50 protein-coding genes and 1 pseudogene (1 of these 51 only partly in view) are annotated in these 56,190 nt (G+C 71.7%); 37 read left to right on the top strand and 14 right to left on the bottom strand.

What is annotated here, in order from left to right; translation table 11 throughout:
• Positions 1-358 (top strand): annotated as a pseudogene (locus Q7L73_RS22615) (hypothetical protein); the annotation flags it as partial.
• On the opposite strand, the gene Q7L73_RS22620 reads toward Q7L73_RS22615, so the two are convergent.
• Entirely contained in the window at positions 355-957 is a 603-nt protein-coding gene (locus tag Q7L73_RS22620) for a TetR/AcrR family transcriptional regulator (protein ID WP_304692109.1), read from the bottom strand. The pseudogene Q7L73_RS22615 and the gene Q7L73_RS22620 sit on opposite strands and share 4 nt — an antisense overlap.
• A 51-nt stretch (positions 958-1,008) precedes the next feature.
• Between Q7L73_RS22620 and Q7L73_RS22625 the strand changes: the two genes are divergently transcribed.
• From Q7L73_RS22625 to Q7L73_RS22635, 3 genes are all read left to right on the top strand, one after another.
• The gene (locus tag Q7L73_RS22625; RefSeq protein ID WP_304692111.1) at positions 1,009-1,830 is read left to right on the top strand and encodes an SDR family NAD(P)-dependent oxidoreductase; all 822 of its coding nucleotides are present in this window, start codon (positions 1,009-1,011) and stop codon (positions 1,828-1,830) included.
• 152 nt (positions 1,831-1,982) lie between these two features.
• Positions 1,983-4,961 (top strand): amidase, encoded by a 2,979-nt coding sequence (locus tag Q7L73_RS22630; RefSeq protein WP_304692222.1) that lies wholly within the window; start codon positions 1,983-1,985, stop codon positions 4,959-4,961.
• A gap of 25 nt (positions 4,962-4,986) precedes the next feature.
• The gene (locus tag Q7L73_RS22635; RefSeq protein WP_304692113.1) at positions 4,987-5,568 is read left to right on the top strand and encodes a TetR/AcrR family transcriptional regulator; all 582 of its coding nucleotides are present in this window, start codon (positions 4,987-4,989) and stop codon (positions 5,566-5,568) included.
• On the opposite strand, the gene Q7L73_RS22640 is transcribed toward Q7L73_RS22635, so the two are convergent.
• A complete protein-coding gene (locus Q7L73_RS22640) occupies positions 5,558-7,453 on the bottom strand; it encodes an alpha/beta fold hydrolase (RefSeq protein ID WP_304692115.1) in 1,896 nt (631 codons plus the stop codon). The two genes, Q7L73_RS22635 and Q7L73_RS22640, sit on opposite strands and share 11 nt — an antisense overlap.
• A 127-nt stretch (positions 7,454-7,580) precedes the next feature.
• Here Q7L73_RS22640 and Q7L73_RS22645 point away from each other — a divergent pair, with 127 nt between their 5' ends.
• The 4 genes from Q7L73_RS22645 to Q7L73_RS22660 all read left to right on the top strand — a co-directional run bounded on the left by Q7L73_RS22645 (position 7,581) and on the right by Q7L73_RS22660 (position 11,615).
• On the top strand, positions 7,581-9,278 hold the full coding sequence (locus Q7L73_RS22645; protein WP_304692117.1) for a hypothetical protein: 1,698 nt from the start codon (positions 7,581-7,583) through the stop codon (positions 9,276-9,278).
• Between the two features lie 4 nt (positions 9,279-9,282).
• Positions 9,283-9,618, top strand: a complete 336-nt coding sequence (locus Q7L73_RS22650; protein WP_304692119.1) for a plastocyanin/azurin family copper-binding protein — start codon at positions 9,283-9,285, stop codon at positions 9,616-9,618.
• 66 nt (positions 9,619-9,684) lie between these two features.
• Entirely contained in the window at positions 9,685-10,446 is a 762-nt protein-coding gene (gene fabG / locus Q7L73_RS22655; protein ID WP_304692121.1) for a 3-oxoacyl-ACP reductase FabG, read from the top strand.
• The gene (locus Q7L73_RS22660) at positions 10,446-11,615 is read left to right on the top strand and encodes an acyl-CoA dehydrogenase family protein (protein WP_304692123.1); all 1,170 of its coding nucleotides are present in this window, start codon (positions 10,446-10,448) and stop codon (positions 11,613-11,615) included. The genes fabG and Q7L73_RS22660 overlap by 1 nt, the downstream gene beginning before the upstream one ends.
• 55 nt (positions 11,616-11,670) lie before the next feature.
• Here Q7L73_RS22660 and Q7L73_RS22665 read toward each other — a convergent pair whose 3' ends face one another.
• The 3 genes from Q7L73_RS22665 to Q7L73_RS22675 are packed head-to-tail and all read right to left on the bottom strand — an operon-like array spanning position 11,671 to position 14,428.
• On the bottom strand, positions 11,671-12,336 hold the full coding sequence (locus Q7L73_RS22665) for a response regulator transcription factor (RefSeq protein ID WP_304692125.1): 666 nt from the start codon (positions 12,334-12,336) through the stop codon (positions 11,671-11,673).
• Positions 12,333-13,535, bottom strand: coding sequence for a sensor histidine kinase (locus Q7L73_RS22670; RefSeq protein WP_304692127.1), 1,203 nt, complete (start codon positions 13,533-13,535; stop codon positions 12,333-12,335). The genes Q7L73_RS22665 and Q7L73_RS22670 overlap by 4 nt, the downstream gene beginning before the upstream one ends.
• 20 nt (positions 13,536-13,555) lie before the next feature.
• Positions 13,556-14,428 carry an SDR family oxidoreductase gene (locus Q7L73_RS22675; protein WP_304692129.1) on the bottom strand — a complete coding sequence of 291 codons (873 nt, stop codon included), beginning with the start codon at positions 14,426-14,428 and terminating at the stop codon, positions 13,556-13,558.
• Between the two features lie 210 nt (positions 14,429-14,638).
• Between Q7L73_RS22675 and Q7L73_RS22680 the strand changes: the two genes are divergently transcribed.
• Entirely contained in the window at positions 14,639-16,828 is a 2,190-nt protein-coding gene (locus Q7L73_RS22680) for an MMPL family transporter (protein WP_304692131.1), read from the top strand.
• On the opposite strand, the gene Q7L73_RS22685 is transcribed toward Q7L73_RS22680, so the two are convergent.
• Entirely contained in the window at positions 16,825-17,427 is a 603-nt protein-coding gene (locus Q7L73_RS22685) for a hypothetical protein (protein WP_304692133.1), read from the bottom strand. The genes Q7L73_RS22680 and Q7L73_RS22685 overlap by 4 nt on opposite strands.
• Before the next feature lie 89 nt (positions 17,428-17,516).
• Between Q7L73_RS22685 and Q7L73_RS22690 the strand changes: the two genes are divergently transcribed.
• From Q7L73_RS22690 to Q7L73_RS22705, 4 genes are all read left to right on the top strand, one after another.
• Positions 17,517-17,975 carry a hypothetical protein gene (locus tag Q7L73_RS22690; RefSeq protein WP_304692136.1) on the top strand — a complete coding sequence of 153 codons (459 nt, stop codon included), beginning with the start codon at positions 17,517-17,519 and terminating at the stop codon, positions 17,973-17,975.
• Positions 17,972-18,655: a response regulator transcription factor gene (locus tag Q7L73_RS22695; RefSeq protein ID WP_304692138.1), complete on the top strand. Its 684-nt coding sequence runs from the start codon at positions 17,972-17,974 to the stop codon at positions 18,653-18,655. The genes Q7L73_RS22690 and Q7L73_RS22695 overlap by 4 nt, the downstream gene beginning before the upstream one ends.
• Complete coding sequence (locus Q7L73_RS22700; protein WP_304692140.1) at positions 18,652-19,899, top strand: HAMP domain-containing sensor histidine kinase; 1,248 nt, start codon at positions 18,652-18,654, stop codon at positions 19,897-19,899. Before Q7L73_RS22695 ends, Q7L73_RS22700 begins: the two co-directional genes overlap by 4 nt.
• 68 nt (positions 19,900-19,967) lie before the next feature.
• Positions 19,968-21,974 carry a diguanylate cyclase domain-containing protein gene (locus Q7L73_RS22705; protein WP_304692142.1) on the top strand — a complete coding sequence of 669 codons (2,007 nt, stop codon included), beginning with the start codon at positions 19,968-19,970 and terminating at the stop codon, positions 21,972-21,974.
• Positions 21,975-21,983: 9 nt separating this feature from the next.
• Here Q7L73_RS22705 and Q7L73_RS22710 read toward each other — a convergent pair whose 3' ends face one another.
• Positions 21,984-22,832 (bottom strand): hypothetical protein, encoded by an 849-nt coding sequence (locus Q7L73_RS22710; protein WP_304692144.1) that lies wholly within the window; start codon positions 22,830-22,832, stop codon positions 21,984-21,986.
• Between the two features lie 67 nt (positions 22,833-22,899).
• Here Q7L73_RS22710 and Q7L73_RS22715 point away from each other — a divergent pair, with 67 nt between their 5' ends.
• Positions 22,900-24,039, top strand: coding sequence for a trans-acting enoyl reductase family protein (locus Q7L73_RS22715; protein ID WP_304692146.1), 1,140 nt, complete (start codon positions 22,900-22,902; stop codon positions 24,037-24,039).
• A 90-nt stretch (positions 24,040-24,129) separates the two neighbouring features.
• Here the strand turns inward: Q7L73_RS22715 and Q7L73_RS22720 are convergent, their stop codons facing one another.
• The gene (locus Q7L73_RS22720; RefSeq protein WP_304692148.1) at positions 24,130-24,882 is read right to left on the bottom strand and encodes an alpha/beta fold hydrolase; all 753 of its coding nucleotides are present in this window, start codon (positions 24,880-24,882) and stop codon (positions 24,130-24,132) included.
• Positions 24,883-24,937: 55 nt separating this feature from the next.
• Here Q7L73_RS22720 and Q7L73_RS22725 point away from each other — a divergent pair, with 55 nt between their 5' ends.
• Genes Q7L73_RS22725 through Q7L73_RS22735 form a run of 3 tightly spaced genes read left to right on the top strand, consistent with a single transcriptional unit; the run spans position 24,938 to position 27,156 of the window.
• A complete protein-coding gene (locus Q7L73_RS22725) occupies positions 24,938-25,204 on the top strand; it encodes a hypothetical protein (protein ID WP_304692150.1) in 267 nt (88 codons plus the stop codon).
• Positions 25,205-25,249: 45 nt separating this feature from the next.
• Positions 25,250-26,758 (top strand): SulP family inorganic anion transporter, encoded by a 1,509-nt coding sequence (locus tag Q7L73_RS22730; RefSeq protein ID WP_304692152.1) that lies wholly within the window; start codon positions 25,250-25,252, stop codon positions 26,756-26,758.
• 5 nt (positions 26,759-26,763) lie between these two features.
• Entirely contained in the window at positions 26,764-27,156 is a 393-nt protein-coding gene (locus tag Q7L73_RS22735; RefSeq protein WP_304692154.1) for a MerR family transcriptional regulator, read from the top strand.
• Here the strand turns inward: Q7L73_RS22735 and Q7L73_RS22740 are convergent.
• Complete coding sequence (locus tag Q7L73_RS22740; protein WP_304692156.1) at positions 27,153-28,301, bottom strand: Fic family protein; 1,149 nt, start codon at positions 28,299-28,301, stop codon at positions 27,153-27,155. The two genes, Q7L73_RS22735 and Q7L73_RS22740, sit on opposite strands and share 4 nt — an antisense overlap.
• A gap of 198 nt (positions 28,302-28,499) precedes the next feature.
• Between Q7L73_RS22740 and Q7L73_RS22745 the strand changes: the two genes are divergently transcribed.
• Positions 28,500-29,165 (top strand): acetate uptake transporter, encoded by a 666-nt coding sequence (locus Q7L73_RS22745; protein WP_304692157.1) that lies wholly within the window; start codon positions 28,500-28,502, stop codon positions 29,163-29,165.
• Between the two features lie 42 nt (positions 29,166-29,207).
• Positions 29,208-31,202 (top strand): acetate--CoA ligase, encoded by a 1,995-nt coding sequence (gene acs / locus Q7L73_RS22750; protein ID WP_304692159.1) that lies wholly within the window; start codon positions 29,208-29,210, stop codon positions 31,200-31,202.
• A 98-nt stretch (positions 31,203-31,300) separates the two neighbouring features.
• Here the strand turns inward: acs and Q7L73_RS22755 are convergent, their stop codons facing one another.
• Complete coding sequence (locus Q7L73_RS22755) at positions 31,301-33,619, bottom strand: PQQ-binding-like beta-propeller repeat protein (protein ID WP_304692161.1); 2,319 nt, start codon at positions 33,617-33,619, stop codon at positions 31,301-31,303.
• 191 nt (positions 33,620-33,810) lie between these two features.
• Here Q7L73_RS22755 and Q7L73_RS22760 point away from each other — a divergent pair, with 191 nt between their 5' ends.
• Positions 33,811-35,382 (top strand): acyl-CoA synthetase, encoded by a 1,572-nt coding sequence (locus Q7L73_RS22760; RefSeq protein ID WP_304692162.1) that lies wholly within the window; start codon positions 33,811-33,813, stop codon positions 35,380-35,382.
• Here Q7L73_RS22760 and Q7L73_RS22765 read toward each other — a convergent pair.
• The 3 genes from Q7L73_RS22765 to Q7L73_RS22775 all read right to left on the bottom strand — a co-directional run bounded on the left by Q7L73_RS22765 (position 35,374) and on the right by Q7L73_RS22775 (position 38,319).
• Entirely contained in the window at positions 35,374-36,474 is a 1,101-nt protein-coding gene (locus Q7L73_RS22765) for an FUSC family protein (protein WP_304692165.1), read from the bottom strand. The two genes, Q7L73_RS22760 and Q7L73_RS22765, sit on opposite strands and share 9 nt — an antisense overlap.
• Before the next feature lie 72 nt (positions 36,475-36,546).
• Positions 36,547-37,785, bottom strand: coding sequence for a serine--tRNA ligase (gene serS / locus Q7L73_RS22770; protein WP_304692166.1), 1,239 nt, complete (start codon positions 37,783-37,785; stop codon positions 36,547-36,549).
• Between the two features lie 21 nt (positions 37,786-37,806).
• Positions 37,807-38,319 (bottom strand): cytochrome c, encoded by a 513-nt coding sequence (locus Q7L73_RS22775; RefSeq protein WP_304692169.1) that lies wholly within the window; start codon positions 38,317-38,319, stop codon positions 37,807-37,809.
• A 34-nt stretch (positions 38,320-38,353) separates the two neighbouring features.
• Between Q7L73_RS22775 and Q7L73_RS22780 the strand changes: the two genes are divergently transcribed.
• On the top strand, positions 38,354-38,791 hold the full coding sequence (locus Q7L73_RS22780) for a cupredoxin domain-containing protein (protein WP_304692171.1): 438 nt from the start codon (positions 38,354-38,356) through the stop codon (positions 38,789-38,791).
• 286 nt (positions 38,792-39,077) lie between these two features.
• Here Q7L73_RS22780 and Q7L73_RS22785 read toward each other — a convergent pair whose 3' ends face one another.
• Entirely contained in the window at positions 39,078-39,530 is a 453-nt protein-coding gene (locus Q7L73_RS22785; RefSeq protein WP_304692173.1) for a hypothetical protein, read from the bottom strand.
• Between the two features lie 95 nt (positions 39,531-39,625).
• On the opposite strand from Q7L73_RS22785, the gene Q7L73_RS22790 reads away from it, so the two are divergent.
• From Q7L73_RS22790 to Q7L73_RS22865, 16 genes are all read left to right on the top strand, one after another.
• Complete coding sequence (locus tag Q7L73_RS22790) at positions 39,626-39,991, top strand: NADH-quinone oxidoreductase subunit A (protein WP_304692175.1); 366 nt, start codon at positions 39,626-39,628, stop codon at positions 39,989-39,991.
• Between the two features lie 77 nt (positions 39,992-40,068).
• Positions 40,069-40,671 carry an NADH-quinone oxidoreductase subunit B gene (locus Q7L73_RS22795; RefSeq protein WP_304692224.1) on the top strand — a complete coding sequence of 201 codons (603 nt, stop codon included), beginning with the start codon at positions 40,069-40,071 and terminating at the stop codon, positions 40,669-40,671.
• Positions 40,664-41,173 carry an NADH-quinone oxidoreductase subunit C gene (locus Q7L73_RS22800; RefSeq protein WP_304692177.1) on the top strand — a complete coding sequence of 170 codons (510 nt, stop codon included), beginning with the start codon at positions 40,664-40,666 and terminating at the stop codon, positions 41,171-41,173. The genes Q7L73_RS22795 and Q7L73_RS22800 overlap by 8 nt, the downstream gene beginning before the upstream one ends.
• The gene (nuoD, locus tag Q7L73_RS22805; protein ID WP_304692179.1) at positions 41,170-42,411 is read left to right on the top strand and encodes an NADH dehydrogenase (quinone) subunit D; all 1,242 of its coding nucleotides are present in this window, start codon (positions 41,170-41,172) and stop codon (positions 42,409-42,411) included. The genes Q7L73_RS22800 and nuoD overlap by 4 nt, the downstream gene beginning before the upstream one ends.
• Positions 42,411-43,046: an NAD(P)H-dependent oxidoreductase subunit E gene (locus tag Q7L73_RS22810; RefSeq protein WP_304692182.1), complete on the top strand. Its 636-nt coding sequence runs from the start codon at positions 42,411-42,413 to the stop codon at positions 43,044-43,046. The genes nuoD and Q7L73_RS22810 overlap by 1 nt, the downstream gene beginning before the upstream one ends.
• A complete protein-coding gene (nuoF, locus tag Q7L73_RS22815; RefSeq protein ID WP_304692184.1) occupies positions 43,039-44,349 on the top strand; it encodes an NADH-quinone oxidoreductase subunit NuoF in 1,311 nt (436 codons plus the stop codon). The genes Q7L73_RS22810 and nuoF overlap by 8 nt, the downstream gene beginning before the upstream one ends.
• Positions 44,349-46,817, top strand: a complete 2,469-nt coding sequence (nuoG, locus tag Q7L73_RS22820) for an NADH-quinone oxidoreductase subunit NuoG (RefSeq protein ID WP_304692186.1) — start codon at positions 44,349-44,351, stop codon at positions 46,815-46,817. The genes nuoF and nuoG overlap by 1 nt, the downstream gene beginning before the upstream one ends.
• Positions 46,814-47,848, top strand: coding sequence for an NADH-quinone oxidoreductase subunit NuoH (gene nuoH / locus Q7L73_RS22825; RefSeq protein ID WP_304692188.1), 1,035 nt, complete (start codon positions 46,814-46,816; stop codon positions 47,846-47,848). The genes nuoG and nuoH overlap by 4 nt, the downstream gene beginning before the upstream one ends.
• Complete coding sequence (gene nuoI, locus Q7L73_RS22830; RefSeq protein ID WP_304692190.1) at positions 47,848-48,381, top strand: NADH-quinone oxidoreductase subunit NuoI; 534 nt, start codon at positions 47,848-47,850, stop codon at positions 48,379-48,381. Before nuoH ends, nuoI begins: the two co-directional genes overlap by 1 nt.
• Positions 48,382-48,390: 9 nt before the next feature.
• Positions 48,391-49,107 carry an NADH-quinone oxidoreductase subunit J gene (locus tag Q7L73_RS22835; protein WP_304692192.1) on the top strand — a complete coding sequence of 239 codons (717 nt, stop codon included), beginning with the start codon at positions 48,391-48,393 and terminating at the stop codon, positions 49,105-49,107.
• Between the two features lie 3 nt (positions 49,108-49,110).
• The gene (gene nuoK / locus Q7L73_RS22840; RefSeq protein ID WP_304692194.1) at positions 49,111-49,410 is read left to right on the top strand and encodes an NADH-quinone oxidoreductase subunit NuoK; all 300 of its coding nucleotides are present in this window, start codon (positions 49,111-49,113) and stop codon (positions 49,408-49,410) included.
• Positions 49,407-51,425 carry an NADH-quinone oxidoreductase subunit L gene (gene nuoL, locus Q7L73_RS22845; RefSeq protein WP_304692196.1) on the top strand — a complete coding sequence of 673 codons (2,019 nt, stop codon included), beginning with the start codon at positions 49,407-49,409 and terminating at the stop codon, positions 51,423-51,425. Before nuoK ends, nuoL begins: the two co-directional genes overlap by 4 nt.
• Positions 51,426-51,435: 10 nt before the next feature.
• Positions 51,436-52,953 (top strand): NuoM family protein, encoded by a 1,518-nt coding sequence (locus Q7L73_RS22850; protein WP_304692198.1) that lies wholly within the window; start codon positions 51,436-51,438, stop codon positions 52,951-52,953.
• A complete protein-coding gene (locus Q7L73_RS22855) occupies positions 52,950-54,506 on the top strand; it encodes an NADH-quinone oxidoreductase subunit N (RefSeq protein ID WP_304692200.1) in 1,557 nt (518 codons plus the stop codon). Before Q7L73_RS22850 ends, Q7L73_RS22855 begins: the two co-directional genes overlap by 4 nt.
• Before the next feature lie 110 nt (positions 54,507-54,616).
• Complete coding sequence (locus Q7L73_RS22860) at positions 54,617-55,294, top strand: FadR/GntR family transcriptional regulator (protein WP_304692202.1); 678 nt, start codon at positions 54,617-54,619, stop codon at positions 55,292-55,294.
• On the top strand, positions 55,291-56,190 hold the 5' portion of the coding sequence (locus Q7L73_RS22865; RefSeq protein ID WP_304692204.1) for an MFS transporter. It continues 345 nt past the right edge of the window; the window shows 900 of its 1,245 coding nt (coding positions 1-900); the start codon lies at positions 55,291-55,293; its stop codon lies off the right edge, out of view. Before Q7L73_RS22860 ends, Q7L73_RS22865 begins: the two co-directional genes overlap by 4 nt.

Genomic DNA, 56,190 nt, shown 5'->3' on the forward strand with positions numbered 1-56,190 from the left:
CGCCGCCGCGCCGCCCGCCTCGCGCCGCCCGCGCCCCGCCGCCCCGCCCGCCCGCGCCGACGCCCACCGCGCCACCGCCCCGCCACCTGCCCGCGCCCCTTGCGTCGTCGGGCAAGATTGCGGTGTGGAGTCCGATCCCTTCCACGACTTCTTCCTCGCCTCGGCCGGCGCCGCGGGCGCGCTGATCGGGCTGCGCTTCGTCGTCGGCTCGCTGCTGCCGCTGCTGAACCAGCCGGGACCGGTCTCGGGCGGCCTGAGAGACGGCCGCTTCCTCGTCTCGCGCGCCTGGGAGCTGATCGGCGGCCCGACCGTCACGCTGCGCGGCGAGCTGCAGAAGCTGCTGCGCGCGCGACGCTAGGCGACGGCGTGCGCCCGCAGGTGGTCGAGCGCGCCGTCGAGCGCCGTCTCCAGCGGTTCGAGCGTGCCGCGCACCTGCGCCAGCAGCAGCCCGCCCTGGACCGCCGCCAGCAGCTCGGTCGCGTGCGCGTCGGGATCGGCGGCGCCGTCGACCAGGCCGGCTGAGCGCAGGCGCCGCACGCCGTCGGCGAGCAGCTCGGCCCAGCGCTCCCAGTACGCCGCGAGCTGGTCGCGCAGCAGCGGGTCGAAGGCGGCCGCCTCGGCCGTCAGCGACCCGATCGGGCAGCCGCGCACGCCGTCGACGCGCGTGTAGTGGGCGAGCACCGCCTCGCGCCACCGCTGCCACGACTCCCAGCTGTCGAGCCGGTCGAGCGCGGGCCGCTGGGCGTCGAGCACGCGCGCGCCCTGGAAGTCGGCGATCGCCCGCACCAGCTCGTGCTTGCCGTCGGGGAAGTAGTGGAACAGCTGGCTCTTCGAGGTGCTCGTCGCGCCGCGGACGTCGTCGAGGCTGGTGCCGCCGACACCGCGCTCGAGCACCTGGTCGGCGGCCGCGGCGACGATCCGCGCCCGGGTCGCGGCGCCCTTGGCGGTCAGGCTCATGCCGAGAGAGGATAGTGGACCGGTCGGTCCAGCGTGCTACCAATGGACCGCATGGTCCAGAAATCAGCAGCAGACACGAGCACGGCGAGCGCCGCGGCGGCCCCGGAGGCGGCGGCAGGCTCCGGTCGCCTCGCCGGCAGACGCGCGCTCGTCACCGGCGCGACGAGCGGGATCGGCCGCGCGATCGCGCTCGCCTACGCCGCCGAAGGCGCGACCGTCGCCGTCGCCGGCCGCGACGCCGGGCGCGGCGCGGCAGCGGTCGAGCAGATCGAGCGGGCCGGTGGCAGCGCGACCTTCGTCGCCGCCGACCTGACGACCGTCGCCGCCGTCCGGCAGCTGGCGCGCGACGCGCTCGCGGCCCTCGGCGGCAGCCTCGACGTGCTCGTCAACAACGCCGGCGTCTACCCGCCGACCGCGACCGAGACGGTCGACGAGCCGACGTTCGAGCAGGTGATCGCGACGAACGTGCGGGCGCCGTTCTTCCTTGTCCAGGCGCTCCTGCCGGCGCTGGAGGCGAGCCGCGGCACGATCGTCAACGTCGGCTCGTGGGGCGCCGCGGTCGGCCTTCCCGCCGGCGTCCTCTACGCCGCCAGCAAGGCGACGCTCGAACAGCTGACGCGCGGCTGGGCGGCCGAGCTGGGGCCGCGCGGCGTGCGCGTCAACACCGTCTCGCCCGGCATCACCGTCACCGACGGCACCGCCGCGATCGCCCCCGCGCTGGAGCACGTCGGCAGAGCGCTGCCGGCCGGCCGCCTCGCGCAGCCGCACGAGATCGCGAGCGCCGCCGTCTACCTCGCCGGCGACGAGTCCGCCTACGTCCACGGCGCGACGCTGCTGGTCGACGGCGGCGCGCTCAGCACGCGCGCGATCTGACGCAGCCGCCGACCGTGCGAATGGCGAAACCGTTCACGCCAGATGCACATGGGCTGCGAAGGAGTGGTCACCTAGGCTCGTTCGTGGTCATCGGCGTCGGCTGCATCCCCCATCGACGGCGCCGAACACACGAGAAGGAGCTGCTCTTGCAGATGCAGGACTACGCCCGCGCGGGCGGCACGCCCGCGCGGTCTCGTCGTCGTTCCCGCGCGGCGGCCGCCGCGCTCGGCGGTGCTGCCGCGGTGGCGCTGCTCGGCGCCGGCCAGGCGCAGGCGATCAACTACGTCCCGGCCTCCAACGGCGCCGTCTGGGGCGTCCACGACGCCGCCGCTCCGGGGCTCGACACCGGCTCGATCCGCGACGTCAGAAACTCCAGCGCGCTGATCGGCTTCGGCGGCATCCGCGTGCGGCTGGCCGGCTCCGAGCCGCGCTTCAACGGCGAGCTGATGCGCGGCTTCGGGCTGCGCTACGACGGCTACGAGGACTTCGCCTCCACCAGCGCCGCCGACCTCGGCGGCGTCTCGATCAGCCGGGCGATCCACGTCGAGAGATCGGCGACCTGGATCCGCTATGTCGACACGTTCACGAACACGACCGGCGGCAGCAAGACGATCGAGGTCGCCTTCGGCGGCCAGACCGGCTATGCGCAGACCTCGGCGAGCGCCAACGGCAGCAGCTCGGCGGCCAACCAGTCGAGCGTCGTGGCGACCTCCAGCGGCGACACGGCGCTGACGCCGGCCGACAGCTGGTCGATCGTCGCCTCGCCGCAGGCGGCCGCCTCCAACGCCAGCTTCAACGGCCCGGCCGGCGTCGTGATCGGCTCGCCGGCGCCGTTCGCCGGCGCGATGACGGCGGCGACGAACTTCTTCACGACCCCGTTCGACGGCTCGCTGATCACCAGCGGCCACCTCGCCAACTACCAGGGCTATCTCAACAAGCTGACGCTGAGAGCGGGCGAGACGAGATCGCTCGTCCACTTCGTCGCGGTCGGCCTGAGAGAGACCGCCGGGACGACCGGCCAGCAGGTCGACGCCGTCAGAACGGTGCTCAGCGGCCTCGCCGCCAACCCGGTGCTCGACGACCTGCCGGTCGGCACGCTCTGCACGATCGCCAACTTCAACCTGGCGGCGCTGACGATCCCCGGCTTCCTCGCGAGCGACTGCACGGGCGTCGCCTACTCGCAGGTCCCGACCGGCGGCGGCCCCGCCAGAACGCCGACGACCAGCTCGCCGTACGACGTCACCGGCAAGACGCTGAGCGAGCTGCAGGCCGACATGGAGGCCGGCGTGACGACCTCCGCGGAGATCACGCGCGCCTACCTCGACCGCGTCGCCGCCTACGACGTCGGCCCGTTCGGCTTCCACTCGCTGATCACCGTCGCGCCCGACGCGATGGAGCAGGCGCGCGCCGCCGACACGGCCCGCGCGCAGGGGAGAAGCGGCGAGCTGCTCGGCATCCCGGTCGCGGTCAAGGACCTCTACGACACGAAGGACATGCCGACGACCGGCGGCTCGCTCGTCTTCGACGGCTTCCGCCCGGTCCACGACTCGTTCCAGGTCGCGAAGCTGCGTGCGGCCGGCGCGATCATCTTCGCGAAGGCGAACCTGTCGGAGTACGCCAACTCCGGCTTCTTCTCGGAGTCCGGCTACGGCCAGGTGTGGAACGCGTTCGAGCCGTCGAAGTCGTCGATCGGCTCCTCCGGCGGCTCGGCCGTCGCGGTCGCGGCGTCGCTGGCGGCGGTCGCGCTCGGCTCGCAGACCGGCGACTCGCTGTGGGGCCCGTCGTCGGGCTCCTCGCTCTACTCCCTGCGCGGCACCGACGGCCTCGCCTCGACGTCCGGCGTGATGCCGCTGACGTGGGGCCAGGACTTCGCCGGCACGATCGCCCGCTCGGTGCCCGACCTGGCGGCGATGCTCGACGTCACGACCGGCACCGACCCGGCCGACGAGTGGACCGTCGAGGCCGACGCCGACGCGCGCCGTCCCGCCGACTGGCACGCCTCGCTCGACGCGAACGCGCTCAGCGGCAAGACGATCGGCTACTACGCCGACGCGTTCCCGGCCGGCTTCGGGATCGCGGCGACGCGTGACGCGATGGTCGCCTCGTTCGCCTGCTTCAGAACGGCCGGCGCGACGGTGAAGGAGATCCCGGCACCGCCGGCGGCGCCCTCCTCCGTGCCCGGCGACCGCGGCTACGAGGGCTGGGCCCGCTGGGTCGACGCCCACCCGGAGTCCGAGTACGACGACGCGGTCCAGATCATCGAGTCGCAGAGACGGCTCGCCTACTCGCGCAGCAGCGGCTACAGAGGCACCGGCCGGATGACGGCCTCCGAGGTCGCCGGCTGGAAGGCGTACCGCGCCGAGTACAAGGCGAGACTGGCGAGATGGATGGACGACAACGGCGTCGACGCGGTCGTCTACCCGGGCCTGCTGTCCGACATCGGCCTCAACGACACGGTCACGCCGAGCTTCGCCCGGATCGACCCGCAGTCTTCGGCCTCCGGCGTCCCGTCGGTGATATTCCCGGCCGGCAAGAACGACCACGACGAGCCGTTCAACCTGCAGCTGATGGGCCGGGCGTGGGACGACGCGAAGCTGATCGGCTTCGCCTACGCCTACGACCTCGTCCAGCACGGCCATCAGGAGACGAGCGAGGCGCCGCCGCTCAGATACGACCCGAGCGTGACGCCGAGACCGATCGTGATCGAGAGACTGGTGCCGTCGCAGACGACGCCGCCGGCGCCCGACCCGAACACGAACGTGCCGCTGCCGGCGACGCCGGCGCCGACGACCCCGGCCGCGAGAAGAGTCGCGATCAAGGTCGCCGTCGCGAAGAAGGCGAGCGTCAGAGGCGGCAAGGTCCGCTTCGTGCTGCGCAACGCCTCGAGCGCGAAGCTGACCGGCACGGTCACGCTGCGCGCGAAGGTCGGCAAGAAGACGGTCGTGCTCGGCAGCGGCAAGGTCTCGCTCGCGGCCGGCAAGCGCGGCACGCTGACGGTGACGCTCAGCAGGGCGGCCAGAAGAGCGCTCGGCGGCCGCGCGAAGGTGACGGCGACCGCGACCTACGCGCTCAGAAACGCGACCGGCGCGAAGACGACGAGAAAGGCGGCGCTGACGATCGCGCTGAAGTAGGCCGGCGGGTATGGTCGGCGGCGACGTGACGCCGCAGCCGCCGACCGATCCGCCCTCGCCCCGCGCCGACGCGCAGCGCAACCGCCGGAGAGTGCTGGAGGCGGTGCTGGCGTCGGCCGGCGAGGTGCGCGAGCTGTCGCTGGACGAGATCGCGCGCCGCGCCGGCGTCGGCCGCTCGACGCTCTTCCGCCACTTCGCCACGCGCGAGGAGCTGCTGCTGGCGGCGACCGCGCAGGCGATCGAGGAGGGGCAGCAGATAGCGCGCGCGGCGATCGCCGGCGGCGGCGGCGCGGCCGAGGTGCTGACCCGCCTCAGCCGCGACATCGCGCGGCTGGCGGCCCGCTTCGGCGTGCTGCGCGGCAACCGCGAGCTGGCGGCGCAGCTGATCGCGCGCGGCGAGGCCGACCCGCTGCTGGAGTGGGCGGTCGCCGCGCACGCGCGCGGCGAGCTGCGTCAGGAGCTGTCGCCGCGCTGGATCGCCGACATGCTGGTCGTGCTGGCGATGGCCTCCGCCGACCAGCTGCGCGAGCCCGGCAGCGACGAGGCCGAGGTCGCCGCGATGCTCGCGGCGACCATGATCGGCGCCTTCGTCGCCCCTACGGGCTGACCTCCGCCGTCGGCAGCGAGACCGCGACCCGCGTCGCCGTCGTCGTGCTGATCAGGTTGCTCGGCCGCACGTATGGCGAGTCGGTCGAGAGGATGTCGACGCGCGGCCGGTGGCCGGGCGCGAACGTCCACTGGCTGCCGTCGAGCTGGAAGCTGTACCGGCCCGTCTGCCCCGCGCCGACGCGGTAGACGCCGCGCGTGACGAGGATCCGTCTGCCGTCCGGCCCGACGTCCCACAGCCGCGCCGCCAGCTGGCCGTCGGCGCCGGTGTGGATGAAGTCGACCGTCACCGTCGGCATGCCGACGAGCGTGAACGCTCTGCTGCGTGACGGCCCGAGGCTGTTGATCGAGTTGAGCGGCTCGCCGGCGGCGACGACGCGGCAGGGGTTGGAGTTCTGCAGCGCCTGCGTGAACAGCTGGCCGAAGCTCGACCCGCCGGTGATGTTCGCTATGTCGATCGAGCCGTCGATCACGCCGGTCAGCACGTCGCCGAGCGTCCCGCCGATCGCCGGCAGCAGCGGGTCGTCGTCGAGCTGGCCGAGGTAGTTGAGCCCGGTCGAGGTCGTGCTCTGCGGCCAGACGGTGCTCCACGCCAGCGCGCCCGGGTGGGCGGCCGTCCAGCTCGCCGCCGTGCGCGGCGTCGGCACGTCCGGCCCGCTGCACGCCAGCGGGTAGAGCTTGACCGAGGAGGGCGCCGGCGCGCTGCCGCTTCTGCGCAGCTTCGCGTCGAAGAAGGCGGCGCCGTCGTCGACCAGTCTCGCGACCAGCGCCGATCTGTTGGAGGCCGGCATGTGGCCGGTGTCGGCGAGCGTCAGCGAGACGTCGGCGCTGGCGCTGGCGGCGCGCGCCTGGTTGTAGAGCCCGACGCCCTGCTGGGCGGTGAAGAGCGCGTCGGTCCAGCCGTTCTCGATCAGCATCGGCGCCGGCACGCCCGGGATCGAGACCGTGCCCTTGTGGGGGAAGGCGGCGATCACCTCGTCGATCGTTCTGCCCGTGTACGGCTCGCCCTGCAGCAGGCGCGTGTACCAGCCGGTCAGATCGGACTGCGCGTCGGCCCCGGAGGGCGCGACGTTGCCGATCAGCGCGCTGATCAGGTAGAGGAAGGTCGTGTACGACAGCTTCGCGACGCCGGGCGGCGAGGAGACGAGGCTGGCGCTCGGCACGACCGTGTCGTTGGCGCGGCCGTTGGGGATCAGCGCCGTGCCCAGCTCGGCCCAGCCCCAGCGCGGGTACGCGGCGGCGAGTCTGAGCGACGTGCCGGCCGGGCTTCTCCAGGCGCTGAAGCTGCCGTCGGGCAGCCGCACGCGATCCTTCAGGAAGGCCAGCTCGGCGGAGGTGCCGCCGCCGTAGGAGACGCCGGTCGCGCCGAGCGCGGCCGGGTCGGCGATCCCCTGGTCGACGAGCTTGCCGAGCAGCGTCTGCGCGTCGCGCGCCTCGTAGCGCGTGTCGTCGAGGTGGGTCCAGCCGCTGGCGCAGCCGGCGCTCGTCTTCGACGCCGCGCCGCACGAGTTGCCGAAGCCGCGCGCGGTCGGCGTCACGACGGCGTAGCCCTTCTGCGCGTAGAAGACGTTGTTGTAGTGGTACGTGAGCGCGCTGCTGCCGTCGGCTCTCGTGTCCTGGAACATCGCCTTGTCGCCGCCGAGGCCGTGCATCAGCACGATCGTCGGGAACGGGCCGTTGCCGCTCGCCGGCAGCGTCACGTCGACGTCGATCGGCAGGTTGTCGAACGACGGCACGCGCTGGTCGAGTCTCGTCGTCGGGCAGAACCGCACCCCGTTCTGCGCCGTGCAGGCGTGGCCGAACGGCGTCGGATCGGCGTTGGCCGGTGCTGCGCTGACCCCGAGCGCGCAGCAGCCTGCGGCGACGAGCGTCGCGAATCTCCGCATCTCTCCCCTTCTCCCCTTGCTGTCAGAAATGGAACGCGACGGTACCAGATAGCGCACTGACGGTGCCGATTTTCCGGTGCATCATTGAGGCGGTACTGTCTGTTGACCACGAGGAGAGGTTGGTCCGATGTCGTCGTCGCCCGCGCGTGCGCTCGCGCTCGCCGTTTCGCTGATCGCGTTCTGCGCGCTGCTCACCGTGCCGGCCGGCGCCGCCCGCATCGACGACGAGCAGCGCGCCGACGCGCATGCATCGGCGTTCACGACCTCGCCGGCCAATCTCAGGATCCCCGTGCGCGACCCCGCGCCGCCGGCCGGCGCGCAGGTGCTCAGATACAGATTCGGCCCGCTGACGATCAGACCGGGCCAGAACCTGATCGACATCGACCTGCAGAAGGAGCGGCCCAACGTCGACGGCTGGATCGTCGGCTTCCGCCCCGGCCTCGTCGACGCCAGAACCGGCAGAAGCCCGCCGGTGACCGAGGTCCACCTCCACCACGCGGTCTGGCTGGTCGACTTCCGCCCGACCTTCGCGGCCGGCGAGGAGAAGACCAACTTCAACGCGCCGGCCGGCTACGGCTGGCGCTACACGACCAGACAGTCGTGGCTGATCAACCACATGATCCACGACCTCGTCGCGCAGGAGCACAAGGTCTACCTCACCTACACCTTCTACTTCATCCCCGACACGGCGCCTGAGGCGGCCGGGATCAGAGAGATCCGCACGCAGTGGATGGACGTCGAGGGCGTCAAGCCGTACCCGGTCTTCAACGCGCTCAAGGGCTCGGGCACGAAGGGCAAGTTCACCTACCCCGACCAGGCCAGGAACCCGTATCCGGACCGGCCCGGCAACCCCCGCAACCAGTGGGTCGCCGACCGCGACGCGACGCTCGTGCTGGCCGCCGGCCACCTCCACCCGGGCGGTCTCTGGACCGACCTGACGGTCACGCGCGACGGCCGCACGGTGCCGATCTTCCGCTCGCGCGCGAACTACTACGAGCCCAGCGGCGCGGTCTCGTGGGACGTCGCGATGAGCGCGACCGCGCCCGACTGGCGGGTCCACATCCGGAGAGGCGACGTCCTCAGAGTGAGCGCCACCTACGACACGACGAAGGCGTCGTGGTACGAGGTGATGGGGATCATGATCACCGGCATCACGCTCGGCGACGAGGGCGGCGTCGACCCCTTCACAGGCAGAGTCGACCAGAGCGACTTCCTCACCCACGGCCGTCTGCGCGAGAACATCGACCCGGCCGCGACGCGCAGGGTCAACCCCGGCTACGCGAACTCGCTCAAGCTGAGACAGGGGCCGTTCACCTCGAAGGTCGTGATCCGCAACTTCGGCTTCGAGCAGGGCGACCTCGCGATGCCCGGCCGCAAGGGTCTGCCGCCGTCGGTCGCGCAGGGCAGCAGCATCACGTTCGTCAACCAGGACCAGCCGACGACCGTCCGCTTCCACACCGTCACCGGGTGCAGAGCGCCCTGCAACCGCGGCAGCGGGATCTCCTTCCCGCTGGCTGACGGCAGCGGCCTGTTCGACTCCGGCGAGCTCGGCTTCGGGCCGGCGATCAACACCTCGGTGATCAGCGGCGGCGGGGGCGAGCAGGTGGCCGGCTCACCGGTGATCGACGTGCCGGCAGGCAGAGAGCGGTGCGCCGAGGGCGGCCCGACCGGCCTCATCAACGCGGTCAGAACGGGCTGCATCGGGCGCGTCACGTGGAGAACGCCGAAGAACCTCAGACCCGGCACCTACACCTACTTCTGCCGCATCCACCCGTTCATGCGCGGCGCCTTCCGCGTCGTGCCCAGACAGCAGCTGAGGAAGTAGCGAAATGCACGCACGGAAGCTGATCGCCGCGGCGGCCGCGGCGGGCGCGCTGGCGCTGGCCGCGCTGCCGGCCGCCGACGCCGCGCCGAAGGGCAAGTCGGTCGTCATCCGCGACAACCGCTTCGCGCCGACGAGCGTGTCGGTCGCGAAGGGCGCGACGGTGACGTGGGCATGGCGCGGCAAGGCCGCTCACAACGTCCACGTCAGCAGCGGCCCGGCGCGCTTCACCAGCCCCAACAAGGTCAGCGGCAGCTGGTCGAGGAGGCTGACGAAGAAGGGCAGCTACGCGATCGTCTGCACGATCCATCCGGGCATGAAGATGTCCCTGACGGTCAAGTAGCGCCGACAGCGCCGCTTCGCGCGAACATTGCTCCTCCGACGTTGCACCTGAGGGAGGAGAGACGGGATGGCAGACCGCTTCGAGGGCCAGGTGGCGCTCGTGACCGGCGCGGCCGGCGGGATCGGTGCCGCGGTCGCCGAGCGGCTCGCGGCCGAGGGGGCGCACGTCGCCGTGCTCGACCGCGACGAGGCCGGCGCGCGCGCGACCGCCGCGCGGATCGGCGCCGCGGGCGGCAGCGCCTCTGCCCACCTCGTCGACGTCGCCGACGCGGCGCGGGTCGATGCGCTGTTCGACGCGCTCGCCGCCGAGCGCGGCCGCATCGACGTGCTCGTCAACAACGCCGGGATCACGCGCGACAACCTGCTCTTCAAGATGAGCGAAGAGGACTGGGACACCGTCCTCGCCGTCAACCTGAAGTCGGTCTTTCTCTGCTCGCGCGCCGCCCAGCGCACGATGGTGCCGGCGCGCGGGGGGAAGATCGTCAACCTCTCCAGCCGCTCCGCGCGCGGCGCTCGCGGCCAGGCCAACTACGCCGCCGCGAAAGCCGGCGTTCAGGGCCTGACGGCGACGCTCGCGACCGAGCTGGGGCCGTTCGGGATCAACGTCAACGCTGTCGCCCCAGGCTATGTCGCGACCGAGATGACCGATCGCACCGCGCGCCGGCTCGGCTTCGAGCCGGCCGATCACCAGGCGAAGGTCGCCGAGCAGATCCCGCTGCGGCGGGTCGCCGTCCCGGCCGACGTCGCCGCCGTCGTCGCCTTCCTCGCCTCCGACGACGCACGTCACGTCACCGGCCAGACGCTCTACATCACCGGAGGGCAGCGCTGATGGATCTGCAACTGACCGACGTCCAGCGCGACCTGCGCGACACCGCGCGCGCGTTCATCGCCAGAGAGGTGATGCCGCTGGAAGCGGAGGTGCTGCGGCACGAGCGGCGCGGCGAGAAGGGGATCGCGCCCGCCGAGCTGCGCGAGCTGCAGGCGCGGGCGCGCAGATTCGGCTTCTGGGGGATCGGCACCCCGGCGCGGTTCGGCGGCGCCGACCTGCCGGCCGTGACGCAGTCGCTGATCTGGACCGAGGTCGGCCGCACCTGCGTCCCGTTCCTGTTCGGCGGCGAGGCCGACAACATCCTCTACAAGGCGTCCTCCGAGCAGCAGCGGGAGTTCCTGCTGCCGACGATCGAGGGCGAGCGCACCTCCTGCTTCGCGATCACCGAGCCGGAAGCCGGCTCCGACGCGACCGCGATCCGCATGCGCGCCGTGCGCGACGGCGACGACTGGGTCCTCAACGGCGAGAAGACCTTCATCACCAAGGGCGTCGAGGCCGACTTCGCGATCGTGATCGCCGTGACCGACGCCGACAAGGGCCATCGCGGCGGCCACACCGCCTTCCTCGTCGATCGTTCGATGGGCTGGACCGCCGACCCGATCGAGACGATGGGGCCGTCGACGCCGGCCGCGATGGGCTTCGTCGACGTGCGCGTGCCGGCGCGCAACGTGCTCGGCGAGGTCGGCGAGGGCTTCAGCCTCGCGATGGAGTGGATCGGTCGCGGCCGCTACGTGATCCCGTCGCGCGCGATCGGCGCCTGCGAGCGGCTGCTGGCGATGGCGGTCGAGTACGCCAACGACCGCCGCACCTTCGGCAAGGCGATCGGCGAGCACCAGATGATCCAGCAGCAGCTCGCCGACTGCGAGCTCGACCTCGAACAGGCGCGCTGGCTCGTGCTGGTCGCCGCCTGGACGGTCGAGCAGGGCCGCGACGCCCGCCACGAGGCCGCCCTCTCGAAGCTCGGCGGCGCGACCGCCGCCAACCGCATCGTCGATCGCGTGATGCAGATCCACGGCGGCATGGGCTACACGGCCGAGCTGCCGATCGAGCGCTGGTACCGCGAGGCGCGGCTGTGGCGGATCTTCGAAGGGACCGACGAGATCCAGCGCCGCACGATCGCGCGCGACCTGCTCGCGGGACGCCGCCGGATCGGCGGCCACCTCGCCTGAGGCTGACGCGCCGCCTCGTCGCGCGGCTGCCGCGCCGGCGTCCGGCGGTCGCCGCTCACCTCTCGAGCGGTCTGCCGCCGGGCGCGACGAGGCCGGTCTCGTAGGCGTAGATGACCGCCTGCACGCGGCTGGTCAGGCCGAGCTTGCCGAGCATCCGCCGCACGTGGCCCTTGACCGTGCTCTCCTCCAGCTGCAGGTGGGTGGCGATCTCGGCGTTGGAGCGGCCGCCGGCGATCGCCAGCAGCACGTCGTGCTCGCGCGGCGTCAGCTCCTCCAGCGCCGGGTCGCCGGCGCGGGCCGGCGCGGCGGAGGCGAACTGGTCGAGCAGGCGGCGCGTCACCTCGGGCGAGATCAGCGCGTCGCCGGCCGCGACGGCGCGGACGGCGTCGACGATCCGCTCCGGCGGCGAGTCCTTCACGAGGAAGCCGACGGCGCCGGCGCGCAGCGCCTCGAAGACGTACTCGTCGAGGTCGAAGGTCGTGATCACGATCACCTCGACCTCGGCGAAGTCGCGCAGCCGCCGCGTCGCCTCGAGGCCGTCCATCCGCGGCATGCGGATGTCCATCAGCACGACGTCGGGGCTGCGGCGCTCGACCTGGCCGACCGCGTCGAGCCCGTCGACCGCCTCGCCGACGACCTCGATGTCGGGCTCGCTCTCCAGGATCATCCGCAGCCCCTGACGCGAGATCGCCTGGTCGTCGGCGACGATCACGCGGATCATGCGCGCGCTCCCGTCGGCCGCGTCCCGGCCGGCCGCGCGCCGGCTCCGCCGAGCGGCAGCGTCGCCCGCACCGACCAGCCTCTGCGGCCGACCGGCCCGGCCTCCAGCTCGCCGCCGACGAGCGCGACCCGCTCGCGCATCCCGGCCAGCCCGCCGCCGTGGCGGCCCGGCTGGCCACCGACGCCGTCGTCGTCGACCGCGACGAACAGCTCGTCGTCGCCGAAGTCGACGCGCACGACGACCTCGCTCGCGTGCGCGTGGCGGACGACGTTCGTGAGCGACTCCTGCACGATCCGGTAGGCGCAGGTCTCGACGTCGTCGGGCAGGCTGCGCTCCTCGCCTCGCAGCCGCAGGTCGACGTCGAGGCCGGCCTCGCGCGCGGGCGTCAGCAGCAGCTCGACGTGCTCCAGCCGCGGCGCCGGCGAGAGCGTCGCCGGACCCGACTCGCGCAGGACCCCGAGCGCCCGTCTCGTCTGCCCGAGCGCCTCGGTCGTCAGCCCGTGGATCCGCTCGAAGGCGGCCTTCGCGACCGGGTCGGGGGTCGTGCGGCCGGCGCCGGCCGCCTGCAGCGAGATCGCCGAGAGGTGGTGGCCGGTGATGTCGTGCACGTCGCGCGCGATCCGCAGCCGCTCCTCGGCGACCGCGCGCTCGACGTCGCGGTCGCGCAGCTCCTCGACCTTGCGCGCCAGCTCGTTCGCGTCGCGCGCGCTGATGCGGTAGGCGCGCAGCTTCTCGCCGACCAGCGCCGGCAGCATCCCGACGGCGAACGCGCCGATCAGGACGACGACCCACTGGCCGTGGGTGTCGAGCAGCGCGCAGAAGGCGAAGACGAGGCCGGAGAAGACGCCGAGCGTGCCGGTCAGCCGCATCTCGGCGCGGCTGGTCGCGGCGCCGACAAGCCCGAGCGCGACCAGCAGCGGGCCGGTCATCGGGTAGTTGAGGGTCGCGCCGAGCGCGGACAGCAGCAGCGCCGCGATCGCGGCGCCGCGACGGTCGACGCGCCGGAAGGCGACCGGCGTGCAGGCGATCGCGATCACGGCGATCCCGAGCAGGTCGACCGATCTCGGCGGCGTGGTCGACGTCGAGGTGCTCGTGCGCTCGACCCACTTGCCCAGCCCGACGCAGACGACGGCGCAGACGATCGCGGCGAGCACGTCGGCGCGCGCGGGCGGGGTCAAGCGGCGAGTCTCGGCCTGCACGCGCAACAGCCTAGCCCCGCTCAGGCGGCGGCCAACGGCCCGCGCGACGGTGGCGCGGCGGCGCGCTCGGCGGCGGCGGTCGCGCCGCCGTCGACGATCAGGTCGATGCCGGTCACGTACGACGCCTCCGGCGAGGCGAGCCAGTCGATCGCGGCGGCGATCTCGCGCGGGCCGCCGAGCCGTCTCAGCGCCGCGTGCGCGACCAGCTCGCGCACGGTCGGCTCCTGCGCGATCTCGGCGCGGCCCATCGGCGTGTCGATCAGGCCGGGGGAGACGGAGACGATCCGCGCGCCGGCCGCTCCCCAGATGTCGGCCTGGCGCCGCACGAGCCGGATCACCCCGAGCTTCGACAGCGCGTAGGCGATCTGCGGGTGGACGATCGCGCCGTTGGTCGCCGCCAGCAGCGAGTCGAACAACGCCGGGTGGTCGGGGTCGTCGAGCAGCGCCAGAACCCGCGGGGACGACGCAGATTCTGACGCCGCTCGAGCTTGGTGGCCGGCGATCGAGGCGACGCAGATCGCGACCGAGCCGGTCGTCGCGTACGGCAGGAATGCCCGCAGCAGCGCGTCGGTTCCGATCAGGTTGACGTCGACGATCGTGCGGCCGTCGGCCATCGTCGGAGAGAGGCCGGCGGCGTGCGCGAGCGTGCCGAGCGGGCGCTCGTGCAGCGTCGCGGCGAGCGCGAGCACCTCGCCGGGATCGGCGAGGTCGCCCGCGACCAGCTCCTCGATCGCGTAGCCGTCGGCGAGCAGCCGGCCGGCGACCGCGGCCAGCGGCTCGCGTTCGCGGTCGGCGAGGATGAGCGGTCCGCGGCGGCCCAGCCGGCGGGCGCATTCGAGGCCGATGCCGCCTGCGGCGCCGGTCACGACGTGGATGGGTGCGGAGGTGCTCATCGGGTGGCTCCTCAGAGTCCGGGGGAGGGGAGGTGCCTTCACACCGTCGCGCACCGGCGCCGTTCCCACCTCCTCCGAAAGGACTGATCGACCCGCCCCCGAGGGCGCACCCAAGACGCACCCTGCGGTCGTCGGCAGATGCGCCCGCGCAGTCCATCGTGGACGTCACCACCTCTCGCCCGTCCCCCGAACCGCAAGGACTCCTCTCCGATGGCCACCGCTCTCTACCGATTGGGCCGCGCCGCCTTCCGCCGCCGGCGGCTCGTGCTCGCGATCTGGCTCGTGCTGTTCGCCGGCATGGGCGTCGCGGCCGGCACGCTCTCCGGCCCGACCAACGACAGATTCTCGATCCCCGGCACCGAGGCGCAGCAGGCGATCGACCTGCTGTCCGAGCGGCTGCCGCAGGCCAACGGCGCCTCCGGGCGGATCGTCTTCGCCGCGCCCGAGGGCGAGCAGCTGACCGGCCAGCAGAGAACGGCCGTGCAGGAATCGCTCGCGAGGGTCGGCAGAAGCGGCGGCGTGCTCGCCGCCAGCGACCCGTTCGCGACCGGCGCGGTCTCCGAGGACGGCCGCATCGCGCTCTCCAGCGTCACCTTCAGAGACACCGCGCAGGACCTCGACAACGACACCCGCGCCGCGGTCGAGCAGGCCGCCGACGGTGCCAAGGCCGAGGGCGTGCAGGTCGAGTTCGGCGGCGACGCCGTGCAGCAGGAGGCCGGCGCCGGCGGGATCGGCGAGGTGATCGGCTTCGCCGTCGCCGCGCTCGTGCTCGCGATCACCTTCGGTTCGCTCGTCGCCGCCGGCCTGCCGCTGCTGACCGCGCTCGTCGGCGTCGGCATCGGCCTGCTCGGGATCACGACGATGACAGGCTTCGTCGACCTCTCCTCGACGACGCCGACGCTCGCGCTGATGCTCGGCCTCGCGGTCGGGATCGACTACGCGCTGTTCATCATCTCGCGCCATCGAACGCAGCTGTACGAGGGCCTCGATCCGGAGGAGTCGGCCGGCCGCGCTGTCGGCACCGCCGGCAGCGCCGTCGTCTTCGCCGGCGCGACCGTCGTGATCGCGCTCGCCGCGCTGACCGTCGTCGGGATCCCGTTCCTGACCGCGATGGGCCTCGCCGCCGCCGCGACCGTCGCCGTCGCCGTGCTGGTCGCGATCACGCTCGTGCCGGCGCTGCTCGGCTTCGCCGGCACGAAGCTGATGAAGGGCAAGAACTTCGAGACCGGCCCGCGCGCCGCGAAGCCGACGATGGGCGCGCGCTGGGTCGGCTTCGTCACCCGCCACCGCGTCCCCGCCGTGCTGCTGACCGTGATCGCGCTCGGCGCCGCCGCGATCCCGGTGCTGAGCATGCGCCTGGGCCTGCCGGACGACTCGACGGCGGCGCCGTCGCAGACCAACCGCCAGGCCTACGACCTGCTGACCGAGGGCTTCGGCCCCGGCTTCAACGGGCCGCTGACGATCGTCGTCGACGCGGCCAGAGGCGGCAGCGCGCAGCAGGCCGCCGACGCCGTCGCGGCCGAGTTCAGAGGCCACTCCGACGTCGCCGCGATCGGCAGACCGACGCTCAACAGAGCCGGCGACACCGCGATCATCTCGCTGACGCCGAGAAGCGGCCCGTCGACCACGGAGACGAAGGACCTCGTCGCCGACATCCGCGACCGTGCGGGCGCGCTCGACGAGCAGCTCAACGCCGAGATCCTCGTGACCGGCGCGACGGCGACCAACATCGACGTCTCCGACCGCATGGGCGCCGCGCTCGTGCCCTACCTGGCGGTGATCGTCGGGCTGGCGATGCTGCTGCTGATGATCGCCTTCCGCTCGCTGCTGGTGCCGCTGACGGCGCTCGGCGGCTTCCTGCTGACGATCGGCGCCGCCTTCGGCATGACGGTGCTCGTCTTCCAGGAGGGCTTCGCCGCCAGCCTGATCGGCGTCGAGCAGACGGCGCCGATCATCTCGCTGCTGCCGGTGCTGATCATCGGCATCCTCTTCGGGCTCGCGATGGACTACCAGGTCTTCCTGGTGTCGCGGATGCGCGAGGAGCACGTCCACGGGGCCGACCCCGACACCGCGGTGAAGGAGGGCTTCCGCCACGGCGCGCGCGTCGTCACCGCCGCCGCGCTGATCATGGGCGCCGTCTTCTCCGGCTTCATCCTGGAGGACGACGCGATCATCAAGTCGATCGGCTTCGCGCTCGCGTTCGGCATCCTCGTCGACGCCTTCATCGTGCGGATGACGCTGATCCCGGCGCTGATGAGCCTGCTCGGCACGCGCGCCTGGTGGCTGCCGCGCTGGCTCGACCGCGCCCTGCCGCGCGTCGACATCGAGGGCGAGACGCTGCGGACCGACCACGGCACCCCGGCCGCGGCCGGCGCCGCCCCCGAGAAGGCCGCGGTCTAAGCCGCGAGCGCCGCCGGCGGCACGACCATCAGGTCGCTGTCGCCGGCGAGCGAGCCGCGCCGCGCCCACACGCGGCGGGCGACGTCGGCCAGTCGCTCGCCGTGGTCGGCGGCGACGTGGCGCAGCCGCTCGGAGGCGTGGCGCTCGGTCATCGGCAGCTCGTGCGTGAGGACCGACTTCGCGCGCATCAGCGCGTCGAGGTCGCGCATCACCTTCAGCGGATCGAGCGCCTCGCGCTCGACCTGGGCCAGCTCGGCCCCGCGCGCGAGCGCCAGCTCCAGCGCCGCCGTCAGCTCGCGGTCGCCGAACGGCTCCGCCAGCCGCACGACGAGCGCGCGCGGCTCGCGCCGGTCGAGCAGCCGCGGGACGAGCTGCACGACGCGGCGCCCGCCCAGCGGCGGCAGCACGAGCGCGCAGAGGTCAGGACACAGCTCCTGCTCCAGCGTCAACGCCATCACGGTGTCCGGCCACGGTCCGAGCGCGCGAGCGCCGCTGGCGGCGATCCGCCGCGTCAGCGCGCGGCCGTGCTCGGGCTCGCGCGCGACGACCATCACGGTCGCGGTCTCGAGCGTGGTCTCGGACAGAGTCGTGTGGCGCATGAGCGTCACTGTCGCGCCGCCACGTCACGACTGTGTAACGGGACCGCAACAGCAGCGCTGCGATCCGGCTCGCGTATCGTTCGGCGGGCATGCCAGCGAACGCCGAGCGGCAACGGATCGGACGGGCCGCGGCCCTTGCGGCGGCCGTGGTCGCGGCCGCCCTCCTGAGCGCCTGCGGCGGCTCGGCGCTGCAGGTGCGCTCGACGCCGGAGCCGAAGTCGCCGGCCGACAGCACGGTCGTGCTCGACTGCGGCGGCTACAGCCAGGTCGCGCCGGTCCAGCTCGTGCTCGGCTGCCGCCGCCGCGGCTTCACGCTGGAGCGGCTGAAGTGGCGCGACTGGGGCCACGAGCGCGCGATCGCCGTCGGCCGCCTCGTCCCCGGCGGAGAGAGCCGCGGCGAGCGCGTCAGAGTCGAGGCGTCGGGGCGGATCCTGCGCCACGACGCGACGCTCGCCTACCGCCGCGTGACGGTGACGCTGGAGAGAGGCCGCGGCGAGCTGCGCTACGAGATGTACGACGGCTACCTGCAGGAGGCGGGCGACTCGTGAGCGCGCCGAGACCGCACGTGCTGTTCGTCGAGGACGACTCGACGATCCGCGAGACGACCGCGCTGCTGCTGGAGACGCTCGGCTTCGACGTGACCGTCAGCGCCGACGGGCAGGCCGGGCTCAACGCCTTCCGCGCCGGCCGCTTCGACGTCGCGCTGGTCGACGTGATGCTGCCGCGGATCGACGGGATCTCGCTCGTGCGGCTGATTCGCGAGAACAGCCAGGTCGCGGTCGTGCTGCTGTCGGCGCGCAGCGAGCCGCTCGACGTCGTCGCGGGGCTGGAGGCCGGCGCCGACGACTACGTCGCCAAGCCGTTCGACGGGCCGGTGCTGGCGGCGCGGCTGCGGGCGGTCCTGCGCCGCACCGAGCGGGCCGCGCAGGAGGACGGCGACGGCCGCGTGCTCGTCGTCAGAGACCTCGCGCTCGACCCCGAGGGGATGACCGCGCGCGTCGCCGGCGAGCCGGTCTCGCTGACGACGACGGAGGCGCGGCTGCTGACCGAGCTGGCCCGCAACGTCGGGATCGTGCTGAGCCGCGCGGTGCTGCTGGAGCGCGTCTGGGAGTACGACTGGGACGGCGACACGCGTCTCGTCGACGTCCACATCCAGCGGCTGCGGGCGAAGATCGGGCGTGACCGGATCGAGACCGTCCGCGGCGCCGGCTACAAGCTGCTGCCGTGACGCGACCGTGGCATTCGCTGCGCGCGCGGCTGGCGGTCGCGATCGCGCTGATCGCCGCGGCGCTGTCGGCCAGCCTCGGCCTCGCCGTCTACGACCGCACCGCCGGCGAGCGGCTCACGCGCGCGCGTGACGCGCAGGCCGACCGCGCGGTGCTGGCGGCGTCGCTGCTGCGCAGCACCGGGCAGACGCTCGTCGGCGCCGAGATCGACGCGCCGGGCGCGCCGATCGAGCTGCGCAAGGTCGTCCGCGACGGCCGCGTCGCGACCTACCGCGCGAGAGATCCGCGCCCGCTCGTGTGGGGCGGCGCGCCGCTCAGAGGCGACGGCGTCGGCGCCGGCGTCTACGTGCGCGAGTCGTTCGCGCAGGACGAGCGCGCGCTGGCGCAGCTGCGCGACACGCTGATCGTCGTCGGCGTCAGCGGCACGCTCGTCGCGGCGCTGCTCGGCGTGATCCTCGCCAGCAGCCTGTCGCGGCGGCTGCGGCGCGCGGCCGACGTCGCCGACCGCGTCGCCGCGGGCGACCTGAGCGCGCGCGTCGGCGCCAGCGGCGGCGACGAGGTCGCCCGCCTCGGCCATGCGGTCGACGCGATGTCGGAGGCGCTGGCGGAGCGGCTGCAGCGCGAGCAGCGCTTCGCCGCCGACGCCGCGCACGAGCTGCGCACGCCGCTGACGGCGCTGACGAGCGCCGCCGAGCTGCTCGACGACAGCCGCCCGGCGCAGATCGTGCGCGAGCGCGTCGCCGCGCTGCGGCTGCTCGTCGCCGACCTGCTGGAGCTGGCGCAGCTCGACGGCGCCGCCGCGACCGGGCCGCCGACGCTGGAGGCGGTCGTGCTGGCCGACTGGCTGCCGGCGCTCGTCGCCGAGCGCGCGCCCGGCGCGACCGTCGAGCTGGAGCGGCCCGCGACCGTGCTGACCGACCGCCGGCGGCTGGAGCGGATCGTCGGCAACCTGCTCGACAACGCCCAGCGCCACGGCGCCGCGCCGCTGCTCGCGCGCGTCGAGGAGGACACGATCGAGATCCGCGACCACGGCCCCGGCTACGGCGCCGAGTTCCTCGCCGCCGGCCCGCAGCGCTTCTGGACCGCCGGCCGCGACCGCGGCGCCGGCAGCGGCCTCGGGCTCGTGATCGCCGGCGGCCACGCCGCCGCGATCGGCGCCGAGCTGACCTTCACCGACGCCCCCGACGGCGGCGCCGTCGCCCGCCTCACCGGCCTCGCCGCCCACGGCGTCGCCGCGCCGGCCTGAGGAGCGGGTCAGCGCCAAGATCCCCCAGCCGGTCCCACACACGCGGCTGGAGCGGGAAGAGTCGCGATGTGGAGAGATGGTCGACCTCCCTCCAGGCTGGTGAGACGGAGCTGCTCGCCGGCTTCCCGGCGCCGGTCTACGTCGTCGACGGGGAATGGCGCCTGCTGGTGATCAGCGAGGAGGGCGCCGCGCTGGTCGGGCGCGTGCCGGCCGAGCTGGTGGGTCGCACGATGTGGGAGAACTACCCCGATCTGCGCGGGACGATCGTGGAGCGGGAGCTGACGCGGGCGCTGGAGCAGCGCGTGCCCGTCCGCTTCGAGCACCGCTACGAGCCGCTGGACCTGTGGTTCAGCGTGAAGGCGACGCCGCACCAGGACGGTCTGCTGATCGCCTACGACGACATCTCCGACCAGAAGCGCGCCGAGCGCCGCGCGACCGAGCTGGCGGCCGAGCAGGCGGCGCTGGCGCGGATCGCCGACGCGATCGCGCGCGCGGTGCCGCCGCGGCGGCTGTTCGCGATCGTCGCCGAGGAGGCGGCGCGGCTGACCGACATCGAGGCATGCGCCGTCGTCCAGTTCAGCGGGCCCGGCAGCGTGAAGATCGTCGGCATCTCCAGCCGCCACCCGAACCCGCTGCTGCCCAGCGGCGAGGAGGTGCCCGACCGCGGGCTGTTCGACCGTCTGCGCCGCAGCGGCGAGCTGGTCCACATCCGCGACGACGACGAGCGGCTCGGGCCGCTGATGCGCGAGTACGGCCGGCTTGCCTGGCTGCAGATGCCGGTCTTCGTCGCGGGCGGCCTGTGGGGCGCGCTGGTGCTGTCTACCAACATCCGCCGTGACGTCTTCGACGACCACGCGATCGCCCGTCAGCGCGACTTCGCGGAGCTGCTGAGCGTCGCGATCGGCAACGCCGACGCGCACGACAAGCTCGCGCGGATGGCGGCCAACGATCCCGTCACCGGCCTCGCCAACCACCGCGTCTTCCACGCCCGCCTGCGCGAGGCCGCGGCGGAGGCGACGCGTCGCGGCAGACCGCTGACCGTCGCCGTCTTCGACCTCGACCGCTTTCGCGATGTCAACGACCTGCACGGCCACCTCGCCGGCGACGCGATCCTCAGCGAGGTCGCCGCGCGCCTCTCCGAGCACGCCGCGCCCGACCAGCTGCTGGCGCGGATAGGCGGCGACGAGTTCGCGCTCGTGATGCCCGGCTGGGCGCCGGCGGCGGCACGGCCGATCGTCGAGCGCGCCTGCGCCGCGATCGCCGCGCGCCCGTTCGGCGAGCGTCGCAGCGAGCTGACGATCTCGGCCGGCATCGCCGACCTCGAGGCCGCCGGCCACGGCGAGCTGCTGTTCGCCTGCGCCGACGGCGCGCTCTACTGGGCCAAGCTCAACGGCCGCGACCTCGTCTGCACGTTCGAGCCCTCGATCGTCAACGAGCTGTCGCCGACCGACCGCGCCGAGACGCTGCTGCGGCGCAAGACGCTCGCGGGCATCACCGCGCTGGCGCGTGCGATCGACGCGAAGGACCCGACGACGCGCCAGCACTCCGAGCGGGTCGCGCAGCTGGTCGACCAGCTCGCGCGCGTCTGCGGCTGGGCGGAGCGGCGGATCCGGCTGCTGCGCGAGGCCGCGCTCGTCCACGACGTCGGCAAGATCGGCATCCCCGACGCGATCCTGCTGCAGACCGGCCGCCTCACCGCCGACCAGTTCGAGGCGATCAAGCGCCACGCGCCGCTCGGCGCCGACATCGTCGACGGGGTGCTGCTGCCGGAGCAGGTCGAGTGGGTCCGTCACCACCACGAGCGGCCCGACGGCGGCGGCTACCCGGACGGGCTCGGCGGCGCGCAGATCAGCTCCGGCTGCGCGCTGCTGAGCATCGCCGACACGCTCGACGTGATGACGGTCAGCCGCCCCTACAGCCGGCCGCTGCCGCTCGACGAGGCGGTCTCGGAGTGCGAGCGGCTGGTCGGCACGCAGTTCACGCCGGAGGCGGCGACAGCACTGCGCACGCTGCACCGGATGGGCGCGCTGGAGGACTGGGACGTGCCGCCGCCGGGCGGCGACGGCCGTCGCTGAGCGGAGGCGCTAGCGGCGCTTCTTGCGCTTGCGCCGCTGGCCGGCGCTCTCGCCGGCGGCGACCGCGTTCTCGTCGTCTTCGACGACGACGGCGTCGATCTCACCGCGTTCGCCGCGCGCCTCTTCGGCGGCGCGCACGCGCTGCTCGCGCAGCTCGGCGCTGCTCGGCCACGGGATCGCCTCGCCGCTCTGCCACGCCGGCGGCTCTCTCGCGCCGCCGACGCTCCAGAGCGTCAGCGCGAGCATCAGCAGCCAGTAGGCCTGCACGATCGGGATGTCCAGCAGCGGGAAGGTGAAGAGGACGGCGCTGATGCCGCCGAGGATCCCGAGGAAGCGGGACAGCAGGCCGGCTCTCATCGCCGAGACGGCGACGAAGCCCATCGTGATCGTGAAGGCGAACTGGGCGATCAGCACCGGGTAGATGCCGATGCCGAGTCTGCTGACGGCGCGCGCCTCCTCGAACGTCAGCGAGCTGTCGACCGCCCAGGTGTGCTGGCGGCCGGTCGAGACGAAGACGAGGACCGTCGAGGCGACGATCACGACCGCGCCGACGATCAGCAGCAGCGGGCGGATCAGCGGCGGGATCGAGTTGCGGTTCGCGGCCGCGCGCGCGAGGAAGTCGAGCACGTAGACGACCGCGGCGAGACCGGCCATCGACAGCAGCGTGCCGGCGATCAGCGAGGTGCGGTGCTCGTTGAACAGCATCAGCACGCTGAGGCCGTTGTCGGGCCGGCTGCCGCCGAGCGCGATCCGCGGGATGATCCAGCCGCCGAGCGTCAGCAGTGCGGCGATGCCGGCGGCGACGGCCACGCGCGGGCGTTCGCGGCGCTCCGCCTCGAGAAAGTCGTTCGTGGCCATACCGGCCACATGCTAACCGGGTGCTGCCCCCGGCGACGCGCGGTCGGCGCGGGGGTAGACTCGCGCGATGGGGAACGGCGCGATCGCCGTCTACGGCGCGACAGGCTTCACGGGGACGCTGGTGGCGCACGAGCTGCGCCGCCGCGAGATCGACTGCGTGCTGGCCGGTCGCGACGCGGCCAAGCTGGCGCGCCTGGCCGAGCGGCTCGGCGGCGGCGTGAGCACCCACGCGGTCGAGCTGGAGGACCGCGACGGGCTGCGCCACCTGCTCGGCGACCGGGCCGTCGTGATCGACTGCGCCGGGCCGTTCATGCGCTGGGGCGAGCCGGTCGCACGCGCCGCCGTCGAGACCGGCACCCACTACGTCGACACGACCGGCGAGCAGAGCTACGTCGAGCTGCTGCATCGCCGCTTCGGCGACGCCGCGCGCGCGGCCGAGGTCGCGGTGATCCCCGCGGCCGGCTTCGACTACCTGCCCGGCGACATGATCGCGACGCTCGCCGCCGAGGCCGCGATCGCCGACGCGACCACGGCCGCCGCCGACGCGACCGCGCCGGCTCCGCTGCGCGAGCTGACGATCGCCTACGCGACCAGCGGCGTGCGGCCGACCCGCGGCACGACCCGCACCGTGCTGGAGCAGGCGCGCGACGGCGGCCTCGTCTACCGCGACGGCGACTGGCGGCCGGCGCCGCTGCGCGTCAGACGGGCCCGCTTCGACTTCCCCGCGCCGCTCGGCTCGCAGCCGGTCACGCGCTATCCGTCGGGCGAGGTCGCGATCGTGCCGCGCCACATCCCGACCGAGCGGCTGAACACGCTGATGACGGTCGAGACGCTCGCCGGCGACCGTCGCCTCGCGCCGCTGGTGCCGCTGCTGATGCCGGCCTTCGCACTCGCGCTGCGGACGCCGCTGGCGGGCCTGCTGCACGCGGGCGTCGATCGCCTGCGCGAGGGGCCGAGCGAGGCGCAGCGGGCGGCCGAGTCGTTCACCGTCGCGGCGGTCGCGGAGGCGGCCGACGGGCGTCGGCGGGCCGGCGTCGTGCGCGGCGGCGACGTCTACGGCACGACGGCGGCGACGATCGTCGAGGCCGCGGTCCGCATGGCCGCGCCGGAGTTCTCCGCCCGCGGCGTGCTCGCCCCCGGCGAGGCCTTCGACCCGGCGAGCTTCCTCGACGCCGTCGGGCTGAGCTGGGAGCTGGAGCCCGCCTGATCCCGCCCGGCGCGCGCGCCGTCCCCGCGCGTGACGCCGGGCTCGCGCGACGCCCCGCGGGTGACGCCCGCCCCGCGCGCGATGCCCCGCCTAGAGCAGCGCGCGCACCGCGGCGGCGGCGTCGCCGTCGTCGGCGCGGCGGGCGGCCGGCAGCAGCGCGGCGAGCGCGTCGGCGGCCTCGACCAGATGCGGCGGCGTCGCGCTGTCGGTCACGACCGCGACCGGCACCGTCACGGCGCGCAGCTCGCGCCGTGTCACCGGCCAGCTGGCGAGCCCGCCGAAGTCTGCGAAGAAGGCGCGGTGCGCGGCTCTGACCGCTGCGCTTGCCCCAGGCCGTGCCGCCTCGACCGCCTGCGCCGGCCCGCCCTCACGCAGCGCGACCTCGAGCATCGCGCGCTGCTCCGACAGGACGCTCGTCGCGGTCTCGGAGAACTGGTGCAGCGGCGGCTCGACCAGCACCGCCGCGCGCAGCAGCCCCGGCAGCCGCACGAGCAGGTCGAGCACGACCAGCGCGCCGAAGCCCGCGCCGACCGCGACCGCCCCGCCCGCCGCCGCGTCGTCGCCGCCCGCCGCCCCGCCGCCGACGCCCGCCGCCGCCAGCACCGCGCGCGCGTCCTCAGCCTGCTCCTGCACGGTCGTGCGCTCGTACGGCTCGGGCGCGCCGCTGGCGCCGTAGCCGCGCCGGTCGTACGCGAGCGTGCGGGCGCTGCCGCCGAGCGCGGCGACCAGCTCGGCCCAGGCGCTCGAATCGGCGGCGAGGTCGTGCACGAGCAGCAGCGGCGTGCCCGCGCCGCGCGCGTCGAGCGCGAGCGCGACACCGGCTCCTTCGACGAACTCGGTCATGCGCCGGCAGCCTACGCCTCCGGGCCGGCGCACGCGGGGGAGTAGGATCAAAGGCATGGAAGGCTTCGGTGGACTCTTCGGCGATCCGGACGAGCTGCAGCGCAAGATGGCTGAGTTCGCGGATCAGATGCAGGGCGCTCAGAGACTGGCTTGGGCGGACAACGCGATCAAGCTCGCGGTCGACCTGACGGTGGCGGCGGTGAACCGCGTCAACATCCAGGGCTCGACGGAGGAGCAGGCGCAGCAGATCCGCAGCGTGATGGCGGTCGTCTTCCCGGAGGCGGTCACGCTCGTGCGCGAGGCGCGCATGGGCCTGCAGTAGCGCTCAGCAGCAACCCTACTCTCACGTAAGGGTAGAGTTGGATCCGTGCCCCGGATCCAACTGCCCCCTGCCGCCGTTCTCCGCGTCGAGCTGATCGCCGGCCTCGTCGTCGCGCTCGCGCTGATCCCGGAGGCGATCTCGTTCTCGCTGATCGCGGGGGTCGATCCGCGCGTCGGCCTCTACGCCTCCTTCACGATGGCCGTCGCGATCGCCTTCACCGGCGGCCGCCCGGCGATGATCTCGGCCGCGACCGGCGCGATGGCGCTGGTCGTCGTCTCGCTCGTCGACGAGCATGGGCTGCAGTACCTGCTGGCGGCGACGCTGCTGGCCGGCGCGATCCAGGTCGCGCTCGGAGCGCTCGGCGTCGCGCAGCTGATGCGGTTCGTGCCGCGCTCGGTGATGACCGGCTTCGTCAACGCGCTCGCGATCCTGATCTTCCTCGCGCAGCTGCCGTACCTGCGCGACGTGCCGTGGCAGGTCTATCCGCTCGTCGCGGCCGGGCTGCTGATCGTCTTCGGCGTGCCGCGGCTGACGCGCGCGGTGCCCTCGCCGCTGATCGCGATCGCGGCGCTGACGCTGTTCACCGTCGCGCTCGGCGTCGGCGTCCCGACGGTCGGCGACGAGGGGGAGCTGCCGAGCAGCCTGCCGCTCCTCGGCATCCCCGACGTGCCGCTGAACCTGCACACGCTGACGGTGATCGCGCCGTACTCGGTCACGCTCGCGATCGTCGGCCTGCTGGAGTCGCTGATGACCGCGCAGCTCGTCGACGACATCACCGAGACGCCGTCGGACAAGGGCAGAGAGGCGCGCGGGCAGGGGATCGCCAACCTCGTCACCGGCCTCTTCGGCGGCATGGCCGGCTGCGCGATGATCGGCCAGACGATGATCAACGTGCGCGCCTCCGGCGCCCGCACGCGCATCTCGACCTTCTGCGCCGGCCTCTTCCTGCTGATCCTGGTCGTGGCGCTCGGCTCGGTCGTCGCGGTGATCCCGATGGCGGCGCTGGTGGCGGTGATGATCCTCGTCTCGGTCTCGACCTTCGACTGGCACTCGATCGCGCCCGCGACGCTGCGGCGGATGCCGCGCGGCGAGACGGTCGTGATGCTCGCGACGGTCGCGGTCACGGTCGCGACCCACAACCTCGCGCTCGGCGTCGCGACCGGCGTCGTCACCGCGACGCTGCTGTTCGCCAGACGCGTCGCCCACCTGGTCGAGGTCACGAGCGTGCTCGACCCCGATGGCGGGACGCGCGTCTACAGCGTCAGCGGCGAGCTGTTCTTCGCCGCCGACCGCGAGCTGGTCGGAGCGTTCGACTTCGCCGGCGACCCGCCGCGCGTGATCGTCGACCTGTCGCGCGCGCATGTGTGGGACGCTTCAGCGGTGGCCGCCCTGGACGCGATCGAGACCCGCTACGCCGCCCACGGCACAACGGTCGAGGTGCACGGCCTCAACGCGCGCAGCACGCGCCTGCGCGAGCAGCTCACGTCCGCCGCCGACGCGCCCGCGCCCGACGCGCCCGCCCCCGACGCCCCCGCTGCCGCGGGCGCGCACTGAGGCGGATGCCGGAGGGCTTCCTGCAGATCGGCGAGGTCGCCGAGCGGGCCGAGCTGTCGCTGCGCACGGTCCGCTACTACGAGGAGCAGGGGCTGCTGACGCCGGCCCGCCGCTCCGACGGCGGCTTCCGCCTCTACACCGACGAGCAGGTCCAGCGCCTGCTGGTGATCAAGCAGATGAAGCCGCTCGACTTCAGCGTCGAGCAGATGCGCGAGCTGCTGACCGCCAGAGACGCCCTCGCCGACCCCGCCACCCCCGCCGCCGCCCGCAGCGAGGCCCGCGCCACGATCGCCGCCTTCGCGGCCGACGTCGCCACCCGCGTCACCAAGCTCCGCACCCGCCTCGCCAACGCCGAATCCTTCGCCGCCACCCTCCGCGCCGAGAGCGGCGAAGGCTAAGCGTCGCCGCGCAGGGCACCCAGCAGCTCCTCCGCGAGGTAGACCTTCCCCCATCTGCGGCCTGACATCTCGGTCAGGATCCCGTAGCCGACGAGGTCGTCGATCGCGGCGCGAGCGGTCGGGTTGCTGACTCCGAGCCACTGCTGCGCCTCTCGCACCGTCACGTACGGGTTGGCGGAGAGGCCGTCGAGCAGTTCGTACGTCGCCTGTCGCGCTCTGTCGAGGATCAGCTGCTGGCGGTAGTCGTCGAGCAGCGAGACGATTCGCTTCGCGTCTGCGACCGCTTCGGTCGCCTGCACCCGCACGCCTTCGAGGAAGTAGCGCATCCACCCGTTCCAGTCGCCGTGCGTGCTGACCCGCATCAGCAGGCGGTAGTAGTCGGTCCGCGTGCGCTCGAACCATGCCGACAGGTAGAGCAGCGGCTGTGACAGCAGACCGCGCTCGCTGAGGAAGAGCGTGATCAGCAGGCGGCCGACACGACCGTTGCCGTCGAGGAACGGGTGGATCGCTTCGAACTGGTAATGCGCCAGTGCGATCTGCACCAGCGGCGGGAGCGATTCGTCGTGCAGGAACAGCTCCAGGCGCTCCAGCGCGGCCTTCATCTCGAGCGGCGGCGGAGGCACGTAGCTCGCGCTCGCGAGCGTCGCGCCCGGCGGGCCGATGAAGTTCTGGCTGCTACGGAAGCCACCCGCGTGCTCACCACCCCGCACTCCGTCCATCAGACGCTCGTGCAGTTCGCGGATCAGACGCAGGCTCAGCGGCAGCTCGTCGATGCGATGCAACCCGTGTTCCAGCGCGGCGACGTAGTTCCGCACCTCGCGGACATCGGCATCGTCCTCGAACAGCTGCGTCTGGCCTGCCTCGGCGGCGTAGACGTCGGAGAGCGTGCTCTGCGTGCCTTCGATTCGCGAGCTGAGCACCGCTTCGCGACGCAGGTAGGGCTGGATCAGCAGGTGCGGGTTCGGCAGCAGCCGCCCGGTCCCGCTCAATTCGCCGAGCGCGCTCGACGCGCGGTCGAGCGACAACACCGTCTCCGTGTCGAAGACCAGCGTCGGCGGCAGCGGCGCGGGCAGGAAGGCGTCCTCGCCGCTCGTCGTGCGGACCAGTTCGCCAGGTGCGTCGGCGGTGAAGTCGGCCGCGTCCATCACTTCATGAAATCACGAGAACATGGGAGCTTTCAAACCAAACGCGGAAATTCTTTGAAAGCTCCTGCAGCTTTGCAGCCACCCCTTGAAAGCCCGATAGGAACCGCTCGCGATGGGCATCTTCATGAGTGACAGGCGCTCGGCGCCGCCTGCGACGACGGAGCGCCCACCTACGTCCCGATCCTGGAGGAGGGACCGATGGAAGCGATTCGCCATCCCGCCGCGCCGGCCCCGCGCAGCGGCACCGCCGATCCGACCGCGACGCGCGAAGCGAGCGCGCCGGTCGCGCAGAGCTGGACCGTCGCCGATCCGGCCCCGCTGGGGCTCGCCGCGTTCGCGCTGACGACCTTCGTGCTGAGCATGTTCAACGCCGGCCTCGTCGACAGAGCGGGGGAGCCGGTGGCGTATGCGCTCGCGTTCGGCTACGGCGGCCTCGCGCAGCTGCTCGCGGGCATGTGGGAGTTCCGCAACGGCAACACGTTCGGCGCCGTCGCGTTCACCTCCTACGGCGCCTTCTGGCTGTCGTTCTTCGCCTACGTGCAGTTCTTCGCCAGAGACGTCCCGGCTGCCGACGCCGGTCATGCGGTCGGGCTGTTCCTGATCGCCTGGGGGATCTTCACCGCGTACATGTTCGTCGCCTCGCTGCGCACCACCGCGACCGTCGCGGCCGTCTTCCTGGCGCTGACGATCACCTTCCTGCTGCTCGGGATCGGTCAGGCGGGCGCGCACACGTCGCTCGTCAAGGCCGGTGGCTGGGCGGGCCTGATCACCGCCGTGCTGGCCTGGTACGCGTCGTTCGCGGTCGTCGCCAACACGACCTTCGGCCGCACGCTGCTGCCGGTCGGCCCGTTGAGAGGGGAGTGAGGTACAACTGTCGCGGGCACGCAGGACCTCGAGAGGAGCGAGATGGCTGACACCACCGCAGGAGAAGGCACATCGCTCGAGCAGAAGCTCGACGCGATGCTGGAGATCGAGCGGTTCGACCCGGCAGAGCAGTTCAAGCAGCACGCTCTGCTGAGCGATCCGGCGATCTACGAGGAGGCCGCGCGCGACCCGCAGGGCTGGTGGGCCAGACAGGCTGAGAACCTGCACTGGGCCGAGCCCTGGCAGACCGTTCTCAACGACTCCAACCCGCCGTTCTACAAGTGGTTCGAGGGCGGCAGGCTGAACGCCTCCTACAACTGCGTCGACCGGCACGTCGAGGCCGGCAACGGCGGCCGCGTCGCGTACCACTGGCGCGGCGAGGAGGGCGAGGAGCGCGACGTCACCTACGCCGACCTCCACCGTGACGTGCAGCGCTTCGCGAACGCGCTCAAGGACCTCGGCGTCCAGCAGGGCGACGTCGTCGGCATCTACCTGCCGATGATCCCCGAGGTCGTCGTCGCGATGCTCGCCTGCGCGCGCATCGGCGCGCCGCACAACGTCGTCTTCGGCGGCTTCAGCGCCGAGTCGGTCAAGGAGCGGATGGAGTTCTCCGCGGCGAAGGTGCTGATCACCGTCGACGGTGCTCGCCGCAAGGGCAAGACGGCGCCGATCAAGGCGACCGTCGATGAGTCGATGGGCGACCTCGCCAGCCTCGAGAAGGTCGTCGTCGTCAGGCACACCGGCATCGACGGCGTGCCGATGCAGGACGGCAGAGACGTCTGGTACGACGAGATCTGCGCCGCCGCCGCGCCCGACTGCCCGGCCGAGCCGCTCGACGCCGAGCACCCGCTGTTCATCCTCTACACGTCGGGCTCGACCGCCTCGCCGAAGGGGATCCTGCACACGACCGGCGGCTACCTGACCGGCGCCTCGACGACGCACAGATACGTCTTCGACCTGAAGCCGGAGACGGACGTCTACTGGTGCGCCGCCGACGTCGGCTGGATCACCGGCCACTCCTACATCGTCTACGGCCCGCTCGCCAACGGCGCGACGTCGGTGATGTGGGAGGGCGCGCCCGACTACCCGCACAGAGGCATCTGGTGGGAGGTCGCGGAGCGCTACAGAGCGACGATCCTCTACGCCGCCCCGACCGCGATCCGCACCTTCATCAAGTGGGGTCACGACATCCCCGAGAGATACGACCTCAGCTCGCTGCGGCTGCTGGGCTCGGTCGGGGAGCCGATCAACCCGAAGGCGTGGCTCTGGTACCACGAGGTGATCGGCGGCGGGCGCTGCCCGATCGTCGACACCTGGTGGCAGACGGAGACCGGCGCGATCATGATCACGCCGCTGCCGGGGATCACCTCGACCAAGCCGGGCTCGGCGACGACGCCGTTCCCGGGGATCGCGGCCGACGTCGTCAGCGAGAGCGACGGCACGCCGGTCGAGTCCGGTCAGGGGCTGCTGGTGCTGACGCAGCCGTGGCCGTCGATGCTGCGCACCCTCTACAAGGAGGACGAGCGCTTCGTCGAGACGTACTTCTCCCGCTTCGGCAAGGAGACGTACCTCGTCGGCGACGCCGCGCGCAAGGACAGAGACGGCTACCTGTGGATCATCGGCCGCATCGACGACGTCGTCAACGTCTCCGGCCACCGCCTCTCGACGGCCGAGGTCGAGTCGGCGATCGTCGCGCACGAGAAGGTCGCCGAGGCGGCCGTGATCGGCCAGTCCGACGAGGACACCGGCCAGGCGATCGCCGCCTTCGTGACGCTGCAGGGCGACATCGAGGGCAGCGACGAGCTGACCGCCGAGATCGCCGCCGTCGTCGCCGAGCGGATCGGCAAGTTCGCCCGCCCGAAGCGGATCATCTGGGCCGACGACCTGCCGAAGACCCGCTCCGGCAAGATCATGCGCCGCCTGCTGCGCGACATCGCCGAGGGCCGCGCCCTCGGCGACGTCACGACGCTGCGCGACCCCAGCGTGATGGCCGCGCTCGAGTCGCAGATCCACGACGCGCAGAAGCAGGAGGGCTAGAACGACGACGGGCGCGCGGCCTCTCGGTCCGCACGCCCGTCGCACGTCAGCTGGGGCGCTGCCGGCGCGGGGGCGCCGGCAGCGTGTGATGCGTCGCGTTAGTTGATGCCTCTGTTGACGTAGGCCGAGACGTCGTCGATCTCCTGCTGGGAGAGCGAGTCTCTGAAGCCCGGCATGCCGCCGCCGCCCTCTTCGACCTGTCTCTTGGTCGGGTCGAACAGCTTCGCGTCGGCGATCGCCGTCAGGTCGGGGCCGCCGTTGCCGCCTCTGCCGTCGGCGCCGTGGCAGACGGCGCAGTTGTCGGCGAAGACGGTTCTGCCGGCGTCGGCGTTGCCGCCCGACGTGTTGGCGCTGTCGCCACCCGTGTCGCCGCCGGTGTCGTCTCTTCTGGCGGCCGCGTCACCACTTCTGTTGCCGGTGTCTCTCTCGTCCTCGCCGGCGTGCGTGATCGCCTCGCCGGGGACCTGGATGCCGTCCAGCTCGTTCATCTCGCCGTCGAGCGAGAAGACCCACAGGTTGGCACCGTGCGGCGCGCCGGCGAGGGCGTTGCCGCCGGCGACGATGGCGACCTTCTGTCTGCCGTCGACCTCGAAGACGGAGGCGGCGGCGTTGGCGCCGGCGCCGGTCTGGAAGGACCACAGCTGTCTGCCGGTGCGCGCGTCGAGCGCGACCAGGTGGCCGTCGTTCTTGCCGACGAAGACGAGGTTGCCGGAGGTCGTCGCCGAGCCGCTGTAGCAGGACTCGGGTCTGCCTCTCTCGTTCTTCATCTTGTACGACCAGACCGGGACGTTCGTGTTCGCGTCGAGCGCGGTCAGGTAGCCCGGGGTGTTGAAGCCGAGCGTGCCGAGGCCGCCGCCGAGGCTGACGACGCCGGGCGTGAATCTGCCGTTCTGCGGGGCCTGCGCGGACCAGCCGATGCTCTCCTGCCCGCACACGTAGAGCATGTTCGTGTCCGGGCTGTAGGACATCGGCGCCCACGTCGTGCCGCCCGAGGGCGCGCCGATCGTGATCGCCGCGCCGAACTCGGTGCCCGACGGCGTGTAGACGAGCGATGCGGGGTCGCCGTCGATCGGCCGGTTGATTCTGATCGTTCTCGCGTTCGGGATCGCCGGCGAGGTGCGGATCTGCTGCTCGAGCGCCTTGTACTGCTCGTCGGTCACTCTGTCGGGCATCAACATCGGCGTGGAGGGGATCCACTGCGTCGGCGCGGACTTGTTCTCGGGCGCCTGCGGGACCGGCGTCTCTCTGCCGGGGTAGATCGGTCTGCCGTCACGACGGTCGACCGCGTAGACCCACGGCATCTTCGGCGCGATCGCCGCGGCCGGGACCTTCTCGCCGTTGATCTCCGCGTCGTACAGCACGACCGGGCTGGAGACCGTGTTGTCCCACAGATCGTGGTGCACGAGCTGGAAGTGCCACTTGTATCTGCCCGTCGTCGCGTCGACCGCGACGATCGAGTTCGAGTACAGGTTGTCGCCGGCGCGCTCGGAGCCGTTGACGTCCGGGCCCGAGGTGCTGGTGCCGAAGATCAGGAGGTTGCGCTCCTTGTCGATCGCGGGCGCGTTCCAGAGGCCGGAGCCGCCGATTCTGGCGGAGTCGCCTTCCCAGGTCGGGTCGGCGATCGGGTCGTTGCCGTCACCGGTCAGCCAGAACTTCCACTTGATCTCGCCGGTCTCGGCGTCGAGGGCCGTCAGGCGGCCTCTGGCGAGGAACTCGGAACCGGAGTTGCCGATGTAGACGAGGCCTCTGTAGAAGAGCGGGGCCGCGATCGAGGTGGCGTTGTTCTTGTGCCAGTCGAAGACCTTCGACTCCCACTTGACCTTGCCGTTGCGGATGTCGATCGCCTGCACCTTGCCGTCGATCCGGGAGGAGTAGAGCGTGTCCGTGCCGTTGTAGCCCAGACCGCGCGACTCCCAGCCGCAGCAGACGGTGGTGATCTCGGGATCGAGGTTTCCGGGCAGCTTCCAGATGACGTCTCTGGTTCGAGTGTCGATCGCGAAGACGTCGTTCTCGCCCGTCGAGATGTAGAGGTTGCCGTTGACCGCGAGGATGTTCTCCTCGTGCGAGTACTTGGCGGCGGTGCCCGAGTCGAGGTCGAGCATGAAGTCGCCCTTGAGGTCGGCGACGTTCGACGTGTCGATCTGTCTCAGCGGCGAGTGGAACGTGTGACCGTAGTCACCGCCGGTGACGGGCCAGTTCGTGCCGGCCGGCTTGAACGGGTCGATCTCGCCCGCGGCCGGGACCGGATTGCTGTTGCTGGAGTCGACGCTCGACGTCGTCTTGCCGTCGTTCTTGTCGTCTCCGCCGCAGCCCGCCAGCAGCGCCAGCAGCGCCACGGCCAGCAGCGTCAGCAGGCTCGCGCCGAGGCGGCGCCTCGCCTTCCCGCTCGCGGGACTGCCGTTGCTCGATCTCTTCATCTCGTGCCCTCCCTGGACCCTTCGGACCTCTGTTCGTGCGCCCGCGACATAGGCGCTTGATGCGAAGGTACCTTAAATTTTGATACCACTGTTTACTGTCGATTGACGGCGCTGACATGGCGTCCGATCTGCCGAGCACGTAGGCTCGCTCTGCCGGGGCATGGCGCCCCGGCATGAGCCAAGGAGGGGAGATGGCCTACAGCTCCTACGAGCAAGCGTGCGCCGAGCACGGCTGGCGCGTGCCCGCGCGCTACAACATCGCGGCCGACGTCTGCGACAAGCATCCGCCGGACAAGCTCGCGATGATCCACGAGGACTTCCGCGGCGACGTGCGCGAGGTGCTGTGGGGGGAGCTGCAGGAGCTGTCCAACCGCTTCGCGAGCGTGCTCACGACCGCTGGCGTCGGGCGGGGCGACCGCGTCGCGATGCTGCTGCCGGCGACGCCGGAGACGGCCGCGGCCTTCCTCGGCACGTGGAAGTGCGGCGCGATCCTGCTGTCGATGTCGGTCCTCTACGGCGACGAAGGGATCCGCCACCGGCTCGCCGACTCGCGCGCGAAGGTGCTCGTCACCGACGCCGAGAACGCCGACCGGATCGACCGCAGCCTCGTCGAGCAGGTGCTGATCCTCGACCGCGACCTGCTCGCGACCGGGGCGCAGCAGTTCGCCGCCGTCGACACCGCCGCCGACGACCCTGCGCAGCTCTACTACACATCCGGCACGACCGGGCTGGCGAAGGGGATCGTCCACGCCCACCGCTACCTGCTCGCGCACGAGGAGTTCGTCTACTGCCACGAGGTGGAGGACGGCGAGCGCTTCCACGGCATGGGCGAGTGGGCGTGGGCGGCGGGGATCGCGCCGCTGCTGGGGCCGTGGCGCTACGGCGCGGTCCAGTGCGTCTACCAGCGCGAGGGCGGCTTCGACCCGGCCAAGCAGCTCGCCTTCCTCTCCCGCCACGAGGTCACCAACGTCTTCACGACGCCGACCGCGATGCGCTCGATGATGGCGATCGAGGACGCCGGCAGCAGGTATCCGCAGCGCTTCCGCCGCGTCTGCAGCGCGGGTGAGCCGCTGAACCCGGAGGCGATCCGCTGGTTCCGCGAGCAGTACGGCGTCACCGTGCTCGACTACTACGGCCTCAGCGAGTCGTATCCGCTCGTCGCCAACTACCCGTTCATGGAGGTGCGCGAGGGCTCGATGGGCAAGCCGGCGCCCGGCTGGGACGTGCAGATCCTCGACGAGGACGAGCGGCCGGTCGCGCAGGGCGAGCGCGGCGAGATCTGTCTGCGCGCCCGCTCCAACCCGCACTATCCGCTCGGCTACTGGGAGCAGCCGGAGGCGAGCGAGGAGACCTTCGGCGGCGCGTGGTTCCACACCAAGGACGCGGCTTCGCAGGACGAAGACGGCTACTACTGGTACGAGGGCCGCGCCGACGACGTGATCATCGCCGCCGGCTACCGGATCGGCCCGTTCGAGGTCGAGTCGGTCTGCCTCGAGCACGCTGCGGTCGCCGAGGCCGCGGTCGTCGCCTCGCCCGACGAGCGCCGCGGCATGGTCGTGAAGGCGTTCGTCGTGCTCGCCGCCGGCAGCGAGCCCTCCGACGAGCTGGCCGGCGAGATCAAGGCGTTCGTGCGCGACCGCCTGTCCGCCTACGCCTACCCGCGCAAGGTCGAGTTCGTCGACTCGCTGCCGAAGACGCTGACGGGCAAGATCCGCCGGATCGAGCTGCGCCAGCTGGAGGCGGAGCGGGCGCGCTCAGCCTGAGCCGCGGCGGCCGATCCGCCACGCCAGCTCGCCGACGGCGAGGCCGAGGGCGATGCCGAGCGCGCTCCAGCCGGCCCGCTGGAGCGCGATCGAGGCGCCCTGGTAGTCGACCGCGCTGACGGTCAGCAGGGCGGTCGGCGTCAGCAGCACGACGAGCCAGAAGTAGTTGCGCGCGTAGAGCGCGAACAGTGCGCAGGCGGAGATCCCCTGCGCGGCGACGATCAGCCACTGGCCGCCGACCGCGATCGTCACCAGCGCGATCGCGAGCGTGCCGACGAGCGTGCCGGCTGCGCGCTGGATCGCGCGCACGCGGCTGGAGCGCTCGTCGGGCTGCAGCACCGCCAGCGTCGTCAGCGGGATCCAGTAGCCGTGCTCCAGATCGAGCAGCTTGTAGACGAGCACCTCCAGCGCGACGATCAGCGCCAGCCGCAGCGCGTGGCCGCGCAGCCACGCCTGCGGCCCGAGCATCGCGGCGCGCATGCGCGCAGCGCCGGCGGCGGCCTGCTCGCGCCACGGGGGCGCAGGCGCGGGCGCGGCGGCGTCGGCGTCGAGCAGCGCGGCCTCGACCGCGTCCTCGTCGTCGCCGGAGCCGGCCAGCGCCAGCGTCATCAGCGCGACGCCGGCCGCCGCGCCGGCGAGGAACCAGAACGTCCGCTGGCCGACGTCGAGGCCCGACATCGGGACGCCGCCGGTGATCGTGAAGATCGCGCCGGTGACGAAGCCGGTGAGGCCGCCGTCGGGCCCGAGCGCGCGCAGCGAGGTCGCGGCCGCGACGAGCAGGAAGGCGACCAGCGCGGACGCGACCGCGCTGCTCTCGACGGCGCTCGCGAGCGTGATCGCGAGCGTGCACAGCAGCGACGCCCCGATCCCCCAGCCGAGCCGCTTGCGGACCCTCCCGCGCGGCACCCCGAGCGCGGCGTTGAGGCCGCCGAAGCAGGCGATCACGCCGATCGCCGGCTCGTCGAGCGCGATCCCGAGCGCCAGCGGCGCGCAGGCCGCGAGGCCGCCGGCGAGCCCGGCGCGCAGGTCGGTCCCGCGCCGCTCGACGGCGAAGGCGTCGGCCCAGACGGTGCTGGCAGCGTGCTCGCTCACGGCGCGGCAGGCTAGCGGGCGCGGCGGCGGGCGGCGTCGCGCCCGCGCACGGGCGCGCAGACGCGGGCGCGTCTAGGAGGCGGCGGGGATGACGGCGGGGGCGCCGGCGTCGGCCAGCACCTGCGGGATGACGATCGAGCCGTCCTCCTGCTGGCCGTTCTCCAGCAGCGCGATGATCGTGCGCCCGACCGCGACCGCGGTGCCGTTGAGCGTGTGCAGCGTGACCGGCTTCTTGCTGTCCTTCGGCCGGTAGCGGATGTCGAGCCGGCGGGCCTGGAAGTCGGTCGTGTTCGACGTCGAGGTCAGCTCGCGGAAGCGCTCCTGCCCCGGCAGCCAGCCCTCGGTGTCGTACTTCTTCGCGGCCGAGGCGCCGAGGTCGTCGACGGCGATGTTGACGACGCGGTAGGGGATCTGCAGGTCCTGCAGGATCGACTCCTCCAGCGCCAGCAGCCGCTCGTGCTCGGCGAGCGACTCGTCCGGCGTCACGAACGAGAACATCTCGACCTTGTCGAACTGGTGCACGCGGAAGATCCCGCGCGTGTCTCTGCCGGCCGAGCCGGCCTCGCGGCGGAAGCAGGGGGAGAAGCCGGCGTAGCGCAGCGGCAGCTCCTCCTCGGCGAGGATCTCGCCCGCGTGCAGCGAGGCGAGCGCGACCTCGGAGGTGCCGGCGAGGTAGAGGTCGTCGGCCGGCAGGTGGTAGATCTGCTGCTCGGTGTCCGGCAGGAAGCCGGTCCCGTAGAGCGCCTGCTCGCGCACGAGCACCGGCGGGATCACCGGCTCGAAGCCGCCCTCGGCGGCGAGCTTGCCGAGCACCCAGCGCACGAGCGCCAGCTCCAGCAGCACGAGGTCGCCTCTGAGGTAGGCGAAGCGGGAGCCCGACAGGCGCGCGCCGCGCTCCATGTCGATCCGGTCGCCCGCGAGCGCGAGGTGGTCCTTGCCGGTCTTGGTCGCGTCGCCGACCTCGCGCACGACCGTGTCCTGCGGCGCGGCGTCGTCCATCGGGACGTTCGGCAGCGTCAGCAGCAGCGCGTCCAGCTCGGCCTTGACGGCGGTCTGCTCGTCCGAGCGGGAACGGCCGCGGGCAGCCAGCTCGCTCATCTCGGTGTGCTGCTCGGGCGTCGGCGCGCCGCGCAGCGAGCGGCTCAGTCTGTTCTGCTCCGCCTGGATCTGCTCCAGCTCGGTCGTCAGCGCGCGCCAGCGCTCGTCGAGCGCGAGCAGCCTGTCGATCGCGTCGGCGGCGACGTCACCTCGGCGCGCGAGCCCGGCGCGGACCGCGTCGGGCTCTCTGCGGATCAGTCTGAGGTCGAGCACGGGGCCGCGACGGGAGAGACGCTAGTTGCCGCCGGTGTTGTCGCCGGGGTCGTCCTGCGTGACGTCGTCGCCGCCGGTGGTGCCGGTGTCGCTTCTGAGCGACGTGCAGGAGTAGCCGTTGGAGGCGTCGCCCGTGCCTTCGGGGCGGTCGCCGGCCTCAGAGCCCGCGTACTTGGCGACGAACTGCGCGACCAGCTTCGCGTCCTCGCCGACGATGATGTTGCCCGGCATGATCGCGCCGGAGAAGCCGCCGTTCTGGATCGCGTACAGGACGCGCTCCGTGCACTCGTGGCGGACGTTGAAGTTCGGGCCGTCGGTGCGCTCGCGCGTTCTGATGTTCGCGGCGGAGCCGTGGGTGCCGGCCTGCTTGAAGGTGTGGCAGCCGGCGCAACGCTCCTTGAAGAGCTGCGCGGGGCGATACTCAGACGTATCGCTCTTGGAGACCTCGATCTTCTGCTCGCCACAGGCGGCGAACGTGACGGAGGCCGCCAGCGCGGCGGCTGCGAGAGTGATCGACTTCGGAAGGCGCGTCATGCGGTCGGGGACTATACGGAAGAATCCCGCCGCGATGCCCCTCCACACCCCCTCGGCTCGCGAGAGCCGCCCGCGCGCAGGGCTTTCGGGCGCGCTCGCGCGGGCGTTCGCGAGCCTGCTGGCAGTCCTCCTGCTCGTCGTCGCCGGCGGCTGCGGCGCGCCCGCCCCCGTCGACGTCGCCGAGTCGCAGCCGATCGCGATCGCGATGTCCGAGTTCCGCCTGACGCCGCAGACGATCAGGCTCAACGGCGCCGGCCGTCGCAGCTTCGAGATCCGCAACGACGGCACGATGGTCCACCGCTTCGAGCTGCGCAACGCCGACAACACGCGGCGGATCGCGCTCGGCGCGCCGCTGAGGCCGGGGCAGTCGCAGACGCTGACGGTCAGGCTCGCCCGCGGCAGCTACCTGATGCGCTGCGCCCAGGAGCGCCACAACACGCTCGGCGAGCACGGCGAGCTGGTCGTCGGCTGAGGCAGCGGGAAGAGAGGGTCCCGGCACCGACCCTCTTGGTTGCCGCCGTTGAGGACGATCGCTTGAAGAAGATCGTCTCGGCCGGCGCCGGGACTGCTGGTGGGCTTCGCCGTCCGGCGGCGGACTCCTTCCGGGATCCGGGAGATCTCGCGCGTGCCACATCCGCGTCACCTCGACCGTGACGGCGCGCACACGACTTAGGTTGCCCTAAGTTATCTTCGACGTTCGCCGAAGCGTGTTTGCGCGCAAACTCTTTATTAGGCAGCCCTAATTAAGGACTTGGCGCTCAGAGCGCGCCGGCCTCGCTCGCGGCCCGCAGCGCGAGCAGCACGATCACGAAGCAGGAGATCGTCATCACGCCGATCTCGCGCCGCACGATCGACAGCACGACGACCCGCTGCTCCTCCCGCGGCAGCTCGCCGACCTCCTGCGAGGAGCCGAAGCCGCGCGCCTCCAGGATCGTCTCCGCCGAGCCGATCCGCAGCTGCTCCGCGATGAAGGAAATCGCCAGCGGCAGTACGCCGTAGAGGATGTGGAGGTCGCCGTCGGGGGAGTGGCCGAGCACCAGCAGCAGCGCCCCCAGCAGCACCTGCACGACGATCGACACCTGCGCCGCGCGCAGCAGCCGCCAGAAGACGAGGCTCGGCTGCACTCTCAGCCAGGCCCATCCACCGACGATTCCGGCGGCGAGGTTGAGGACGAGCAGGAGCACGCCGACGATCAGATGAACAGTGGGCATCTTGCGCCTTTCAGCACATGCAATTCGACACTTTAAGCACTAAGTAACACGTTGTTACAAGCTGTGCGGAACTGGTGATATAACCACGGCCTGAGATGTTGACTACATACGGCCCCGCCATCGTTTTCGTCGTACTGGGTGCTGTGATCGGCGCCGTCTTCGTGTCGGCCGGAACGCTGCTCGGTCCCAAGCGCGCGGGGTCGACTAGAGAGGCGCAGATCACTCCCTACGAGTGCGGCCTGCCCTCCGAGGTGAGAGGCAACTTCCGCTTCGGGATCAGCTTCTACCTGATCGCGATGCTGTTCATCCTCTTCGACATCGAGGTCATTTTCCTGTACCCGATCGCGGTGCAGCTGAAGGCCTTCGGCACCTTTGCGCTGGTGGAGACGATCGTCTTCATCGTGCTGCTCATGGTCGCCTTCGTGTATGTCTGGCGCCGAGGAGCGCTCGAATGGAAATAACGCGTGCAAAGCTCGGCCAGCCGTCCGTCGAAGGCGGCGGCGAAGAGTTCCGCATCCAGCAGCAGCGCGCCCGCGACATGCTGCGCGGCGACCTGACCGACGCCGAGCTGGAGGCCTACGTCGAGGAGCGCGTGCTCACGACGACGCTCGACAAGGTCACCGCCTGGGCGCAGGGCAACTCGATGTTCCCGGCGACCTTCGGGCTCGCCTGCTGCGCGATCGAGATGATGTCGCTCCCGGGCGCGCGCCTCGACATCGGCCGTTTCGGCTTCGAGGCCTTCCGCGCCTCGCCGCGCCAGGCCGACATGCTGATCCTGTCCGGCCGCGTCTCGATCAAGATGGCGCCGATCGTGCGCCGCATCTACGACCAGATGCTCGAGCCGCGCTGGGCGATCTCGATGGGCGCCTGCTGCTCGTCGATGGGCGTCTTCAACAACTACGCGATCGTCCCGGCCGACAAGTTCATGCCGATCGACGTCCACGTCCCCGGCTGCCCGCCGCGGCCGGAGGCGCTCGCGCACGCGATCCTGAAGCTGCGCTCGAAGGTCCAGGGCAACCCGCCCAGAGGCTGGCGCGAGCGCTACGAGGCGATCGGCACCGAAGAGGTCGTCGGCTCGGCCGACCGCCCCGGCGTCAACGCGATCAACGTCTTCCAGTCCGGGGAGACGCAAGGTGCCTGACGCGACCGGCCTCGAGCTGATCGCTCAGGAGATCCGCCAGCGGCACCCCGAGGCGATCCTCGACACCGTCTTCTTCCGCGAGGAGGCGACGATCGAGATCGCCCCCGCCGACGCGCGCGACGTGCTGATCGCGCTGCGCGAGCAGGGCTACGGCTTCCTCGCCTCGCTGCACGGGGTCGACTACTACCCGGATGAGCCGCGCCTGTCGGTCCACTGGCAGCTGCTCGACATGACCACCGTCGACCGCATCTGCGTCAAGACGCGGATGCCGGTCGAGGAGGCGCACGTCGCCTCGGTCGTCGACCTGTGGCCCGGCGCCAACCACCCGGAGCGCGAGGTCTACGACATGTTCGGCGTCGTCTTCGACGGCCACCCGGACATGCGCCGGATCCTGATGCCCGAGGACTACGAGGGCCACCCGCAGCGGCGTGACTTCCCGGTCGGCGGCGAGCCGGTCATCTTCACCTACAACGAGGACAAGATCCCGGGGTGGACGCGATGAGCACCGTCAGCGACTACCGCAAGCAGGAGGAGTCGGTCTCCTACTCCGCCGAGCCCGCCGGCATGGGGCTCGAGCAGGAGCTGATGACCGTCAACATGGGCCCGCACCACCCGTCCACGCACGGGGTGCTGCGCCTGATCCTGACGCTCGAGGGCGAGATGGTGCGCGACGTCAAGCCGGTCATCGGCTACGTCCACACCGGCATCGAGAAGACGGCCGAGCAGAAGGCCTACTGGAAGGTCATCCCGGTCGTCGAGCGGATGGACTACCTCTCCTACTACTTCAACGCCTACGCCTTCTGCGGCGCGGTCGAGAAGCTGCTGGAGTGCGAGGTGCCCAAGCGCGCCCAGTACCTGCGCGTGATCCACATGGAGCTGAACCGGATCATGTCGCACCTGGTCTGGCTCGGCACGAGCTGCATCGACCTCGGCGCGATCGGCATGTGGTGGTACGCCTTCCGCGAGCGCGAGGCGGTCCTCGACCTGTTCGAGATGTCCTCCGGCCAGCGCATGCACACGCGCTACTTCCAGGTCGGCGGCGTCATAGAGGACATCCCGCGCGGCTGGGCCGAGCGCGTGAAGAGATTCACGAAGGAGATGCGCAGCCGCTCCGAGCAGTACAGCGCGCTCCTGGACAAGAACGAGATCTTCCTGCAGCGCATGCGCCACACCGGCGTCGTCGACGAGAGAACGCTGCTCGGCCTCGGCGTCACCGGCCCGCTGCTGCGCGCGACCGGCAACCCGTGGGACCTGCGCAAGGCCGCGCCGTACTGCTCCTACGAGGACTTCAGATTCCGCATCCCGGTCGGGACCGAGGGCGACAACTACGATCGCTATCGCGTCCGCCACGCCGAGATCCTCGAATCCTGCGAGATCATCGACCAGGCGCTCGACGGCCTCCCCGAGGGGCCGCACATCACCGAGGACCGCAAGGTCGCGCTGCCGCCGCGGCACGAGCTGGCGACCTCGATGGAGGCGCTGATCCACCACTTCAAGCTCGTCACCGAGGGCTTCCGCGTCCCGCCGGGCGAGGTCTACAACCCGATCGAGTCGCCCCGCGGCGAGCTCGGCTGCTTCGTGCGCTCCGACGGCTCCTCCAAGCCGGCGCGCGTGCACATGCGCGATCCCTCGTTCGTCAACCTGCAGGCGACGGCCGACGCGACGCGCAACACCTACATCGCCGACCTCGTCGCGACGCTGGCGATGCTCGATCCCGTCCTCGGAGGAGTGGACCGCTGATGGCTGAGCAGTCTTCAGCCGTGGCTCGGTACGGCCACGGCTCGCGCATCCCTGGCTGGGACGACTCGGTCGATCTCAGCAAGGACCCGGCCGTCGTCCCCGACCCGGCCACGACGCCCGTCCCGGACGAGCTGCGCGCGCAGATCGAGGCCGCGATGGCGAAGTACCCGAACTTCCGCTCGGCCGCGATCCCGGCGCTGCACGCGGCGCAGGACCTGCACGGCTGGTGCTCGCCGACCGCGATCGAGCAGGCCGCCTGCGTGATGCGGCTGACGCCCGGCTACCTGACCGCCGTCGCGACCTTCTACGACATGTTCGAGACGAAGCCCGTCGGCCGCCAGCGGGTCTACGTCTGCACGAACATCTCCTGCTCGCTGCGCGGCGGCAAGGAGATGCTGGAGGCCGTCAAGGCCGCCGCCGGGGACGACCCGGACCTCAACGTGCGCGGCTTCGAATGCCTCGGCGCCTGCGACATCGCGCCGATGGCGTCGGTCAACGGCGAGTTCGTCGGGCCGCTGGAGCCGGCCGACGCCGAGCAGCTGATCGCGGACCTCAAGGAAGGCCGCGAGGTGCTCCCCGACAAGCAGCTTTCCCGGCGCGCCTGCGCCGACCCAGGAGCGAGATCCGATGGCTGACAAGCTTCTCTTCGACCGCATCGACGAGCCCGGCCTCGACACGATCGAGGTCTACAAGCGCCGCGGCGGCTACCAGCAGCTCGAGCGCGCGCTGAGAATGACGCCCGAGGAGGTTCTCCAGAACCTGCTCGACTCCGGCCTGCGCGGCCGCGGCGGCGCCGGCTTCGCGATGGGCAAGAAGGTCTCGTTCCTGCCCAGAGGCGGGATGGACAAGTACCTCGTCTGCAACGCGGACGAGTCGGAGCCGGGGACCTTCAAGGACCGCGAGCTGATGCAGAAGTCGCCGCATATGCTGATCGAGGGCATGGTCATCGCGGCGTACGCGGCCGGCGCCAACCGCTCCTTCATCTACATCCGCGGCGAGTACGAGCTGCAGGCGATGAAGCTGGAGGCGGCGCTGATCGAGGCGCGCGAGGCCGGCTACCTGGGCGAGGACATCCTCGGCTCGGGCCACTCGCAGACGCTCTACCTGCACCGCGGCGCCGGCGCCTACATCTGCGGCGAGGAGACCGGCCTGCTCGACTCGCTCGAGGGCAAGCGCGGCAACCCGCGCCTGAAGCCGCCGTTCCCGGCCAACCAGGGCCTCTACCAGGGCCCGACGCTGATCAACAACGTCGAGACGCTCGCGACCGTCCCGCACATCATCCGCATGAGCGGCACGGAGTACGCGAAGCTCGGCGTCGAGAACTCCGCCGGCACGAAGCTGATCTCGATCTCCGGCAACGTCCAGAGACCCGGCAACTACGAGATAGAGCTGGGCATGAAGGCCAGAGACATCATCTACGGCCTCGCCGGCGGTCCCGAGCCGGGCCGCGAGATCAAGTTCTGGTTCCCGGGCGGCTCCTCCTCGCCGGTGCTCAAGCCGGAGGACCTCGACCGCGGCTACGACTTCGACTCGATGGCGAGAGCGGGCTCGATGCTCGGCTCCGGCGCGATCATCGTCGTCGACGACTCCAACTCGGTCGTCGACGTCGCGCTGACGCTGGCGAAGTTCTACAGACACGAGTCGTGCGGCAAGTGCACGCCGTGCCGCGAGGGCACCAACTGGACCGTCAAGATGCTCGAGCGGATCCACGCCGGCGACGCGACGCCGATGGACCTCGACATCATCGCCTCGGTCCAGGACCAGATCATGGGCAACTGCCTCTGCGTCCTCGGCGACGCGATGGCGATGCCGCTCTCCTCGATGGTCGCGAAGTTCCGCGACGAGTTCGAGCAGTACATCGAGGACAAGCGCGCCGCCGCCGGTCTCGGCGAGATCCCCGAGCCGACTCCGATCGAGATCGCAGGAGCTGCCGCGTAATGCCCCGTCCCGAAGAGAGATTCGTCACGTTCTCGATCGACGGGCGCGAGGTCAGCGCCCCCGCGGGCGTGATGCTGGCCGACGGCGCCAAGTACGGCGACATCGAGATCCCCGTCTTCTGCTACGAGCCGAAGCTCGGCGCGCCGGTCGGCGCCTGCCGCATGTGCCTCGTGGAAGTCGAGGGCATACCGAAGCTGCAGACCGCCTGCTCGACGCCGGTCAAGGACGGCATGGTCGTCCACACGCAGACGCAGCGCGTGAGAGAGGCGCAGAACTCGGTCGTCGAGTTCCTGCTCGTCAACCACCCGCTCGACTGCCCCGTCTGCGACAAGGGCGGCGAGTGCCCGCTGCAGGACATCACCTTCGGCTGGGGCCGCGGCATCTCGCGGATGGTCGAGCCCAAGCGCCACTTCAGAAAGCCGGTCGAGCTGTCGCCGCTGATCGCGATCGACCGCGAGCGCTGCATCCTCTGCTACCGCTGCGTGCGCTTCTCGCAGGAGGTCAGCGAGGACTACCAGCTGATCCTCAACGAGCGCGGCGCCTCCTCGTTCGTCGGCACCTTCGACGGCCACCCGTACGTCGCGCCGTTCAGCGGCAACATCGTCGAGCTGTGCCCGGTCGGCGCGCTCACCTCGCGCGCCTACCGCTTCCGCGCGCGCCCCTGGGACATCGAGGGCTCCGGCTCCGTCTGCACCCACTGCCCGGCGCAGTGCAACGTCGAGTTCACCGTCCGCGACGAGCGCGTCCTGCGCGTGCTCGCGCGCGACAACCACGGCGTCGACGACGGCTGGCTGTGCGACAAGGGCCGCTTCGCCTACCAGGCGATCCACAGCGACGAGCGGATCACCGAGCCGCTCGTGCGCAACCCCGACAGCGGCGAGCTGGAGCCGGCGACGTGGGAGTACGCGCTCGACGTCGCCGCCTCCGCGATCGAACAGGCCGGCAGCTCGGTCGCCGCGATCGCCGGCGGCACGACGACCAACGAGGAGGGCTTCCTCCTCCAGCGGCTGGTGCGCGCGGTCGGCTCGGCCGACCTCGACTCGCGCGCCGGCCTGCCGCCGGTCCCGGCCGAGACGCAGCGCGCGCTCGCCGCGCCCGCGCTGCAGGCGACGATCCCGGACATCGAGTTCGCGCACACCGTGCTGCTGCTCGGCACCGACCCGATCGACGACGTCGCCTCGCTCGACCTGCGGATCCGCAAGGGCGTCCGCCGCAACGGCGTCAAGCTGGCCGTCGCGACGAGCCGCCCGAGCGCGCTCGACGCCAATTCGAGACTGTGGCTGCGCTACGCGCCCGGCGCCGAGCACGCCTTCGTGGCGGCGCTGGCGGCGGCCGTCGGCGGTGCCGACGGCGTCGAGGCGCTGTGCGAGAAGGCCGACGCCGACCCGAAGGCGGTCGCCGCGCTCGCGCAGCTGCTGCAGGACGGCGGCGAGGATGTCGTGATCGTCTGGGGCCAGCGCATCGGCGCCGCCCCGCTGCCGTCGCTGCTGAACCTGGCGGCCGCGCTGAGACTGGGCGAGCGCGCTGGCGCCGGCCTGATCGAGGTGCCGGTCGGCGGCAACGCGCGCGGCCTGCGCGAGGTCGGCGTCCAGAGCAACGCCGGCCCCGGCCTGAAGGACGCGAAGGCCGGCAAGAGCGCGCACGAGATCGCGCAGCAGGCGGCCGACGGCAAGCTGACGACGCTCTACCTGCTGCACGCCGACCCGGTCCGCGACTACGCCGACCGGCGGCTGTGGGAGCGCGCCCTGCAGGGCGCCGAGGCGGTCGTCGCGCACGCGACGCTGCTGAGCGACGCCCTGCGCGCGACCGCGACCGTCGTCTTCCCGGCCGAGTCCTACGCGGAGAAGGAGGGCACGATCGTCAACCTCGACGGCCGCGTCCAGCGCCTTCGCCCCGCGATCGGCCGGCCCGGCTCGGTCCGCGCCGAGTGGCAGGTGCTCGCCGACGTCGCCAAGCGCGCCGGCCACGACCCGCAGGTGCTGACCGGCCCGATCGTCACGCAGCAGGTCGTCGCCGCCGTCCCGTTCTACGGCGGCCTGACGCTGGAGGAGATCGGCGGCAAGGGCGTCCGCTGGCAGGAGCGCGACGCGGCCTCGGCCGCGCCGGAGGCGCCCGCCGGCCCGTTCGAGGCCGGCGAGCCGCTGGCCGCGCCGAGACCGAACGGCGCGCTGCGGCTCGGCACCTACCGTTCGATCTGGGCGGCGCCCGAGGTCGAGGTCTCGCCGGCGCTGAAGTTCCTGACCGCCAAGCAGCAGGCCGAGATCTCACCGGTCGACGCCGACCGCATCGGCGTCGACAACGGCGGCCGCGTGACGGTCAGCGCCGGCGACGTGAGCGTGCTGGCGAGCGTCTTCGTGCGCGGCAACGTCCCCGCCGGAACGGTCTTCCTCGCCGAGGCGACCGCTGAGCAGTCCGCGACCGAGCTGCTGGGCGGGGAGCCCGGGCTCGTGGAGGTCCGTCCCGCATGAGCAGTGTGCTGACCTTCGCCACGGTCGGGTTCGCCGAGGCCTGGTGGATCCAGATCATCAAGGCGGTGATCATCTTCCTCGTCGGCTTCACGCTCGTGCCGCTCGCCCTGATGCTGGACCGCAAGCTGATGGGTCGCATGCAGATGCGCTACGGCCCCAACCGCGTCGGCCCGTTCGGCGCGCTGCAGCCGATGGCCGACATCGGCAAGCTGCTGTTCAAGCAGCAGTTCCGCCCGAGAACGTCGGTCGGCTTCCTGTTCGCCGTCGCGCCCGCGATCTCGATGGTCTGCGCGGCCGGCGCCTTCGCCGTGATCCCGTTCGGCAACACCGTCGACATCTTCGGCAAGGAGGTCGGCCTCTACGGCATCGACGTCTCGATCGGGATCCTCTTCGTCTTCGCCTTCAGCGCCCTGTCGGTCTACGGGCTGATGCTCGGCGGCTGGGCGTCGGGCTCGAAGTACTCCTTCCTCGGCGCGATGCGCTCCGCCGCCCAGCTGATCTCCTACGAGGTCTCGATGGGCCTCTCGCTCGTCGGCGTCGTGATAACCGCCGGCACGCTGTCGCTGACGGGGATCGTCGAGGCGCAGGCGGGCATGTGGTTCATCGTCCCGCAGCTGGTCGGCTTCCTCATCTTCCTGCTGGCCGCGTTCGCCGAGACGAACCGCCCGCCGTTCGACCTCACCGAGGCCGACGCCGAGCTGGTCGGCGGCTACTCGACCGAGTACGGCGGCGGCCGCTTCGCCGCCTACTACGCGGCCGAGTACTTCCACCTCGTGATCGCCTCCGCGATCGCCGTGACGATGTTCTTCGGCGGCTGGATGCTGCCGTTCGGGATCGACCCGCCGCAGTGGGTCGACCCGATCGTCGTGATCGTCAAGACGGTGCTGGTCGTCTGCTTCTTCATCTGGGCGCGCACGACGTTCCCGCGTCCGCGCTACGACCAGCTGATGTCGCTCGGCTGGAAGATCCTGCTGCCCCTGGCCACGGCGAACGCGCTCGTGACCGCAATCCTCGTGGTGGTGACCCACTGATGGCCTGGACCCCCGGCGACGACGTCATCGCCGTTCAGCGCGCCCCGGAGCCCGGCGGCGCCGGCGGCGCCTACCGCGCCTTCGGCGAGACGCTCCGCGGCCTCAAGACGACCTTCGCCCGCATGCTGGAGAGACCGGTCGTCTACCAGTACCCGGAGCAGAAGCTGCCGGTCTACCCGCGCTTCCGCGGTCGCCACAAGCTGCACAGATTCTCCGACACCGGCCTGGAGAAGTGCGTCGGCTGCTCGCTCTGCGCCGCCGCCTGCCCGGCCGACTGCATCCGCGTCGTCGCGGCGGAGAACACGCCCGAGCACCGCGTCTCGGCCGGCGAGCGCTACGCCGCCGTGTACGAGATCAACCTCTCGCGCTGCATCTTCTGCGGCTACTGCGAGGTCGCGTGCCCGTTCGACGCGATCACGATGGGCCACGACTACGAGATGTCCGACTACAACCGCCAGGACCTCATCTTCACGAAGGAGATGCTCCTGGCCGAGCCGCTCGAGCGCACGCCGCTGCGGACCGAGGACGAGTAGGCGAACCTCATGTCCGCTGTCATCTTCTTCATCGCGGCGATCGGCGCGCTCGCGGGCGCGATCGGCGTCGTCACGCTCAGAAACCCCTTCTACAGCGTGCTGTCGCTGGTCGGCCACCTGATCTCGCTCTCAGCGCTCTTCCTGCTGCTGCGGGCCGAGTTCCTCGCCGCCGCGCAGGTGATCGTCTACGCCGGCGCCGTCACCGTCCTGTACGTCTTCGTCGTCTCCTACGTCGGCGACGGCACCGTCCCGCTCGGCCCCGGCGGCCTGCGGCTGCGCAACGTCTCGATGCTGTTCGTCGGGATGCTGTTCGTCGAGCTGGCGATCGCGATCCTCGGCTCCGGCCTGAAGGCGATCGACGGCAAGGGCGCGCCCTACGTGCTCGGCTTCGGCTCGCCCGAGTCGATCGGCGAGGCGCTGCTGACGAAGTTCCTGCTGCCGTTCGAGCTGGCCTCGCTGCTGCTGCTCGTCGCCGCCGTCGGCGCGGTCATGCTCGCGCGCCGTCGCGCCGGCGGCCGCACGCTGGAGGACATCGCCTACGACGACACGCGCTACATCACGCCGCGCACGCTCTTCTCCGGCACGATGGCCGAGGCCGTCGGCGCGCTGCACGCGCCGCCGGAGGACCCGCGCGAGACCGCGCGCCAGACGGCGCCGTACGTCCCGCCGTCCAAGCGCGAGCCGGTCCCGACTCCCGTTGCCGACGACGACGCCAAGGAGGACTGACCCATGGACATCGGTTGGTACCTGGTCGTCTCGGCCCTGATCTTCTGCATCGGCTTCGGCGGTGTGCTCACGCGGCGCAACCCGCTCGTGATCCTGCTCTGCCTGGAGCTGATGCTCAACGCCGCGAACCTGTCGCTGATCGCCTTCTCCCGCATGCACGGGAACGCGGACGGGCAGATCTTCGCGCTGATCGTGATGGTCGTCGCCGCCTGCGAGGTCGCCGTCGGCCTCGGCCTGATCGTCGCGATCTTCCGCCGCAAGCTGCCGATCGACGTGGATGAGCTGAAGGAGCTTCAAGGGTGAGCACTACGACCTGGGGCTGGCTCGTCCTCGCCTTCCCGCTGGCGGGGACGATCCTCATCGGCCTCGGCCACAAGCGGCTGGGGAGAGGGCCCGCCGGTGCGATCGGCACCGCGGCGATCCTGCTCGCCTTCCTGTCGGCGGTCGCCGCGCTCGTCTCGCTGCAGGACCACGAGAGAGAGCACCGCCAGCTCGTCTCCTCGCTGTGGGACTACGCCGTCACCGGCTCGATCGACGCGAGACTGGCGATCCTGGTCGATCCGCTGTCGGTCTTCATGATGCTCGTGATCACGGGCGTCTCGACGCTGATCCACCTGTACTCGACGAGCTACATGAAGAGCGACCGCGGCAACGCGCGCTACTTCGCGTACCTGAACTTCTTCGTCTTCTCGATGCTGGTGCTGGTGCTGGCGGCGAACTTCTTCCTGCTGATCGTCGGCTGGGCGTTCGTCGGCGCCGCCTCCTACCTGCTGATCTCCTTCTGGTACCGCCGCGAGACGGCGACCAAGGCCGGCATCAAGGCGTTCGTGATCAACGTCGTCGGCGACGTCGGCCTCGTGCTCGGCACCTTCTTCATCCTGCGCCACAGCGGCACGCTCGACTTCCTCGGCACCTTCAGAGCGGTCGAGGAGGGGGCGTTCGCGTCCCACAACGGGGCGCTCGTGGCCGGCTGCCTGCTGCTGCTCGTCGGCGCCTTCGCGAAGTCGGCGCAGATCCCGTTCCACACCTGGCTCCCGGACGCGATGGAGGGCCCGACGCCGGTCTCCTCGCTGATCCACGCCGCGACGATGGTGACCGCGGGCGTCTACCTGATCAGCCGCATGCACCCGCTCTTCGAGCACGCTCCGGCGGCCGCCGACGTCGGCGCGATCGTCGGCTGCGTCACCTTGCTGGTGGCCGGCACGATCGCGCTCGTCCAGACCGACATCAAGCGCGTGATCGCCTACTCGACGATGTCCCAGATCGGCTACATGATCATGGGCGTCTCGGCCGGGGCCTACGCGGCCGGCATGTTCCACCTGCTGACGCACGCCTTCTTCAAGGCGCTGCTGTTCATGGCGGCCGGCTCGATCATCGGCGCGATGGCGGGCGCCCAGTCGCTCGACAAGATGTCCGGCTTCAAGAGATCGATGCCGTTCACGTTCGGCTGCTTCGTCGTCGGCGGCCTCGCGCTGTCGGGCGTGCCGCCGTTCTCCGGCTTCTTCTCCAAGGACGAGATCCTCGCCTACGTCGGCGCGCGCGGCGACTGGTACGTCGTGCTCTACATCGCCGGCTACGTCGGCGCCTTCCTGACCGGCATCTACACCTGGCGGATGATCTTCCGCGCCTTCTTCAACAGACCGTCGCCGGAGGCGGTGGAGCTGGAGCACGGGCACATCGCCCACGCCGAGTTCCCGACCAACCCGGCCAACGGCGAGCGCGAGGACACCGAGGTCGGCTTCCCCGGCCCGGAGCACGTGGTCGCCGAGCGCGAGATCCCGATGAAGGTCGCGATGGGCCTGCTGGCGCTCGGCGCGACGATACTCGGGGCGCTGCAGATCCCGTTCGTCTCGCACGTGATCGAGAGCTTCCTCGAGCCGTCGTTCGAGGACTCGACGCTCTACAGCAGCATCCACCCGAGCGACGGGCTTGTCTGGTTCGGCATGATCCTCGGCACGGTGCTCGCGCTGGTCGGGATCGCGATCGCCCACTTCATCTGGGTCCGCAAGCCGGGCACGTCGGCCGCGATCCAGGCGCGCTTCAAGGCCGTCCACACCTTCCTGTGGCACAAGTGGTACTTCGACGAGCTGATCGACTTCCTGATCGTGCGGCCGTGGAGCGCCCTCGGCACCTTCTGCCGCACCTGGTTCGAGACGGTGATCGCCGAAGGGCTGCTGATCGGCGGCACGACCGGTGTCGTCAAGGCCGGCTCGCAAGCGGTCCGCACGCTGCAGACCGGCTTCCTGCGCTACTACGCCGCGCTGCTGCTGCTCGGCGGAGCGGGCGTCGTCCTGTACTTCCTGATCCAGAGCTCGTGAGGCAGAGCTGATGACTCTCTCGATTCTCATCTGGCTGCCGCTCGTCGTCGCCGTCCTCGGGGCGATCCTCGGCGCCAAGGTCGCGCCGAAGCTGTCGCTGGTCGGCTCGCTCGTCACGCTCGGGATCGCGATCTCGTTCGTCGTCCGCTTCAAGAGCGGCGAGGACGGCCTCCAGTTCGTCACCGACACCTCGTGGATCTCGACGCTCGGGATCTCCTACAAGCTCGGCGTCGACGGCCTCAACGTGCTCCTGCTGCTGCTGGCGGCCTTCCTCTTCGCGCTCGTGTTCGTCTACGCGAACCTCAGAGAGTGGGAGCGCCCCGGGCTCTTCTACTTCTGGCTCGGCGTCGCGCAGACGGCGGTGCTCGGCGCCTTCGTCGCGCAGGACCTGATCCTGTTCGTCGCCTTCTTCGACCTGATGCTGATCCCGTTCTACTTCCTGACCGGGATCTGGGGCAACGGCACGCGCGAGGAGCGCGTCCGCGGCACGCAGAAGCTCGTCATCTACACGCTCGTCGGCTCGCTGCTGATGCTCGTCGCGGCGATCGCGACCGGCGTCCTGACGGCCGAGCAGCACGACACGAGACTGAACTTCGCGATCTCGGCGCTGCAGGAGCTGCCGCTCTCGAAGGGCTCGCAGGAGTGGATCTTCCTCTGCTTCGCGGCCGCCTTCCTCGTCAAGATGCCGGCCTTCCCGCTGCACGGCTGGCTGCCCGACGGCTACAAGGCGATGCCGCTGCCGGCGCTCGGCGTCTTCTCCGGCGTGCTCTCGAAGGTCGCCGCCTACGGCTTCCTGCGGATCGTGCTGCCGGTCTTCCCGGACGCCTCGGTCCACTTCCAGGAGCTGCTGCTGCTGATCGCGCTCGGCTCGATCCTGTATGGCTCGGTGATGGCCTTCTCGGCGCAGAACGTGCGGCTCGTCGTCGCCTTCTCGTCGGTCGCGCAGATGGGCTTCATCACGCTCGGCATCTTCGCCCTCAACGAGGACGGGGCCCAGGGCGCGCTGCTGCAGATGGTCAACCACGGTCTCGTGACCGTGCCGCTGTTCTTCATCGTCGGCCTGCTGGCTGCGCGTGCCGGCGGCTCGGAGGAGATCAAGGACCTCGGCGGCATCGCCTTCCGCGCGCCGGTGCTGGCGACGCTCTTCCTGATCGTCTCGCTGGCGACGCTGGCGATGCCCGGCTCGGCCAACTTCGCGGGCGAGTTCCTGATCCTGCTCGGCGTCTTCAACGCGAAGGCCGCGTTCGCCTTCTTCGCCTCGATCGGCGTCGCGCTGGCGGCGGTCTACATGCTGCGCGCGTTCATCAAGTCGATGCACAACCGCGTCAACCCGAGCGTCGACTCGCGTGAGATCTCCTTCAGCGACCTCGGCGTGCTGCTGCCGTCGGTCGTGGTGATCCTGGCGCTCGCGCTCTACCCGCAGTTCGGCTTGAAGAAGAGCGAGCAGACGACGAAGCAGACGGTCGCGCAGGTGCAGGCGAAGACCGGTCAGCTGACGGCAGACAAGACCTCCGAGGAGCAGAGATGACCTCCGCGCTCACGCTCGCGGCCGCCAGAGGGCCGCACATCGACTGGGCCGGCCTCTCGCCGTTCGTCTCGCTCGCCGCCGGCGGCGTGCTGGTGCTGCTGATCGGCATCTTCCTCGGCAAGTCCGCGCGCAACGGCACGGCAATCCTGTCGCTCGTCTCGCTCGCCGCCTTCATCGGCCTGTCGGTGTGGCAGTTCGGCGAGAACAAGTCGATCGTCAGCGACGCGCTCGCGATCGACGACCTGACGCTGACGCTCGCGTTCGTGCTCGGCGCGACCGGCATCGCCGCGGTGCTGCTGTCGTGGCGCTCGAAGGCCGCCGAGGTCGCCGGCCACCCGGAGTACTACGCGCTGCTGCTGCTGTCGATCCTCGGCATGCTCGTGCTGATCGCGACGCAGAACCTGGTGACGCTGTTCGTCGGCTTCGAGCTGCTGTCGATCCCGCTCTACGTCCTCTGCGCCGCGGAGTTCCGCCGCGAGGGCTCGCTGGAGTCGGGCCTCAAGTACCTGATCGTCGGCTCGGTCGGCTCCGCGACGCTGCTGTACGGCCTCTCGCTGCTCTACGGCGCGACCGGCTCGACTGACTTCAGCGGGATCGCGAGAGCGATCGCCGACGACGGCATCCGCACCGACGTGCTGCTGCTGTCGGGCGTCGGCCTGACGCTCGTCGGCCTCGCCTTCAAGGCCTCGGTCGCGCCCTTCCACCAGTGGACGCCCGACGTCTACCAAGGCGCGCCGACGCCGATCACGGCCTTCATGGCGGTCGCGACGAAGGTCGCCGCCTTCGGCGTGCTGCTGCGCCTGTTCGACGTCGCCCTGCCGGGGATCTCGAACGAGTGGGGCCCGGCGGTCGCCGCGCTGGCCGCGATCACGATCATCGTCGGCAACGTCGGCGCGCTGGCGCAGACGTCGCTGAAGCGGATCCTCGCCTACTCCGGCGTCGCCCAGGCCGGCTACCTGCTGGCCGGCGTCGTCGTCGGCACGCAGCTGGGCGCGAAGGCGACGGTCTTCTACCTCGTCATCTACGCCGCGATGAACATCGCCGCCTTCTCGGTCGTGATCGCGCGTGAGCGGGCCTCGGTCCACGGCGACGAGATCTCCTCGTTCGCCGGCCTCGGCAAGTCGCAGCCGCTGCTCGCCTGGCCGCTGACGGTCGCCTTCCTCGGCCTCGCCGGCATCCCCGCGACGGCCGGCTTCATCGGCAAGTTCTACTTGATCGACGCGCTCGTCTCGGGCGGCTACGCGTGGCTCGCGATCGTGCTCGTCGTCGGCTCGATGATCTCGCTCGGCTACTACCTGAAGGTGATCGCGGCGATGTGGATGGGCGATCCGGAGCCGGCCGCCGCGGCCGCCGCGCCGGTCGCCGCCCCGGGCGCGCCGCCGATCATGGCCGGCGGCTCGCAGGAGGCCGACGAGCTGGTCGAAGAGCCGCAGCTGGAGCTGTTCGCCGTCGCCTGGCTGGCGACCGCGGTGATCGTCGTCTTCGGCATCGTGCCGCAGCCGCTGTTCGAGCTGGCCGGCAAGGCCGGCGAGTCGCTCGTCGGGATCTTCTAGCGCGCCTCGCGCAATCTCTGGGTCCCTCAGACCCGGAGATTGCGGGTCACCAAACAGGGATCTGGCAGGCGTCGCTGCGGCGGCGCCTTGTCTTTCGCTACATTCATCCCATGAGCGGACGAATCGCACGCGGACCTTCTCTCGTCGACCAGGCGATCGAGTCGCTGCGCGGCGAGATCGAGCAGGGCGTCTGGCCGGTGGGGGAGAAGATCCCGACCGAGCCGGAGCTGGTCGAGGCGCTCGGCGTCGGGCGCAACAGCCTGCGCGAGGCGATCCGCGCGCTCGTCCACGCCGGCTTGCTGGAGACGCGGCAGGGCGACGGCACCTACGTCACCGCCACCAGCGACCTCGCCGGCGCCGTCCGCCGCCGCGTCGGCCGCGCGCAGCTGCTGGAGATCTTCGAGCTGCGGCGGGCGCTGGAGGTCGAGGCCGCGCGGCTGGCCGCGCTGCGCCGCACCGACGCCGACCTGGCCGCGCTGGAGCGGCTGCTGGCGGCGCGCGAGGCGGCCTCGCACCTGTCCGACCTGGGCGAGTTCATCGAGCTGGACGTCGCCTTGCACCGCGCGATCGTCGACGCCGCCCACAACGCGCTGCTGACCGAGCTGTACGACGACTTCGCCACCAGCCTGCGCGACGCCGTCGGCTCGACCGCCGGCGCCGGCACGACCGAGGACCAGGTCCACGCGCACGACGCGCTCGTCGCCGCGATCCGCGCTGGCGACGCGATCGCCGCCCAGGCCGAGACCGCCGTCTTCCTCGACCAGCTGATCGACGAGCTGAGCGCATGACCGCCGTCGCCGCCCCGCCGCTGCGCGACAGGGAGCGCCGCGGGCGCGAGCGGGCGCTGCTGATCGCCGGCCTCGTGCTGGTCGCCGTCAACCTCCGCTTCGCGCTCACCAGCGTCGGCCCGCTGATCGACGACCTGCGCGCCGACCTCGGCGTCAGCGGCACGACGATCGGGCTGCTCAACACCGCTCCGCTGCTGATGCTCGGGCTCGTCTCGCCGCTGGCGCCGCGGCTCGCCGCCCGTTTCGGCGCCGAGCGCGTCGTGCTCGCCTGCCTGCTGGCGATCTTCGCGGGCGTGACGCTGCGGCTGCTGCCGCCGATCGCGCTGCTGTTCGCCGGCACGCTCGTCGCCGGCTGCGCGATCGCGATCGGCAACGTGATCGTGCCCGCGATCGTCAAGCAGCGCTTCACCGACAGAGCGGCGCTGATGAGCGGCGTCCACTCGGTCGGCCTCTCCGGCGGTGCCGCGCTCGCCGCCGGCCTGACGGTGCCGATCGAGCACTGGGTCGGCGGCTCCTGGCGCGTCGCGCTGGCGCTGTGGGCGATCCCGGCGATCCTCGCGGCGATCGTCTGGCTGCCGCAATTGAAGCCGTCGCCGGCCGTCGCCGCGGCGGAGCGGGCGGAGGCCGAGAGCGAGGCCGCCGCCGCGCCGCCGCACGGTCGCCCCAACCTCTGGCGCGACCGCCGCGCCTGGTCGGTGACGCTGTTCATGGGCCTGCAGTCGCTGATCTTCTACACCAACGGCGCCTGGCTGCCGGACATCCTGCAGGCGCGCGCGGGCGCGACCGACAGCACCGCCGGCGCGCTGCTGGCGCTGACGATGGGGATGGGGATACCGGTCGGCTTCCTGACCGCCGCGCTCGCCTCCAAGCTCGACGACCAGCGGCCGCTCGCGTTC

This window comes from Conexibacter sp. CPCC 205762 (assembly GCF_030646155.1).
Classification (GTDB): Bacteria; Actinomycetota; Thermoleophilia; order Solirubrobacterales; family Solirubrobacteraceae; genus Conexibacter.

Coding starts and splice junctions, on each gene's coding strand:
- Q7L73_RS22690 (WP_304692136.1), top strand. CDS start 17,517: ATGCCAGCGAACGCCGAGCGGCAACGGATCGGACGGGCCGCGGCCCTT.
- Q7L73_RS22625 (WP_304692111.1), top strand. CDS start 1,009: ATGGTCCAGAAATCAGCAGCAGACACGAGCACGGCGAGCGCCGCGGCG.
- nuoF (WP_304692184.1), top strand. CDS start 43,039: ATGGCTGACAAGCTTCTCTTCGACCGCATCGACGAGCCCGGCCTCGAC.
- Q7L73_RS22640 (WP_304692115.1), bottom strand. CDS start 7,453: ATGCGGAGATTCGCGACGCTCGTCGCCGCAGGCTGCTGCGCGCTCGGG.
- Q7L73_RS22760 (WP_304692162.1), top strand. CDS start 33,811: ATGGCCTACAGCTCCTACGAGCAAGCGTGCGCCGAGCACGGCTGGCGC.
- Q7L73_RS22720 (WP_304692148.1), bottom strand. CDS start 24,882: ATGACCGAGTTCGTCGAAGGAGCCGGTGTCGCGCTCGCGCTCGACGCG.
- Q7L73_RS22795 (WP_304692224.1), top strand. CDS start 40,069: ATGCTGCGCGGCGACCTGACCGACGCCGAGCTGGAGGCCTACGTCGAG.
- acs (WP_304692159.1), top strand. CDS start 29,208: ATGGCTGACACCACCGCAGGAGAAGGCACATCGCTCGAGCAGAAGCTC.
- Q7L73_RS22785 (WP_304692173.1), bottom strand. CDS start 39,530: ATGCCCACTGTTCATCTGATCGTCGGCGTGCTCCTGCTCGTCCTCAAC.
- Q7L73_RS22675 (WP_304692129.1), bottom strand. CDS start 14,428: ATGAGCACCTCCGCACCCATCCACGTCGTGACCGGCGCCGCAGGCGGC.
- Q7L73_RS22855 (WP_304692200.1), top strand. CDS start 52,950: ATGACCTCCGCGCTCACGCTCGCGGCCGCCAGAGGGCCGCACATCGAC.
- Q7L73_RS22710 (WP_304692144.1), bottom strand. CDS start 22,832: ATGGCCACGAACGACTTTCTCGAGGCGGAGCGCCGCGAACGCCCGCGC.
- nuoG (WP_304692186.1), top strand. CDS start 44,349: ATGCCCCGTCCCGAAGAGAGATTCGTCACGTTCTCGATCGACGGGCGC.
- nuoH (WP_304692188.1), top strand. CDS start 46,814: ATGAGCAGTGTGCTGACCTTCGCCACGGTCGGGTTCGCCGAGGCCTGG.
- Q7L73_RS22740 (WP_304692156.1), bottom strand. CDS start 28,301: ATGGACGCGGCCGACTTCACCGCCGACGCACCTGGCGAACTGGTCCGC.
- nuoI (WP_304692190.1), top strand. CDS start 47,848: ATGGCCTGGACCCCCGGCGACGACGTCATCGCCGTTCAGCGCGCCCCG.
- Q7L73_RS22660 (WP_304692123.1), top strand. CDS start 10,446: ATGGATCTGCAACTGACCGACGTCCAGCGCGACCTGCGCGACACCGCG.
- Q7L73_RS22645 (WP_304692117.1), top strand. CDS start 7,581: ATGTCGTCGTCGCCCGCGCGTGCGCTCGCGCTCGCCGTTTCGCTGATC.
- Q7L73_RS22860 (WP_304692202.1), top strand. CDS start 54,617: ATGAGCGGACGAATCGCACGCGGACCTTCTCTCGTCGACCAGGCGATC.
- Q7L73_RS22680 (WP_304692131.1), top strand. CDS start 14,639: ATGGCCACCGCTCTCTACCGATTGGGCCGCGCCGCCTTCCGCCGCCGG.
- Q7L73_RS22685 (WP_304692133.1), bottom strand. CDS start 17,427: ATGCGCCACACGACTCTGTCCGAGACCACGCTCGAGACCGCGACCGTG.
- Q7L73_RS22715 (WP_304692146.1), top strand. CDS start 22,900: ATGGGGAACGGCGCGATCGCCGTCTACGGCGCGACAGGCTTCACGGGG.
- Q7L73_RS22850 (WP_304692198.1), top strand. CDS start 51,436: ATGACTCTCTCGATTCTCATCTGGCTGCCGCTCGTCGTCGCCGTCCTC.
- Q7L73_RS22745 (WP_304692157.1), top strand. CDS start 28,500: ATGGAAGCGATTCGCCATCCCGCCGCGCCGGCCCCGCGCAGCGGCACC.
- nuoD (WP_304692179.1), top strand. CDS start 41,170: ATGAGCACCGTCAGCGACTACCGCAAGCAGGAGGAGTCGGTCTCCTAC.
- Q7L73_RS22735 (WP_304692154.1), top strand. CDS start 26,764: ATGCCGGAGGGCTTCCTGCAGATCGGCGAGGTCGCCGAGCGGGCCGAG.
- nuoK (WP_304692194.1), top strand. CDS start 49,111: ATGGACATCGGTTGGTACCTGGTCGTCTCGGCCCTGATCTTCTGCATC.
- Q7L73_RS22650 (WP_304692119.1), top strand. CDS start 9,283: ATGCACGCACGGAAGCTGATCGCCGCGGCGGCCGCGGCGGGCGCGCTG.
- Q7L73_RS22725 (WP_304692150.1), top strand. CDS start 24,938: ATGGAAGGCTTCGGTGGACTCTTCGGCGATCCGGACGAGCTGCAGCGC.
- Q7L73_RS22755 (WP_304692161.1), bottom strand. CDS start 33,619: ATGAAGAGATCGAGCAACGGCAGTCCCGCGAGCGGGAAGGCGAGGCGC.
- Q7L73_RS22780 (WP_304692171.1), top strand. CDS start 38,354: ATGCCCCTCCACACCCCCTCGGCTCGCGAGAGCCGCCCGCGCGCAGGG.
- Q7L73_RS22620 (WP_304692109.1), bottom strand. CDS start 957: ATGAGCCTGACCGCCAAGGGCGCCGCGACCCGGGCGCGGATCGTCGCC.
- Q7L73_RS22790 (WP_304692175.1), top strand. CDS start 39,626: ATGTTGACTACATACGGCCCCGCCATCGTTTTCGTCGTACTGGGTGCT.
- fabG (WP_304692121.1), top strand. CDS start 9,685: ATGGCAGACCGCTTCGAGGGCCAGGTGGCGCTCGTGACCGGCGCGGCC.
- Q7L73_RS22835 (WP_304692192.1), top strand. CDS start 48,391: ATGTCCGCTGTCATCTTCTTCATCGCGGCGATCGGCGCGCTCGCGGGC.
- Q7L73_RS22775 (WP_304692169.1), bottom strand. CDS start 38,319: ATGACGCGCCTTCCGAAGTCGATCACTCTCGCAGCCGCCGCGCTGGCG.
- Q7L73_RS22810 (WP_304692182.1), top strand. CDS start 42,411: ATGGCTGAGCAGTCTTCAGCCGTGGCTCGGTACGGCCACGGCTCGCGC.
- Q7L73_RS22665 (WP_304692125.1), bottom strand. CDS start 12,336: ATGATCCGCGTGATCGTCGCCGACGACCAGGCGATCTCGCGTCAGGGG.
- Q7L73_RS22630 (WP_304692222.1), top strand. CDS start 1,983: ATGCAGGACTACGCCCGCGCGGGCGGCACGCCCGCGCGGTCTCGTCGT.